Origin of the sequence: Anaerospora sp., from assembly GCF_032013335.1 — a bacterium.
Taxonomy (GTDB): Bacteria; Bacillota; Negativicutes; order Sporomusales; family DSM-15969; genus Anaerospora.
The window spans coordinates 1-57,671 of the sequence record NZ_DALZUO010000002.1; the positions used below are offsets into that span (position 1 = coordinate 1).

Sequence of the window (57,671 nt, forward strand, 5' to 3'; positions counted from 1 at the left end):
TAGCATCAGTTCCGGCTATTGTCCCGGCTGCGGTGGAAGGAAGCAAGCTCATTTTACAGCACAGGTTTGATGGTCGGGAATTGGAGTTAAACCATGCCAAAGAGACGCTCAAATATATTGTCAGCCTATGGGGAGGGCCGGTTGAGTTATTGACAAATATAGATAATAAAGAGATTGCCTTATGCTAAAGAGGTTCATTAGAACCGCTTTAGCGTGTAGCCAAACGTACAGGATATTGCCATGTCGTTTTACTCCTCGCAATGACAGTAAAGTCAGGTGTCATCGCGAGCGTAGCGTGGCGATCTCCTTCGTTGGATTACTTTTGTACACAGCTTCGAGCGGCTTATAAGAGCCGCTCAGGCCGTTGATAAAGCCCCATCTGCGTTGTACCCGCAAGGGGTAAGCCGAAGTTCTAAGGCACTAAAGTGCCAAGGACTTCGCATTCAGGCCTGCGGGAGCTCGTTTGTCGTACCCGCGCTGTACTGTCTTCGCTCGCTTCCTCGGAATTCCCCGCGCCCACAGCTCTTTGTTGCACAAAAGCAAACACTTGAGATGGAGATCGTGCATCTGAGACTTTCTGAACGGCCTGGGAACGAGGTTTCTCGACAAACTGAGCGGCTCATTTGAGCCGCTTTTTGTTTTGCGTGAAAATTTGTTGATTTTCCGCACATCCTATGAGATAATAGTAGTGCCACGAGAAATTGGATTAATGGATTAAGCCAATGTGAGGTAAAGTGTAATGATTCTTCATCGAATGGGTATTCCGATTTATTTGCAAGTGAAAACGCATATCCTGGACAGAATAAAAGCAGGCGATCTTTTAGCGGGAGCTAAAATTCCTACGGAAAGAGAATTGGCTGCTGAACTTGGTATCAGCCGCAATACAGTAAGTGCTGCCTATAAGGAGCTTTTGCTTGAAGGCGTGCTTGAAGCCAGACAGGGGAGGGGGACATTTGTTAAAGCTGTGACATCCTCAGAGGATGAAGAGGACTTTGCTGGCTCAAAGCGTGACCGCTTGGCAAAAATAATCGATGATGCTATGGCAAAAGCAAGTGAACTGGGGTTCACAGTGGACCAATTTGCGGCTATTACCCACATTCGGGCTCAAATTAAGACGATGGCTGTGCGCACCCTCCGGGTAGCGATTGTAGATTGTACAGCTGAATTTGTTCACCGTTTTGCCGGTCAGATTAGTCAGCATATGGCTGTCCATTGTGAAGAAGTGCTGCTGGCTGATGTCGAACAGGGGCGAGTGCCGGTCGAACTTTTGCAGGCCTGTGACCTTGTAGTGACAACAATGGAGCATCATGCTGCATTGCTCAGACTGCATGCCGTAGACAATAAGCTAATGGCGCTTGCTGCTATACCCCGCCTTGAGGCCGTTATTCAACTGGCCCGTATCTCTCATACCCAGGCGGTTGGTGTAATTGCGAAAAGCAACGATTATTTTCGGGCAATCAAACGCTTGCTATCCCGTATTAATGTCGGTGCCTTACAGCTTGAGCCAATTTCATCGCTGGAAAAAGAAGTACTGCAGCGGTTTATTGACAGCCACGCCGTGCTGGTAGTCTCCGAAGAATTAGAGGCGACTGTGCGGCAATTGGCGGGAGATAACCAGGAAATCATCGTTTTCTCTTATGAAATTGATCAGGGATCAATCAACCAGCTTATGGCCCGTCTTGTTATCCAAGCTCAATAATTTAGTACGATGTTTAAATTTTAATAAAGCACTAAAGGAGTAATTACCGAATGCAAAACAAAGTGAAAGTAATCCTTGGCGTCATTGGTGCCGATTGCCATGCAGTCGGCAATCGAATACTGGAACATGCAATTTCAACTGCCGGTTTTGAAGTAGTGAATCTTGGCGTTTTGGTCAAGCAGGAAGAGTTTGTTAATGCTGCTATTGAAACTGATGCGAAGGCTATTTTAGTTGCGTCTTTATATGGTCACGGCGAGATAGATTGCCGCGGTCTGCGCGATCGCTGCCACGAGGCAGGGATTGGCGATATTTTGCTGTATGTAGGCGGTAATCTGGTTGTAGGTAAAACTGACTTTACAGCGGTAAAAGACAAATTTATTGCTATGGGCTACGAAAGAGTGTATGCTCCTGGCACGCTGCCGGAAGAAGTAATCGAAGATCTTATGAAAGACATGAAAGAGCGGGGATACTGCGCGTGAAACCCGTCTTGCTTATCGATTTTGGCAGTACTTACACCAAGATAACTGCAGTTGATGTCGTAAGCGAAACCGTATTAGGCACTGCCAGAGGAATAACCACTGTAACTACTGATATTACTGAAGGATTAAATGAAGCCCTGGAAAAGCTGTTTCAAAAGACAGGAAGGCTGGAGTTTGACCGTGTTTTAGGTTGCTCCAGTGCTGCCGGCGGCTTGAAAATGGTAGCTGTCGGCCTGGTGCCCGAATTGACAGCAGAAGCGGCGAAACGGGCAGCGTTAGGCGCGGGAGCGAAGGTGCTAGGTGTCTTTTGTCATGAATTGAGTGAATATGAAGTAGCAGACATTGCTGCACTGAAGCCGGATATTATTCTGCTTGCAGGCGGAACTGACGGCGGCAATAAGCAGGTTATTCTTCATAATGCAACAATGCTCACTCAGCTTGGGCTGGATGTCCCTGTTGTCGTAGCAGGCAACAAGTCGGTGACACCCTCGGTTGTGCGCATTTTAAGTGAAACTATGTCAGAAGTGGTTCATGCCGAAAACGTCATGCCCCGTCTGAATGAATTAAATATCGAATCAGCCCGCCAGATGATCAGGGGCATTTTCTTAAAGAAGATTGTCGAAGCAAAAGGCTTGCATAAAGCCAACAAGCTGGTAGACCGTATGGTTATGCCAACACCTGCAGCTGTATTAAAAGCAGCTGAATTAGTGAGCCGGGGCAGCGAAGGGGAACCGGGATTAGGCGATATTGTTGTCGTCGATATCGGCGGTGCCACAACGGATATTTACTCCATTGCCAAAGGCGATCCTACTCAGAGCAGCGTCACGCTGCACGGCTTGCCTGAACCTGAAGCCAAGCGTACGGTTGAAGGTGATCTGGGGATGCGCTATAGTGCGGCTCCGCTGGTAAGGGCAGCAAGGGCTGCTGTTATTGCCCGCTGGGCAGGAGTCGAAGAGTCGGTTGTCATTGATTATGCGGAAAAAGTAGAAGCAAATATTGAATATCTGCCGCAGTCGCCTCAGGAAGAACAGGTGGAGGTTGCCATGGCGCGGGCTTGTACCGCATTAGGCATTGACCGTCATACTGGTTACCTGGAAACGTATTTTACCCCTTTTGGTACTGCATACAGCCAGATTGGCAAAGACCTGACAGAAGTGAAAACGGTGATAGGCACTGGCGGCGTTATTATTAACAATCGCTATCCGGAGAGCATTTTGCAGGGCGTGGTTTTTGATGAGGCGAAGCCGGAAGTTTTAAAGCCCCGCAATCCTGAGTATCGTATTGATGAATCCTATATCATGGCTTCAATGGGCTTGCTAGGGGAAGAATATCCCGATGTGGCCGTGCGCATGATGAAAAAGTATATTGTCGGAGGGAATAAAGAGTGGAACTGAAAAATAAAAAGTGGACAATGGATAAGTTTTTTGGAATGCGTGAAGACGTACTCACTCACTGGGCAACAGGTAAAGAAGTAAACCTGGAGGAAGCCTTTCAATATCATCAGACCATTCCTGCAAAAAAGCATTTTGCCAAGCGCCTCGTAAAGGCGAAACAAAAAGGGGAGACTCTTACGCAGCCCCGTGCCGGTGTAGCGCTGATTGATGAACATATCAATCTCTTGAATTTCCTGAGAACAGAAGGCGAGGCCGATTTACTGCCTTCTACCATTGACAGCTATACCCGCCAGAATCAGTACAAAGAAGCCCAAAACGGCATTGATGAAAGTCTGAAAGCAGGCCGTTCACTGTTAAATGGTTTTCCGGCTGTCAATCATGGTGTAGCTGGTATTCGCAAAGTAGTGGAAAGTGTTGACGGACCGCTGCAGGTTCGCCACGGCACACCCGATGCACGCCTGCTTACTGAAATTACGCTTGCCGGCGGTTTTACCGCTTATGAGGGTGGCGGTATTTCCTACAATATTCCCTATGCGAAAAGCGTATCGCTGGAAAGAACAATTTATGACTGGCAGTATTGCGACCGCCTGGTAGGCTATTATGCTGAGCAGGGTATTGAAATTAACCGCGAGCCCTTTGGCCCGCTGACTGGTACGCTTGTACCGCCAAGCATTTCTCATTCGGTAGCCATTATTGAAGGTATCTTGGCTGCTGAGCAGGGAGTTAAAAATATTACACTCGGCTATGGCCAATGCGGCAACTTGTTCCAGGATATAGCTGCAATAAAAGCACTTGAGCAATTAGCCGAAGAATATTTAGCGAAATACGGTTATGGTGATTGTGTACTGACAACTGTTTTCCATCAATGGATGGGCGGCTTCCCACAAGACGAAGCGAAAGCTTTCTCGGTTATTTCCTGGGGAGCGGCAGCGGCAGCGCTGGCTAAAGCAACGAAAGTTATTGTTAAAACTCCTCACGAAGCACTTGGCATTCCTACAAAAGAGGCTAATGCACAGGGTCTCAGAGCAACTAAGCAGTTAATTAATATGCTTAGCGATCAGGCGTTCCCGATTACCAAAGAAATTGATGCGGAAATTGCGATTATTAAAGCCGAAACCCGCTGCATTCTTGATAAAGTATATGAAATGGGAGATAGTGATTTCGCAGTAGGTGCAGTTCGGGCTTTTGCTGCCGGGATTATTGACGTTCCTTTTGCACCAAGCAAATTCAACTTAAATAAAATTCTGCCTGCCCGTGATAATAATGGCGCAGTTCGTTTGTTTGAAGTAGGCAACCTGCCCTTTACGCAAGACATTATTGATTTCCACCGGGCAAAGATTGATGAACGGGCTAAGTTCGAAGGTCGCAATGCCAGCTTCCAAATGGTTATAGATGATATATATGCCATATCACACGGCCGCCTGGTTGGCCGTCCACGTTAAGGAGGAGAAGTTATGAAAATTATTGATGTAGTAGCATCACGTGGTCTTACTGGTTTTTACTTTGATGATCAGCGGGCGATTAAAGCCAATGCCGGACATGATGGGTTCACCTATGTGGGCCAACCGGTTACACCGGGCTTCACTGCTATCCGTCAAGCCGGTGAGTCGGTATCGGTTATGCTGGTGTTGGAAGACGGTCAGGTAGCCTATGGTGACTGCGCTGCCGTGCAATACAGCGGTGCAGGTGGGCGTGACCCCGTTTTTCTTGCCGACGATTTTATTCCGGTTGTTGAAAAGCTGATTAAACCACAGCTGGTTAACCGTGAATTGAATTCCTTCAAAGTGCTTGCTGAAGAAGTGGATAACCTGATTAATCCCGGTACGGGTAAACAAATTCATACCGCTTTGCGCTATGGTGTTACGCAGGCTATTTTGGACGCAGTGGCTAAAGCCAAGAAACAACTGATGTGCGAAGTTATTGCTGAAGAATACAATACGCAGGTAAGTGATCGCGAAATACCGGTCTTTGCACAGTCCGGTGATGACCGTTACTTAAACCCTGATAAAATGATTATAAAAAAAGCGCAAGTACTGCCTCACGCTTTGATTAATAATGTAAAAGAAAAACTGGGCGGCAAAGGTGAACTGCTGTTAGAATATGTGGAGTGGCTGCGCAACCGTATTCTGGCAATCCGCTCCAGCGAAGAATATCAGCCGACCTTGCACATTGATGTGTATGGTACTTTCGGACTTGCTTTCAATAATGAAATCGAACCGATGATTGCTTATTTCCGCCAACTGGAAAAAGCAGCAGCACCTCTGAAACTGAGGATTGAAGGACCGGTTGATGTTGAAGACCGGGATAAGCAGATTGAAGTGCTGAAAGAAATCACGGCTCGCCTCCATCAGGAAAATATCAATGTTGAAATTGTTGCCGATGAATGGTGCAATACACTGGCAGACATTAAACTGTTTGCTGACGAATGTGCCGGTGATATGCTGCAAATTAAAACTCCTGACCTTGGCGGTATTAACAACACCATCGAAGCAGTGTTATACTGTAAAGAAAAAGGTATCGGTGCTTACCAGGGCGGTACTTGCAATGAGACCGACCGTTCCGCACAAGTATGCGTTCATATCGCAATGGCTACTCAGCCTGTGCAAATGCTGGCCAAGCCAGGCATGGGCGTTGACGAAGGCCTGATGATAGTATACAACGAAATGAACCGTATTTTGGCCTTGCGGAAGGCGCGCCGGTAGAAACGGAGGAACTATGAAATCACCCGGACTTAGCGATCAATTAATGTATTCCAGCTATTTTGCTCCCCGGGGTCGTAACCGTATGTATATCCTGGGTCAGCAGCTTAGCGGACGTTATTTGTCTCCTCTTGACAGGCTTATCGGTATTATTGGTGAGTCAGGCGCAGGCAAATCTTCGCTGGTGCGGGGGATGTTTCCCGGCTTGGAATTGACTAATGATGACGACGGCGTTAATATCCGGCCGCTGCCACTTTTGAAGAATATCGATAAGGGCTTTTTCTCCAGTCATACTTATCATGTGGATATTCGCTTTGAGCTGGCTTTTACGCAGATTCACGTGCTGGCCGAAGCAGTGCAGAAAGCATTGGCTCAGGAGAAACGGGTTATCGTAGAACACTTTGACCTGCTTTATCCCATTCTGGGGCGCAATGCTGATGTTCTGTTAGGTGTTGGTGGTGAGGTCATTGTTGTGCGGCCAACGGTGTTCGGTCCTTTTCCTAAAGAGCTGATCGAAGTCGTTACAAAAACACTTCGTTACCGGAAGATGGCGCACACGGCAGAAGACTTAACGGCCCGGATTTTGGTCAATGATTATCAGGCTTTTCTGCCCTTTAGCCATCGTGATGTGCATCATGGCTTTGTTCTGGAATATCCGATTGAATTAGATGCGGATCTTCGGGACGTAGAAAGAAAAGTAAGAGCCATGATTGATGATGGTGTTGATATTTGCTATGCTGATGAAACGCATATTCGCATTGGCAAAGATATGTGGTCCTGCTCAGGGCCGCGGACTCATGTTAAAAATACGGAAGACATTGAGAATTTCCGGCTTCTCTATGAATATAAATATGATCCTAAGACAAAGTCTTTCCTGATTATCGGCCTTGTTGGTACGCTGAAAGATGACTTAGATGGTTTTGCCGGATTGACATTAATGGCTTCTGGTCATTGCTAATCGTGCTGCCCCCTTTCGGGGCAGCCTTCTCTATATCTTAAGCGAGGTGTGAACTATGGTACAACTATTACGGCCTGCTCAGGCAGGTACATTGGAATCCAATGATATTATGATAACGGTAGCGCCTGGGGAAGCAGGAGGCGGTGTCGTGATTGAACTGGACAGTCTGGTTATGGCCCAGTATGGTGCTGTTATTCGTCAAACGCTTGCCGACACGGTGGCAGTGCAGGGCATTGCTGATGTTTACATAAAAGCAGTTGACAGAGGCGCGCTGGACTGCACGATACGGGCAAGGATGCTGGCAGCACTCGCCCGTGCCGGTGTTATTAGTGAGGGGGTTATCGTATGACGGATTTACGCAGAACTATGCTGTTTTTACCTGGCAATAATCCGGGTATGCTGCAAAATGGCGGTATTTTTGGTGCCGACTCACTGATTCTTGATCTGGAAGACGCAGTTGCTCCTGCCGAAAAAGATACGGCCCGTCTCTTGGTTGCTCATTCGCTGCGCGAAGTTGACTACAGCGGCTGTGAAACGGTAGTGCGTATTAATACTCTCGACACCTTCGGCAAACAGGATATTCGCGCTATCGTGCCTTGCCGTCCGGCAGCCTTATTAATACCCAAAGTTCAGACCGCCGATGATATTCGTGCGGTTGCTGCTGAGATTGCTGCTGCTGAACAGCCTGGTCAATCGCCGGTGGGGATTATTGCCCTTATTGAGACCCCTCGCGGCCTGGCTGAGGCGTACTCTATTGCTACGGCCAGTGAACGTATGCTTGCATTGGCTTTTGGTGCTGAAGACTATACGGCTGCGCTTGGTGCGCAGCGCACAAAAGAGGGCAGCGAGATATTAAATGCCCGGGCAGCGCTTGTTAATGCAGCTGCTGCAGCTGGTATCCAGTCAATAGATACACCTTTTACGGATGTGAATGATGAGGAAGGCCTTATCAAGGATACGGCTTTTGCCAAACAGCTTGGCTTTAAAGGCAAATTGACGATTAATCCCCGGCAAATAGATAGTATTCATCTTGTATTTAATCCTAGCAGCAAGGAAATAGACTGGGCTGAGCGGGTCATGCAGGCAATCAGGCAAGCGGAAGCTGAAGGCTCAGGGGTAGCTTCGCTTGATGGCAAGATGGTAGATGCACCGATTGTCAACCGTGCAGAACGGACGCTGTTTTTAGCTGATTTGCTTGGGCTCAGGAAGGAGGCAAAGGCATGAGAAACATGTTGCAACGCGAAATTCCAGAAAAAATTGCGGGTTATGGTGAGGTCAGGCCTTTTGCTGGTGCCTTTGCCACTGCGCCGGATATGTGCCGCCAGGCACCACCGGTGAAACGCATTATGCCTGGAGAAAGCAAGCTGCTTTCCTCAATCGAAGATGTATTCAGGAAAGTGCCTATCACTGACGGGATGACCTTGTCGTTTCACCATCATTTCCGTAATGGTGACGGAGTGGTTAATCAAGTACTGGCTGTTGCGGCTAAGCTGGGAATAAAAAATCTAAAAGTGGCGCTAAGCTCCATTTTTCCGGTACATAAGCCGTTGATCGACCATATTCAAAATGGTGTGGTTGTTGCTTTAGATACGAACTATATGTCAGGACCGGTAGCGGAAGCTGTATCGGCAGGAATACTCAAGCAGCCTGTTGTGCTGAGGACTCATGGCGGGCGGGCTAGAGCAATTGAATGCGGTCAGCTTAAAATTGATGTAGCCTTTATTGCCGCTCCTGCTGCCGACGAATATGGTAATGTTAATGGTGTACAGGGACCGGCCGCCTGCGGATCGCTTGGCTATGCCCTGCCTGATGCCGAATATGCTGATTGTGTAGTTGCTGTTACTGATTTTCTGGTGGAATATCCGTTGTCGCCTGTATCCATTCCTCAGACACGGGTCGATTATGTCGTTACCGTTGACCAGGTGGGAGATCCCAAGGGGATTGTATCGGGTACAACCCGCATTACCAAAGACCCTGTAGGTCTTAAGATTGCTGCTACGGCAGCACGGGTTATTCAGGCCGCCGGGATGATTAAGGATGGCTTTTCTTTTCAGACAGGCGCAGGCGGAGCCTCTCTGGCAGCAGCGCATTTCGTCAGAAAAATGATGGAAGAGGCCAAGGTAACAGGCAGCTTTGCGCTAGGTGGCATTACAGGCTATATGGTGGAAATGCTGGAGCAAGGTTTGTTTAAAAAGCTAATTGATGTACAAGGCTTTGATTTGGATGCGATTCGCTCGATTGCTGCCAATCCTAATCACCTGGAAGTAAGTGCTGGTTTCTACGCGAGTCCCTATAATAAGGGCTGCGCTGTTAACCAATTGGATGTGGTTATTCTCGGTGCGACTGAAATTGATACCGATTTTAATGTGAATGTTGTTACAGCTTCAGACGGCGTTATCATGGGTGGCTCTGGTGGTCACAGCGATGCTGCCGCCGGCGCAAAAATAACAATTGTTGTGGCAAACCTGCTCAGGGGCCGATTGCCGATTATTATGGACAAGGTATTGACGGCAACGACGCCTGGAGAGACAATAGACGTATTGGTCACCGAGCGGGGCGTTGCCGTTAACCCCCGCCGTCCGGAGTTGAAAGAGCAGCTGCTTGCTGCCGGTCTGCCGGTAAAAGATATCAATGAATTAAAATTGTTAGCAGAAAAAATTGCCGGTGTCCCGGCACAAGTTATTACAGGAGAGAAGATTGTAGCTGTTGTCGAATATCGCGATGGCACGGTCATTGATGTTGTTCGTCAGACAAGGAGGTAATTATGGAATGGGGCAATATTGAGAAGCGGATAGTCAATTTGAAAAATGCAGTGGAAGTGGCAGCCGTCCGTTCTTTCCTGGAGCGTTTTGAACTATCCTTTGATGAAACGGTGGACTATACTCTCGCCTTTTACCGGGAAGAGGGTTTAGTTGCTACCGGATCGCTGCAAGGGGAAGTGCTGCGTAATATTGCCATTGATGAAACGCTGCAGGGAGCGGGCCTGACGTCTCAGGTGGTAAGCTCTCTGATGAGCGAGGCTGCCCGGCGGGGGCAGTATCACTATTTCCTCTATACAAAACCGGATAAGGCGCATTTATTCAATGCACTGGGTTTTCAACTAGTGGCTCAGGCTGATTCATATGCCGCACTCCTCGAAACCGGGCTGGGTTCTATTGCCTCCTATTGCCGGAGTCTTGTAACCTGTACGGCTCATTTACCGCAGGGGCCTCGGGCGGCTTTGGTTGTAAACTGCAACCCCTTTACACTGGGGCACCAGGCTGTAATTGCGAAAGCAGCAAGGGAGAATGCGGCAGTTATTGTTCTGGTAGTAAGTGAGGACAAATCCTTATTCCCCTTTGAAGTGCGCCTGAAGCTGATTAAAGAAGGACTAGCCGATTATTCCAATGTTGCTGTTGTTCCTGGAGGTAAATACATTGTCTCAGCAGCTACTTTTCCGGGCTATTTTACAAAGGGGCAGCAGACAGTTGCGGCTCAAACCCGCCTGGATGCCACCATCTTTGCCACTCGCATTGCTCCTGAATTGGGTATTACAGTTCGGTATGTAGGTGATGAGCCGTATTGTCCTGTTACTAACGCCTATAATCAGGCGCTGCAGGACATATTGCCTGCTCATGGTATAGGCGTGAAGGTGATGCCGAGACTAGCTGTGGAAGGCGAGGCAATCAGTGCATCCCGTGTCAGGGAACTTATTCGCCAAGAGCAATGGGAGGCCGTTCGCCTGCTGGTGCCTGACAGTACCTACCGGTATTTAACTTCGCCTGAAGCAGTTGCAGTACTGGCTGCTATACGCCAAAGTAATTCCAGACACTAAAAAACAAGCGGCACTAAGAAAATAGAGGGTTATTTTCTTAGTGCCTTATTGCTTGCAAATATAATAACTGTGAAAAATTTGGGAAATAAGCCAAATTTACGCATTAGCTGCTTGACATAATATAAAACATCTGTTATCATAATAAATGTCGTCAAGGGCAGTCAGAGCAAGTAACTCTGGCAGCGAACTTGAAAAAAGATGAAAAAATGTGTTGACATTATTGCATCCGACATGATATAATAATTCTTGTGTTAACGGGGCGTAGCGCAGTTTGGTAGCGCACCTGGCTTGGGACCAGGGGGTCGCAGGTTCGAATCCTGCCGCTCCGACCATTTCAATTTCATAATCAAAACGTGCGGGTGTAGCTCAATGGTAGAGTCCTAGCCTTCCAAGCTAGCTGCGTGGGTTCGATTCCCATCACCCGCTCCATTTTTTTGTTTGCATGTCCTGGTAGCTCAGCTGGATAGAGCAACGGCCTTCTAAGCCGTGGGTCAGGGGTTCGAATCCCTTCCAGGACGCCAGAATTTTTTGTTGTAGGACATGTTAGCAGAAAAGTTGTAGATGATAGGTATACAACATAATACTTACTAAAATGATAAGCCAGTTTCCCGAATCGGGGAAACTGGCTTTTTTGTGTCTTTAGACCGATTGTTTACTGTGTAGAAAGAGATCTAAGGCATGCCCAACCGCCATCGCAATACAACCATATCCTAAACCCGATAAGATGGGGAATTGTTTGTAGGGCCAAATAATTCCGAAGAGCATCCCGATGCTTAAACCGATGAAAAGGCCTGTCAATCTGGGGAGGTGATGTGTAGGTCGCGTTCCTTGAAGCTGTAATTCTTGGTTTTGTGCAGCAGCGCAGTTAAAAGCATGCCACATACTGAAAGAATAAATGCCGGGATAAAACATAAGCCAATGCAAATTCATGTGGGTTAGCTCTGAATGAGGGTGCACATTAAATTCAAGGATTATCTGATAGTTGAGGTTAGAAAAGAAATTTAGAGATAATTCCAGGAGCAAAATCAAAAGTCCAATCCAATGATCGCGATTATAGAGCTGTCCCAAACCTGGGAGCATCGCAGACCACAGTAGGGCCGCCCATGGGCTTCGATAAGTTTGTGGCTTACGCATACTATCACCAATAGTAGTGTACCCAGTCTGAATTTTTCTAATAAAATTCTTAAAAAAGACTTTTACAATAGAATAAAAGAAAAAACATAAAAGGGATTTTCTTCCAAACAAAGAATTAATAAGGAAAAATATGGAAGGTGACTGTAATGAAAGTTACAAAAGTTGCGCCAGTTTTTCGTATACCCAATGTGAATTCGCAAGAACAATACCGTGATGATGCATTTCTTGCGAAAAAAAGGCCGGATCGATCCTTTGCGATTATATTGGAGAAGGCACTGCAAGAGCGAGTCAAAATCAGGCAATAGTATAAAGAAGCAGCGAAGAGAGCTGAAGGACCGCAGGATATAATGCGATTCTTCAGCTCTCTTTAATTATAACAACTAAAGCATTTTTTAAATAAAGTATATAAATAATGACATTATTAGTTAAGATATTAAATAAATGTTTAAAATTCAAATAAAAAACTAAATGTTGGTGTGTAAAATAAGCTTTATGAAACAGTTATCGTAAAAGGAGGTTGCTTTTTAAATGAGGTACATAAAAAAGATATCATTGATCGGGGGATTTTGGTTATTTGCATTAACGGCAATAACAAGTGCCGCTCCACTGACCATTGAACAGGCTGTTGATATGGCCCTGACAAATCATCTGGATATTAAAATTGCTGCCAATGAGGAAAAAGAGGCTCGGTATTCGCTGCAAAGTGTGAAAGGCAGCAAAGGAGTATCTCTTGCCGCTTCCAATAATACTTATTTAAAAAAGCCTGGCAGCTCAGCGGATGCCAGTACCAGCAGCATGACCCTATCCCTGCCTTTATATAGCGGTGGTAAGTATGAAGGAAACATCAAGATTGCCCAAACCGATCTGACAAAAGCTGGGGTGAATTCAGTAAAAACAAAGCTGGATGTTAAAAGTAATACAATTGCGGATTACTTAAATGTCATAAAGACACATCAGGCACAGGCCGTTGCTCAGGAAACAGTGGATAACTATCAGCTGCATGTAAACAATGTGAAAGAGCAATATAGCGTAGATAATGTAGCAAAGTCAGATGTTCTTCGTTCAGAGGTTGAATTAGCTGATGCACAGCAAAAGCTGATGCAGGCGCAAAACGCCTACGCAGTGGCAGTGAATACGCTGAAAAAGCAACTGCGCTGGAAAGAGGCCGGTGAGCTTGAACTTGTAGAGGAATTTCAATATGTGCCATTTGCAATGAGTATGGAGGACAGTGTGGTCTATGCGAAAGCTCACAGCCCTGAGCTGGAAAAATACCGCCTTGCTATTCAATCGGCAGAGCAGAGTGTTGTTGTTGCCAAAGCCGACAGCAAACCTGCAGTTTCTTTGACCTCGGGAATCGACTGGAGTGATGCTTCCATTGGTGAAAATAGCGAGGATACATATGTGGGCTTAACAACCTCGTGGAATCTCTTTGACAGTCAGGTAACAAAATCCAAAGTAAAGAAAGCGAAAAGTGCGGTGGATAATACGCGGCTGGATTTAGAAGCGCAGGAAGATGCGGTAGAGCTAACAGCAAAAGAATATTATCTCAACATGAAAGAGGCCGAAAAGCGGCGGGATACTACGCAGCTGGCTATCAGCAAAGCAAAAGAAGACTATTCGATAGCAGCCGCTAAATATCGTGTAGGCGAAGGTGTGATTCTTGATATTATTGATGCGCAGCTTGCTCTGACGACAGCGCAAAACAATGATATTGAAGCGCAATATGCTTATGCTGATTATAAAGCCAAGCTGGAAAATGTGATGGGGATGAATTAGCTGGGAGGAAGTTTTATGCTGAAACAGATGAAGGCTACGAAATGGATGATCACTTTAGTCCTTTTAGCAGGATTAGCCGGCGGCGGATATGCGTATTACGCGAAAACCGCACAGATTGCGGCTGGAACGAGCCAGGAAACAGCAATTGCGTCGAAAGGTAACATTGCTTCCAATGTATCGGCTACCGGAACAGTCAAGCCGATAGAAGCAGTTGATATTTCATCAAAGGTTGCCGGATTAATTAAAGAATTGAAAGTAAAAGAAAATGACACGGTTAAAGTTGGACAGGTCTTAGCGATTTTAGAAGATACAACACTGGAGACAACGCTGTTAAAAGCAAAGTACCAGGTGGAAAATACCGGTGCAAAATACAAGCGGCTCCAATACCTGCATTCTATTGGCGCAAAATCCGGTGCTGATCTCGAAGATGCCTTGCTTAACTATCAGACAGCCTTGGCAAGCTATGATGCGGCTAAGTCCAGCCTGAATGAAACGGTACTGGTTTCGCCGATTGACGGAGTTGTGATGGGCGAACCGGCTTCAGTCGGCACGCTTGTAACAGCAGGTGTAAATGACCCTACGGTCGTTATGATGATTGGCAATTTGTCCGGAAAAATGATCAAGGTAAAGGTTGATGAGACAGACATTGGCAAAATCAAGGTAGGACAAGAGGCTGCCTTTACGGTAGATGCTTATCAAAATCAGACCTTTTCAGGCCGGGTAAGTAAAATTGGTCAAATATCCACGGCAACAACAACAACGAATACATCGTCTTCTACATCTTCTTCGTTATCTTCGTCCTCTACCAGCAGTGTAATCTATTACTATGTAACGCTGGAAGCCACTGATCCGGACAATCTGTTAAAACCGGAAATGACTGCCCGCGTAACGATTAAAATTGATGAGAAAAAAGATGCGCTGCTAATACCGCTGGCCGCCTTAAAAACTACAATTAGCGGTCAGTCCGTAACCGTTTTGCGGGACAATGGCAAAAGTGAAAGTGTACCGGTAGCAGTTGGCATAACAAGCGGCGATAAGGTTGAAATCACCGAAGGACTGAATGCAGGAGATAAACTCATTATTTCTTATACAAAAACCGAAAGTAAGAGCTCAACAAAACAAAACAACAGTCCACCTCCGCCGATGTAGCAAGCAAAGGAGTTGAAAAACAGTGGGAATTGTCTTGAAAAACGTATCGAAGCGCTATCAAATGGGAGAAGAAATGGTGGCTGCACTCGTAGATATCTCACTGGAGATAAAAGAGAGTGAGTTTGCCGCCATTATGGGCCCTTCGGGCTCAGGAAAATCGACGTTGATGAATATTTTAGGCTGCCTAGATCGACCGAGCAGCGGATCGTATGTATTGGATGGTTATGAAGTAGCTACTATGAATGATGATGAATTGGCCAAGACCCGCAATCAGCGAATTGGATTTGTATTTCAAAATTTTAATTTGCTATCCAGAGTTTCGGCCTGGGAAAACGTAGCCTTACCCTTGATTTATGCCCGCATATCGGAAAAGGAACGCCTGGAGCGTGCCGCTAAGCTATTGGATATGGTGGGGTTGGCAACGCGAAAAAAACACATGCCTAATGAATTATCCGGAGGGCAGCGTCAAAGAGTGGCTATTGCCAGGGCGCTTGTCAACAATCCCAGCATTATTATGGCTGATGAACCGACAGGCAATCTGGACAGCCGTTCCAGTGTGGATATTATGAATATCTTCAGCTCTTTGCATGAACAGGGCAGGACTGTCATTCTGGTTACCCATGAACCGGATATTGCTGAATATGCCAAGCGGGTCATAATGGTGCGGGACGGATTGATAGTAAGCGATCAGACAAAGGAGTCAGGCCATGTTTAAAGAAAGCATTACCATTGCCTTACGTGCTTTGCTCAGCAATAAGCTCCGTTCCATCTTGACCATGCTGGGAATTATTATTGGGGTCGGTGCCGTCATCGCGATGGTTTCGGTCGGTCTGGGCGTCCGGGAAAAAGTCCAGAATTCGATTGCCAGCCTGGGAAGCAATATGCTGATCGTCACACCGGGAGCCGCTTCCTCCCAGGGGGTGCGATCCGCTTCAGGCAGCAGCATAACACTGGTTACTGCTGATGCCGACTATATCCGCAAAATGGCAACCGGCATTGACTATGTAGCACCATCTGTCAGCAAACAGTATCAGTTGATTGCAGGTAATCAGAACTGGACGACTACCGTGCAGGGGATTACGCCCGAATATATGGCCATTCGCAGCTTAACTGTCGGGAGCGGCAGTTTTGTCACCGAACGGGATAGTACTGCCCGCAACCGGGTCGCTGTGCTAGGGGCTACTGTTGCCCAGAACCTCTTCGGGAGCGTCAACCCTGTGGGGCAAAGCGTCCGGATCAACAACACACCCTATCAGGTAGTTGGTGTGCTTGACAGCAAAGGACAGTCGTCTATGGGACAGGATCAGGATGATATTGTGATGATCCCGCTGACGACAGCGCAGGAACGATTAATTGGCATCAATTATGTTCATTCCATCAATATACAAGTGACGAAAATGGAAACAATGGATCAGGTACAGGAAAAGGTCACGACCCTATTGCGACAGCAGCATAAGATCACCGGCACCAAGGAAGATGACTTTACCGTACGCAATCTGACCAGTATTATGGAAATGGCAACGGAGACAACGGGCACGATCACGATGCTGTTAGGCAGTATTGCTGCCATATCGCTGCTGGTCGGCGGTATCGGCATTATGAACATTATGATGGTGTCGGTAACGGAGAGAACCCGGGAAATTGGCATCAGAAAGTCACTGGGAGCTACCTATCGTGATGTGATGCTGCAGTTTTTGCTGGAGTCAATCGTTATTGGCCTGATCGGCGGTATTGGCGGAATCTTACTGGGGATTACTTCTGCCTATGCCATATCGGTGATTGGCAGCTTGAACACAGTCATATCCGTACTCTCCATTGTTGTTTCCTTTGGTTTTTCGATTGCTATTGGTTTGTTTTTTGGTATTTATCCTGCAAGGAAAGCGGCCTTGTTAGATCCGATAGAAGCCTTGCGGTACGAATAGGAATAACTAAATTCAAAAGTATTTGATCAGATAGATGCAGTGATGACAAAACATCGCTGCATCTTATTTTTGCACCCAAAGAACATATGTTCGATAAAAAGAGACAATTTAAAACGGCTTTTATGCCGTAGTTGTCAGTTGTTGTTAGTTTTCGTTACATATGCAGCTGCGACTTCATAAAAGGCATCCGCTTTTTCCTCTATAGGATGGCGGTATTGATCGATTCCCAGCCAATAACCCATCAGCGGAGCATCTTCTAAAATATGCTTTACTTCGTGGAAAAAAACGCTGCGCAGGGCACAAGGGGACAGTGCTTGGTTAGCTACAATGTAATATCTGCCTTTGCGGCTGTGCCAAACAAAAGCATGGATCGCACCATCCATTAGCAGCACTTTGGTGCGAATATTATAGGCTGTTAGTACTTCATCAAGATTGCAGTCCGGTTCAAAGAGGCAATAGAGCATGTTGTAATTGTGCATAGTTATACCAGCTTTCTGGTTTTATTCTAATAACTTGCAGTTTTAAGAGATGAAGAATCAACGCTCGTCTGATTCTTCATCTTCAATCATTTTAATAATAGTCATCATTTGACGAATAGCTTTCGGGGATGCGCTTTTGACTTGCTTTAGAAATAATTGCAGGTCAGGGCGTTTTTTTGTTTCCAGCCAAAAAGCAAGCAAATCAGGATCTTCGCCAAGGGCGTCGTCAATCTTGCTCATGGTTTCAATTGCAGCTTCAGCAGTGGTATCGGTACGGCCGAGAAGATAGTCGGTCGTCACTTCAAAAAAATCTGCAAGGCTTTGCAGCGTTACAAGATCCGGTTCACGCGTACCTTGCTCATAATTATTAAGCCTGCCTCTTGTTAAACCTGTTAAATCGGCCAACTGTTGTTGTGTTAGTCCTCTTGCACTACGTAATTCGGCAAGCCGTAATGCATATTGCGGTTTGATCATACAGCACACCACCCTTGTCTCTATTATAAGAAACAAAACGTTTCTAAGCAATAGTAGAAACAAAATGTTTCAAAAAGGCTTGACTGATACAAAATGTGTCGTTAAAATAAGTTTGGATACGAAATGTATCAAATGAGTAAAAGCTGTAACAAACGACAAAATAATGCTCTATTTAAAAAGAGTTAAATTTATTTAGAAAATATTGTAAATTTTAGTTGTAAAAGTGTACGGATAAGAGATAAGGGGGGATATTTTGCATCTTTAACATTGAAAGAAAAACGCAGTGCCTTAGGAACTATTGCAATTTTAATTTTTAATTATATTGGAGGAAGAGGCTATGTGTGATGAAAGGCATTTAAAAATAATCAAAATTAAAGATCTGCAGGTTAAAAATGGTGAACAATACACAATAAAACAAATAACCAACATTGTTAAGCATTATGCAGAATTATACAGCGTTGTTCAGTTATCAGCCATCAATCATGAAAAAATTCGCGTTTCCTCTTCAAATAATAATAGAGAAGAACTTCTTTGTGCTTTAGTAGATATTGATCAAAGCTTGTCTATTTTACCGCCGGTGCAGCAGAAAATTATCAATATGTTAAAAGCAGGCTATGAATATCCGCACATATGCTTAGAACTGCAGCTTAGCAGCGCCAGTTTAAAATATAACATACACCGGGCATTTATCTATATAACGGATTACCTAAATTCTAAACAAGTACCGCAAGTAGCAAAAGTGAGGAGGTAGCATATGAAATTCTATACATTAATTGAGATTGAAGACGCTTACCGTTGCCAATGTCCGGATTTAACGGAAGAAGAAATAAAAGATAAGGCCAAAAAAATACACTCTCAGCTAAATACACTGGATGTCAGCTGGCGGAGAAGTAATAAGCGCTACTATAAAATGCAGGATTCGCAAAGTATTGTTTTGTAAAACAGTTGTTTACAACTAAAGCATGGACAAACTGTACGGATAGAAAATAGGAGAAGAAGTCTGCAAGCCGGAGAGGTAGAGGACTATTTCCTCAGTCGCAGGTAACTGTGACTTGAGGCTGTCGACAAAAGTAAGCCAACAAAGGAGATCGCCACGCTATGCTCGCGATGACACCTGACTTTACTGTCATTGCGAGGAGTAAAACGACGCGGCAATCTCCTTCCGGCACGTTTGTCTATAGGCTGCAGTCACAGGTAACTGTGGCTTTTTTCTTTGGCTAGAAGTAAAACTAAGTTATTAAAAATAGGAGGCAATAAAATGGGTGATACACCGAGACTTAACTTTCCCTACATAGTAAGTAGTCATATCCTGGATGCATTGGTTCAGCCGGTAATTGAGGGTGCGCTCGCAAATAATCCACCAGCAAATCCTGCGCCTGGAGTATTGTATGTAGTTGGCCGAGCTCCCAATGGTGCTTGGACAGGAAAAGCGGAATGTTTGGCACAATACATCAATGATGTCTGGACTTTCTATGTACCGTTCGAAGGATTAACGGCCTGGAATAAAGCAAGCAAATCACGCTGGTATTATAGCGGAACCGAATGGAGTGAGTTAAGCGATGACCAGCATAGCAAACGAACCGATAATCCCCATAAAGTAACAGCAGAGCAAGTTGGCGCTGAAACACCGTCCGGCGCACAGGCAAAGGCTAATGCAGTTCAGACGAATTTGACTGCTCATGTCAATAATGGCACGCATAAGTGGTCTGCAATAACCGATAAGCCCAGTAAGCTTCAGGATTATGGAATAGTGGATGCTTATACTAAAGCAGAAGCAGACTCCTATCGGGAGGAAGCGAAAACACAAATTGGTGCAGAGCAAAGCGAGTTAAGCGTAGAAATTAAAGGCCGTACTTTGGTAAATTTGCTTGGTAAGGATGGCAATTTTGAAGTAGATAGCAATGGTGATGGAGTGGCAGATGGATGGGTATTAGGTAATGTAGGGCATTGGTCAACTGTAGCACTAGATTCTACTGAAGTGTACACCGGAACCAAAAGTCAAAAGCTAGTCGGTTCTGGTGGTGGTTCATTTACTTCGATTATCAAAAACTGCGCTATATCTGCCAATAAATACTACGTCTTATTGGCTAATGTTAAGAGTCCTACTGCTACTGCCTTTTATACGAGATTTGGGTCGGATTCTGGTGGACTTACCTTTACTACCCATACAATATCTTCATCTTGGTCTACAATAGTTCGCAAATTAAATCCGACTATTGATGCTACTATGGTCCAATTTTATACTTCGCAAGCTACACCAAACACTAACACTTTTTATTTAGACGGTGCAAGGATGTACGAAGTAACGCTAGAAGAATATAATGCATTAGCGACTATGACTGATGCTCAAATAGCCGCTAAATATCCTTATGTAGATTCAGTACAGTTTAAGAAAGATGTTCTTGTAACACAAATAGGGAAAAATCTATTTGATCCTACTAATGTTATACAAGGATACTATTTAAATACTGGAAATGTGGCATCAGTAGATGCTACATACTGGTACAGCCCATCTTATATAGCAGTAAAGCCTTCTACCTCTTATTCACAAACTGCTGTAGGTTATAGTGTTCGTTTCTACGATAATAACTACAATTTCATATCTGCACTTCAAGGTGTTTCGACATTTACTACTCCCGCTAATTGTACGTATGTTAGAGTAACTGGTCCGGTAACAAGCCTCGCAACGTATCAACTCGAACTAGGCTCTACTGCTACAGCTTTTGAGCCACAAGTAAAATCTTACGCTCATACGCCAATGCAAATAGCGCAGGATGAAAGCGTATGGTTAACTCCTAATACTTCTGTGTATAAAGAGGTGTGGAAGAAAAATGTTGTTATGGAAGGAAGTCTGACCTATGGATTTAGCCTAGACTTCACAGGATTTAAGGCAGTTAGGCTTCCGACATTTAGTGGAACGCTTAACACCGGAGATTTTAACTTCTATATTGTAAAATCGGACGGAAGTATTCTCCGAAACATAAATACGGACTCTTCGTCAGGATTTACTTCCGCTGATCAAGCTTTTCAGTACTCAGTAGATGCTGGTTTTAGATTTACTATTCTTGATACTGATTCTGGTTGGACAGATGCTATGACTCCGACTAACTCTGAGATTCAAGCCTATTTCTATGGCTGGAAAATGTGTGCTTCGGATGGCTCTACCTATGTATCAGGCACGAAATATTGGAAGAAGATCACCGATGGAACCGGAGTAACTTCTACTCTGCCAACAGCAAGTTATTCTGGTTATACACCGTACGTTTTGCACTACAAACTCACTACTCCTGTATATCACATAAACTACTATAATAATGATTCAACAAAACCAGTAATGAGCGCAGGAAGTGTAGTAAATATTCCGCAGGGAGTAACACAAGTTGAGCAATTAAGTGGGGTACAGTTCAGAGAAAAAGCAAATCCAGGATTAAGTGGCACTAAATATTTTATAAACAACACTAATGTAGCAGGTAGTTTGTTGAGTCGCAGATTGAAAAATAAAATTGCTGTGCATATGAACGGGTATATATTTGGCAATTATGAAACCACGGCAGGAGGAAACTCCTATGGGAATTACTATTTAGCGATTCTTAATACTGTTTATGATTCTAGTGCAACATATATTGTAACTTATGAACAACTCGATAAATATTTATCTACTGTTGACACTTTGGCTGTTGATAATCCTGTTACTACTCGCCAACGTAATTTCTCTTTAGATTCTACAGAGCAAAAAATCGCGTATTTTAAGATTAACAATGTAGATCTTGTGGGAGCTACGGGGGTAAAAAATCCGTCTAAATTAGCTGATTACGGAATACTTGATGCTTACACAAAAGATGTAGTAGACAGTAAAATATCGAAGGACTACATACCGACAAACGGCATAAGAGTGATAAGAGATTTAGCGCAGTATACCAGCGCAGCTACCGTTACCGGAACCATAAAAATAACCCTCCCTCTTATGAGCGTAGCGACCTTTTTTGATATGGAGATAGATGGGTTCAACTGGCATACAGGGGCTACAGGATTAGTTCCTAGCTGGTCGCTAAAAGTGCGAGGACAGGTTTCTGCATCTGGTACTGCTATCGGAAGTTCGGAAGTGGAAATATCCCCTAAAGCTCCTTTTTCTTCTGTGAGATGCGGAATAGATGGCTCAAATCTTTGTATCTTGCTAGGTACTACTGCGACAGTGTGGACGTATCCTGCTATAAACATACAAAGGCTGCTCTTTTCAGGGGGAGGATTTGCTGTATCACCGAGTAATCTTACTATCTCCTTGATAACGAGTGAAACAGGATTTACGTTAATGTCTACTCCCGTAATAAAAACGCTTGCTACACTAGAAAGCCCTACATTTAGTGGAGCACTTATCCTTACAAACTCAGTTACTAGCGCGAGTAACTTAATTGAATCAAAAAATGATACAGGAAAACTAATAGATCTCCGGGCCACTGGGAGCACAGTTACAGCTTATCACTCTATAAAGCCTAATACTGCATCTATATATTCAAACACCGAGCTTGGGATTGAGACTGATGGGGCCAATCCAATGACCTTCTGGACTAATGGTTATGAACGTATGCGGATAGATGCCTCTGGTAATGTAAGTATAGGTGGCACTGGTTTTGGGCATAAATTGACAGCAAAAGGTGCCTTAGCAAAAACCACTGTCGGCAACGACCAACTATTTGGCCTGTATTCTAGTGATGTTTCAAATCCTTTTGGGCTTGCTTTCGGGATACTTGGGGAAGCTGTATTAAATAATAGAAGCGTGTATATTCAAACACAAGACCAGGGCGTAGCTAATAACGGAAGACTCTTACTGCAACCGTATGGAGGCGTTATTGGGGTAGGAACAACTAGCCCAGTAGGAGACGCTAAACTTACAATAAGGGAAGATAGTAATCAAGTGTTTGCGTTAGCCATGCAAAACAGAAACAATACTATAGCTTGGAGACAGTATATAGATGTGTCTGCTGTTGATGATGGATCTTTTGGTATTTTAAATTCAGCTACGGGATCAAATGCGTTTTGTATAAATCCAGCAAATAAAGTTGGAATAAACGTACCAGACCCTAAAGCTACTCTTCATAGTACAGGAAGTACAATATTAGGAGTTGATAGGTCTGTTCTTAACTATAGCAATATAGGTAATGGTCAAATGCAAGTATCTTTATCTGAATCTGACAATGTACTTTGGCTTGATGCAAAACGTTCAGATGGAACTATAAAACAGATAGGATTAACACTAGGTGACTCTAAAATAATCGGTACAGGAACCTCTTTATGGATTTCTAGTGAACAAACCCCAGTAGCAAATACTCCTACTACTATAATACATGGGTTAACTCTTGACCCATTGAAATGCAAATGTGACGTGCTTTTAAAGTGTGTGGTCGCTCAGGGAGGTTATTCGGTGGGAGATTATGCAATTAGTCCATTTGTTAGCCCGGCAGGAAACGTGGAGTATCCTCTTACACCTGCGCTCAGTTCAACAACCATCCAAGTTAATTCAAGTGCTAACTTATACGCACTAAATAAAACCAATGGCTCTACCTTTGTATGTACTTTAGCTAACTGGAGATATGTACTTAGAATTTGGTATTAAAAATTAGGGGAAGATTCATCTTGTGGAGATGAATCTCGATGAAGCTACTCTATTCTACATTTAAAGAAACAAGAGTATATTATTGAAGCGGAGGACTATTATAATGACAAAAGAGGAAATTAAAGTACAAATGTGTGACATTATGCTTACGATGGAACATTTGCAGAGGCAATTTGAACAATGTCAACAATATAAGCAGCAGTTACTGCAACGGCTTCAAGAACTTGAAAAAGCTGTTATAGTTAAAGAAGTAGCAGCTACAGAAGAGTAAGATGCTAATTTAAAATCATTATGTATTTAATTTCATAGATATTTTAGTTCAACTAAAGGCCACAGGAAACTGTGGTCTTTTTCTTTTTATCAAAAAAGATTAGAATTACTCACTTTCATACAGATAAAACCATTAGAAGTTGTACGGATAAAAAATAGGAGGAGATATTATGAAATGAGTTCGGTTAAACAAGAGAACGCTTTCGATAAGATAAGTCTAAATGTACAAGATAAGACTTTCGAAAATGAGCAGGAAGCTAGATTGCTGGAATGTTGATTTTACCCACATGGATCGGCTTTGTATAAAATATTTTTCTCCATAACAATAGGAAAGGAGGAGTTATGATGAGTCAATTGCAGGATATTATGCGAACCATCTATTTGCAACTGGAGACCTTAAAGGTAGATTATCCTAACCTATCAGTGGTATATGGATTCCCGGAAACAGCACCTGCTGGAACGTTGATTGCTTTGGAGCACGATAAAACCAAAGTAGATGAGCAATATGAACTGTCAGGTTACCGCAGGCGTCCCAGAGTCTTTTTTGCCGATATCTATACAACCACGCAGGAAGATCGCAATAATCTCTGTGAAGCAGTGAAAGATCTATTTGAAAACAAAAATTTACCGGTACTAAATGCTGCACAGCAGGATACCGGTATCACTATGGTCGGCGACGGCGTTCGCGTCGAAGTCGACTTAACACAGCGCTTTAAAGCCAGAGCTAAAATTTATCTATATACATTAATTGATTAAAAGGAGAGATTACCATGCCAACACCTACTTTTATTTCCGCTTTGAAATCAGATAGATGCATCCATTATATCAATAATACCTTGATCAACCGAGCCCAGTCTATTGACGTCAGTGCCAACGTTCCCAATGAAGTAATTGACGAATTAGGCAATTCCAGTCACTCTGGTGTCTCCAGTGCACCAGCCGAAGTATCGCTAAATATTTCAGTTTTCGATACCGGCATTGATCTTAGCCGCAGTATTACCGGCAAGACAGCGGCCACTAATTTTGCACTTGGCGATTTTGCTAATGCCCAGGTTGATTACGTTGGGCTGGTTCGTGATAATACGGGAAATTTCTTCCGCTCGGTCTATGTCAGAAGTGCCTGCGTGAATAGCATCAACTATGGCTATGATACGGCAGGAAATGCAGTTGAAGCATATGGATTGACAGGTGACAATCTTACCGTGTTTGACGGCTATGTTCTTACCAAAACGTATACCATCACAGCCGCTGATGTTACCAATGGATACTTTGCCCTGCCAGTAACCGGTGCCGAAGCACCTGTCCAAACCAAGAACAACAGTTATTTCAGCGGTGCCTATTTGCTGCGGGTAACGAAAAATGCCGGGGGCGTTAGCACAAATCTGATGGAGGGCAACGATTATACCTATACACCTGCTACTAAGCGGATTGCAGCCAGTGGTCTGGCAGCAGGCCAGGTGTGGACAGTTGTTTTTTACTCGGCGCAAATCGGCACTCCGATTAACCCGGTATTCAATGCGGCTTTACCAGCAGCAGTCCGGGGCGAGTTTACCCCGGTCAGCATTGGTCTTAGCTCAAAAACTTTAATTCCCCGCTTGCAGTCCGCAAAAATTGGTATTAGTCTGGCACAAAAGCGAGTACCCCAATTAGGCAGCAGACAGGTACTATTTGCGCCAGGTGGTGCTCCCTCGGTGGCAGGCAGCTTTAGTGTGCTGATGAATGACTTGGCTTTGCGGAAACTGCTGACCTATGGAAGCAGCGACAGCACGGAAACCCAATTTGGCATTGAGCAGATGCCTGCTTATGGGGCCCAAAATAATCTAGGCCTGGAGGCTGTGATCAAGTCACCAGTCGATAATTCTATTCTCAAACGAATTACAATCCCTGATATTGTTGTTGCATCAGGAGGAATGCCGACCACTGTCAATGGCACACTTGCTGAAACCTTTACCTGGACAGGAAGAACCGGCACCATGACGATCGCTAACAACTAATGGGCAAAAGGGGGGATAATCCCCCCTTATTAAAATTAAGAGGAGCATGAAGATGAATACGGAAGAATTAATATCCCGCACCAATGCCAAACTGCAGCATTTGCTAGAAACTTCACTGGATTTTGCCATGCTGATTACGGAGGGTGACGAACAAAAATTCGAAACCTACCGGAAAGTAATGTTGAATAAGTACAATGCATTAAAAAAGGCTAATATTGCCGATTTTGCTGCTTGGGAGGACAAGTAATGAATACAGGGGTATTTTATCAGCGCGAGAAAAAAGTAGACTTAATGGTAAATGATATCACGCAAACTTATAGACTCATTGCTTTATCTGCAAAGGAGCATGAGGCAGCAATGGCGGATGCCCGGCGAACGCATAAAAATGCGATTCATTTACTTGCAGAGGCCGCTGAAACAGTGAAAGCCCTATATCTATTACAAGATATAGAACTTATCGTAAATGAAATAATTGAAATGGAGCAGGATGCTATTTTAGCGAAAGCTGCATTGACTCTAGTAGATGATGATGTACACTATCATGAGAAATTAGAGAAAAAATCAACACTTCTGAAGGATACGCGCAGAAAAGATCTTGCAGCTTTTAATAAAGAGCAATTGGTCGAAAAGTTAGTCAGTATGGATATTGCACGGCAAATACATACTGCCTGGACGCTGTCGGTATTGGAGGCTTTACTTGCGAAAGCCTTGCATAGTGAAGCTAGACAGCGTTTGTTTAATTCGGTTGAAGAAATGAAAACTACTCTTTCAGTAGAAGTCTTAGAGAAGTTTTATGAGGCTCAACTGGAATTTATAACGGATATGGGGAATGCTCAGGTTTTTCTCAAACCCCATATTTCCGTAAGCTAGATCATTATGCAAAGAGATATGGGGTTACGATAACAACAGCAATGAATGAAGATGACTTTTTACTGGAAGCCGCTGGATGGGCTGGGTATTATGAGAATGCGAATGAAATTATCCGGCAAATTGCAGCTGCGAATGTGGCAGAAGCTCCTTCGCGTGAAATTATGAATAATCCGCAGGAATTTCATGACTGGGTTGAGCAATGTAAGCAAATCCATGCAGCACGGAATCGGTAGAGTTTTTTTAAGTTAGAACTACTCTTAATAAAGCAGCCTAGTTAAATATTAGTAGTATATAAATAGCTAAGGCTTTAAGCGTGAGGGGCTATCGTATGAATTTGAATGCCGTAAGAATTATAAGGGATGGGATGTATCGGTAACTTTTCTGGTAATTACGATGTTTGCTATTAGCGCCTTTATTTTTCACATTCAGGAAAGAGTATTTGCCTATGTACATGCTCAACCGGGTTCAGGTGGTTACTTTGGGATAGTATTTCTGGGCTGGGCAATTTGAAGCACCACTGTAACAGCAATATCATTGGAGCATTAGTCTCAATGAAAAACTATTGGAAAGCGATAGTAATTTCTACTGTTAGCGTATGGATCATTTGGTCAATCAATATGACATTAAATAATTTTAGAACTTGGACTAATGAACGCTTTTTTGAAAGTCTTTGGACTTACTCTGTACTATATGTTCCGTTTTCAATATTAATAGCTTGGTCTATATATTATGTAAGAAAGAATATTTTTAGTGAAGGTGGTAACTATTAATAAGTCTCAGTATAATATTACTCTTTACATTGCTGAAGCAGGGACTCCTCTAACTAACGAAAAAGATATTGAGTATTCTACAACGGATGATAAGGGAAATGAAATTTATTATACTCAAGCAGCTGTTTCTGCCTTTGGACATATATGGTTTTCTTTAGATGGTGGCCCTGAAGGTAAGATTTATTATGGATTTGGGCCAGCAGTACATGGAAACTTTAGTGGAGAAGGCCATGTTTTCAAGAATGATGATAAGGCATATGCATTTATCAAATACCAGGAGTCATATCCTTTAACCAAAAGACAATACGATAATATCTTGGGGTTTGCCCAAAACGCTGATAACAATAAAAGTTTTGGGGAGTACAATGGACTTACTAATGCCTGTGTGGATTTTTGCTTTGAAGCACTAAGAGTAGGGGAAGTCTTCACTGATGAAACTTTACCTGTGCCTCGCGATGGTAGTCTTTTGCCCAGTATGAATATACCTAATTTAAAAGCTATAAAATCTGTATATATGAAAGGGTGGAATGCAGGACAAGAAAGATATTTGAATAATGTGCAACAACTTAATACTATTGAAAAAAAGATTGTTGCATCTAGGCAAGAAGCCAGTAATGAAAAATCTATTAAAGATAGTAATGCCAAAAGTCACTTCCATGTTATTCAACCAGGTGATACTTTAGGGGCTATTGCTGTGAGCAACGACGTCAGTGTTACGGCAATCCTTGCCAATAATCCCCAAATTAACAATGTCGATTATATACAGCCTGATGAAATTCTGTATATTCCGGATAAGTCCGTTCAAGTGATGCCATCGGATTATAGTGGCTTAGATGGACTTAGTTTATTTGAAAATAATGCCTACTTGGAGAAGCTAAGCAATCCTTTTAAAGATCAGATTGACCCTAAGCAAAATATTGTATTAAAAATTGATAACTGGTTCTATGATACGGCACAAGTTATCAATGAACAAGAGATTCAAGTCGTCGATTAATTAATCCAGGAGGGAGTTTTAATGGCACAAAATAATATGCAGGTAGCGGAATTAAGTGAGCTGGTCGAAAGCATTGTGAATCAGGTTTTGAATCGTTCTTTTGGTGAAAGGCTGGTTACCTGGGCGAGTACAAACCCACGTTCAACGATGTATCTATCTAGGGAGACTGGTGATCGTAATTATGGAAGTGGTGGGCAAAATATCAGTGCGGCATATAGTATTGGCAAATTTACTGAAAGTATAGCTCTTAATAATGCACATCGAGCAACTCAAAAAGCTATAGATTCTGCAAAAAAAGCAGGATTAGATACGAAAGGGATCCAGCAGGTGTCTCCTGATAAAAATCTCATGAGAATCGGATCGCAAATTATGGGGATTGCCGGAATTGCCAGTGCCTATCAGACTGGAGATGCTTTAAGCGGAGCAGTTGCTGGCTTTCAGGCCTTTGGACCATGGGGCGCAGTGGCCGGGTTGCTGGCGGGGCTATTCTCGAAAAAGATTGATCGCTGGCAGAGGCCTAAGTTTAAGGACGCAGAAGCAGCTGTGGATAAATTGTTTACCATGGATCGGGGAGAGCGTGATCAATTTTACTTGCCTGATTCTTTTTATTTCCGGGCAGGAAACAACGCCACTCGCAATATAGTCGTGCAAGTGGGTAATGATCAGTTTGATAATCATATTAGAGAATCGTTGACTAATAGTTATGCATCACAACTTCAAAGAGGTTTGGTTTTTTAAATATCAGAGACGTATGCTGCGGCATGCGTTGTTTTTATTTGAAAGCCAATTTCTGGAAAGGAGTAAATGCTCATGAGAGAGTTAGAGTCTAATTATGATAATCAGCTTATAACATCGCAGACTAATAATATACTGTTAAAAGTTGATAACTCATGGAATTTTATAAATAAACCAGCAGAATCATATAGTTGGAATGTCCAAACCAATTATAATGCTGAAGTCATTATTGGTGGGACAGAAGCTGTATCTGCGGAAGTTTTGGAAGATAACGATAATTTTGCTAACAATACAGATAGGAGTAGCCCTCAATTTTTACCCTCCCCGTCAGTTACCTTTAACTCCAACTTTTCTAATCAAAAGATATCTTTACAAGATACATTTGGTCAATTAGAGCAAAACCAAGTAGCAATAACACAGTCGTCAAATGGAGAAAATTCAGCGAGCTATTCATATAATGAGGGGGAAATTAATGATAATATATCTTACAAAGTAGGAGAAATAAAAGCTAATGGAGTAGGCAAAGTTGAAAATAATAAGATAGGTGTAAATGTTGGTATAGAAGGAGCCTTAGGACACGCTAGTGGAACTACAGGAAGGATAGGAAGTAAAGATTTTAATGTTTCCGGAAATATTGATTCTAAAGTTGGGGCTTTTGAATTAGGGGCTTCTGCTAATTTCAATGGAGCCAAAGGAGCTTCAATTGGGGGAATTGCAGAGGCTTATGCAATAAAAGGTGAGTACGGTTTGGAATTTCAAGTCTTCGGAACAAAATTTAACGTTAAATATACTGCTATAGGAGGAGGAGTTGGCGGTGCATATAATATAGTAGTAACACCGACAAAAGTACGCTTGAAGGGAGAAGTAGCTGCGCTTCTTGGAGGAGGAATATCCATTGAAGCAGAGGCAAACCCCCAATAATGATAGTGATGAATGACTATTTCTCGGGGGAGGTAGAAAAACTTTATGAATTTTAAGTTTAACGAGTGGCTTTTTCGAATAGTACTTGTTGGTTTTACACTAATGATTATTTTGCAATTCATTTTTTATCACAATTGGCCAGCACTAATCAAGGGAATAATTGCAATAGTAGGATTTGTTTTAATAAAGCGTATTGTAACTCAGTTTTTTCTCTAGACTCTTTACAGTAATTGCTTTTGGAACGGCTAAAATAATCATGTGTAGCAATAATCAGTTTGATGAACATATCCGCGAATCACTCACAAATAGTTACGCATCACAATTACAGCGAGGCTTAGTTTTCTAGCAAATAGAAAACTAAGCCTTTTATCATTAAAAACGAGGTGAAGGATCATGATGAAATGGAAAATCAGGGAAGTTGGGCAGCAAACCTATTGGATAATGGATGTAAATCCCTCGCAGTATAGCCGCAGCAGGGAAGTGGATGTGGTATACGAACCATTGCTTGACGGCAGCCAATGCCGCATTGTTTCCCCCAACATTTATAAAAAAGAGACATTCCCGCTTGTCTGGGCCAATGTAAATCAGGCACAATTGGAGGTTCTGATGGGATATATGAACAAAAAAGTGGAAATCGTCGATCATTTGCTGGCCACGTCTACCGCTTATGTCGATGGCATAGAAAAACAATATCTCCTTACAGGAACAAGCGAGCAGCGTTATGCCGTCAATATCAAGCTGCGGGAGGGTTAAACATGGCAGTATTAACTCCAGCTGGCAATCAGGCGTTAAAGCAGAAAAATTTCGTATCCCATACAAGAATTTATATTAATGATGTACTGCATATAGATACTTCTGTAAATGTTATTGATACTCCGGTTATTGGCTATCAAATCAATCGCAGCCGCAAGCTGGGAGCAGCGAAGCTTACCTTGAACGTTGCTAATCCCGGTGGTGTTTACTCGTTTAAGCGGCAGGAAAACCCGATCCTGGGTCATGGCAATACGATAAGACTGCAAGAAGGCATTGTCGTTGGCGAGAATATCGAATGGTTTACCCGCTTTACCGGCATCATTATCTCACAGGTTGCCTCTAATAACGGTGGCAAGATGTCGCTGAAGGTATATGCGATGGATCATATGAAGCGGCTGCTGGATTATCTTCCTGACGATATTACATATTCGCCGGATATGATTGCGGTCAAGGGAGAGGTGTTGACAGAGGTTGAAGGCGGCAATCTCATGCATTTTCAAGGGGGTATCGAGAATTTGCCGTGGGTGGATATTCCTTACCCGATCTTTTATAAAGACGGCATCAAGATCAAAGAAAACTATGAAATTGACCTAATTAACGGCGAAGTCTATTTTGGTGAGAAAATGACCGGACGCCGCAAGTTTGATGCTGTGAAGGTATCTAGTACCATTTATACCATTTCTTCATCTGTTAACCCTGGGTATGAAGTGCGCAGATCGTTTACGCTACTGGCTGGCGGTGTACCAGGTCAAGCATTTACTGATCAGGCTTTGCCTCGCGGGGTAACTGTGAGCTATAGCGGCAAACAGGTTGTATTCTCGCAGGACCCATTTAAAGATTTGGGAGTAGAGTATGTAGACCGAAAAATCCACGTTACTACAGAAGGCCCTAGCCAAGTAACTGCCGATTACTGGTATTATGATGATGCTACCAATCAGGGCGAGCAGGTCATTCGTGATTTAGCGATAAAAGCTGGTTTTAAGGAAGAACAGATTATACTGGATCCGACGAATCTTTCCTTAAAACCAATCCGGTTTACAAACTTGACCATTAAAAACGGGTTTGAGGCTTTGCAGAAGATCAAGCAGCAATTAAGTCCTAATTATATCATTACTTGTGATACGGCAGGCAACCTTAGAGGCTATCATGCATCGCAGCAGGTCGTTGCCGATTATGACTTGGAATTAATTAAAAAAATTGATGCTCCTATATCAGAGGAGAGTCTCTATTCTGTGGTTGTAGCACACGGACTGGATCTAAACCCGAATGACCTGGGCAAGACGGCTGTGGCTACCAATTTGCTGCCGCCTACTTCGGTTATTGAAGTGGGAGGATCACCGGAATTGGTGCTCAATAAAAGTGCAGATGATCAAATGAGCTGGCACTGGGTACAAATGAACAATGATGTACCACCAGACTTTCCTACTGACTTACTTAAAATTACCTTAGCAGAAGCAAAGAAAATTGAAGAAATCAATATTCTTTGCGGTGATTATAAAGGCGGCACCATTCAGCAAAGCATTAGTGTGCAGGTGAGTGAAGACGGTGACAATTGGTTTTACATTGACCGGTCCTCCCGCGGTGTATCTGGATCTTCCAGCCAATGGTCAACCGTTAATGGGGGAGAATTGGAAAAACGTAAAATTAAACATATTAAATTAATCGCAGAAGCATCTTCCGACTGGGTAGAAACTCATACCTATTCAAAACGATCTGGCTTTTTGGGACTTAAAACTTCCGTCAAGAGCGATAACTATTACCATTGGTATTTCGCAGTAAAAGAAGTCCAGATCTGGGAAGAAAATACTATCCCTGTTACCAGTTCCGTCGGCAACTGTATTGGCATTGGAAATGGCGTGAACACAATATTTACTATTCCAAACATTCCACTTGAAGAAGGCTCTGTAAGTCTTTATATAGACGGACAGTTAAAAGCAGCGCAGTTTTATACTGTGGATTATACAAGCGGACAAGTAATCTTTATTACGCCTCCGGTAGGGATCATCACTGCTAACTATACGGCCGAGACAAAAAAGCAGCCTCGCTATCAGTCGAATCAAAGTGACCGTTACTTAAATAATGTTACATTAATCAGTCCTGTAAATAGGGAGGTTTTTAGCGGTGGTGATATTAGTATAGATTCGGCAGCCTACAAGCTTCTCAAAAAAATAGGCCTTAAGAAAACTGCTTTAAAGATTGATAATTATTTAAACTCGGTTACTGATGTGAAAAAACGGGGTGAAGAAATCCTGCAGGAAATATCAAGGCTGGAAGAAACTCTTGATATTGATGTCATTTACCGACCTGATGTGGATATCTGCCAAACCATCGGGGTCTTTGATGCAGCGCTGGGCTTGACCGAAATGTACTTCATTGAGGAAATAACGGAAAGTAAACAGGGATACAGGCCAACGCTTAATATTAAGGTTAGCAATTATTCGCTATAAGAGAGCAAAAGGTCGCTGAAAGGCGGCCTTTTCTTTATGGCCTAACAAAGTCCATCCTTTTCAAGTTATAGATCATTATAAAGAGGTGAAAGAGAATGCCATTTGGCAAAGAACTATCACATCTGATAGAAGAGCAAATCCAAAGAGCATCTGAAACTGCAGCTACAGGATCCGAGGCAGGTGGAAATGCGAAGCGCTCAGGGACCGATGAAAGCCGGATTGCGCAAATTGAAGCGAATTTGCAGCGCTTGTCTGAAGCATTTACGGAGTATCTGAGTAACCAAAAGAAAAGCAAACGCAATTTAGTTGAATACGGCCTTAATGTAATAGCTCTTCAGGGAATGCGCTTAGCGGTGACTTCCGGGAGAGCTGTTTTTATTGATCGTGATGATCCCTTGGATTTAGCGTATACCTATTTGCAGCTGGTTAACGCAGGAGCAGAACGGCAAATCCGGTATGTCTATGTTAATAGTTCGGGAGTGGTTCTGGAAAGTGCTACCGATCCTACCAACATTGGCGTGGGCTACATTCCCTTGGCGATGATTGATATTTGGTCGGGCGTTTCGGAAATAACCCAGGATAAGATTCAGGACATTAGGCCGAAGGCCAGTGCGGAAGAAGCACAAAATACTGCTAGCAGTCAACTGCTAACAGGCAATGTCAGTCTCTATAGCCCTGACACCGGAAACGATAGCTTTATTGTGTCTCAAACTGATCCTGCAGGGTTGAAGGTCAATATTTCATCCGGACGGGCCCTAGTCGCTGGTGAAATCCTCAATGCCGAAGGCGGTACCTTGGATTTAGTGGATCATCGCAAGGTAGTAAAGGAGTACTTAGGAATCAGTGATGGGATGAAAACGAAATACGATCTCTACCACAAAGCTGTAGCAGATTGGACTATTTATGTTGATGAGCAAGAGACAACTGCTACTGTTGATGCAAATGCAGGTTCAGTTGTTTTCAGTACGATACCACCTGCAGGAGCTGTGATCCGTGCTTCCTATACCTTTTCCGGCAACTATATGTTGGTGTTCTTGGTGGAAAAAGCAGAGACAAATGACGGCTGCTCCTTTGGTGTTACCAACTGGACCTTGGGCAGCAACCGCAGCAGTCTGCAGCCGCCGGTGCTGACGGAAAATCAGCATGCTATTGCCAAAGTCGATCTATCCAGCTCGATTACAACCATTACAGATGGCCTAATTGACAATAGCTATGAGATAAGAAATATTACTCAAGAAGATTTGCAACGCGGTGGACAGTTAAGTGGCAGCAGCTTGGCTCCGGGCTCCGTTACAGGCGAGCATATAACAGTTGAAGCTATTACTGGACAAAATATTGCTATCGAAGCGATCAGTGGACTCCATATCTCGCCGGAGACAATTGAGGGGCAGCATATTGCCGTTGAAGCAATAACCGGAGTGAATATTGCGCCTGAATCGATTACCGGTGAAAAAATTGTTGCTTATTCAATTACCAGTAATACAATAGCTGCTAATGCCATTACTAGTGATAAGATTGCCGCAAATACGGTGACAGCCGGACATATTGTCACTAATGCCGTGACAAGTGACAAAATAGCAGCTAACAGTATTACGAGCGGTAAAATCGCCGCTAACACCATTACTGCAGGGCATGTTGTGGCAGGACAGATCACTGGAGATAAACTGGCAGTCAATAGTGTGACGAGTGATAAGGTAGCAGCTAATACTATAACCGGTGCCCATATCATTGCCGGGCAGATTACTGGTGACAAGATTGCGGTAAATGCGATCACCAGTGATAAAATAGCGGCGAACACTATCACAGGTAGTCATATTATCGCCAGTGAAATCACTGGCGATAAGTTGGCGGTCAACAGTATTACCAGTGACAAAGTAGCCGCTAATACTATCAATGCGGGGCATCTAATAGCTGGGCAGGTTACAGGTGACAAAATTGCCGCCGGTACCATCACAGGTGACAAGCTAGTAGGTGGCACGATTACCGGTGATAAAATCATTGCTGGTGGAATTGAAACGGCCAATATTAAAGCAGGCGCAGTTAATGCAGATAAAATTGCGGCAGGTACAATTAACACTGCCCATATAGCGGCAGATGCTGTAACTACTGATAAGATTGCAGCAGGTGCAATAACTGTTGATAAGATCGCTGCCAAGGCAATAACTGCAGAAAAGTTAGCTGCTAATGCAGTTACCGCAGAGTCATTAGGTGTAACTGAATTGAGTGCAATCACCGCAAAAATAGGTACACTGCGGACTGCCACTACAGGAGCCAGAACAGAAATCAAAGATAACCTCATTGAAGTTTACGATACAAATAATGTATTGCGTGTAAGAATGGGAGTTTGGAACGATGCGTGAGGAACATGGACTACAAGTATTTAATTCGAGTGGAGATTTAATACTAGATGTTACTGACCGATTTACCAGAGTGTTAGGTGAGTTCGATACTGGATATGTTAATGGATCGATTGAAGATATAAATCTCTTAGAAGGAATACCTTGGTGCTATTGCTATATCCCTAGTCAAACCGGAATAAACCAAAGAAGGCCCATATCTATAACATTTAGCGGAAGTACTCTTACATGGAATTTTGATGATGCAAGAAAGAGCCAAACAAATACCGTGAGTTTTAAAGTAATTTATGGGGTGATGTAGTGTCAGGCATTCGTATTTTTAACAACAGCGGAATAGCACAGATTGATGCTAGGTTTAAGAATATACAGTTTATAGATAAGACGCAAATTACTTTAACAACAGAGTATCTTGTAGGCTATTTTGCAGCCTGGGGAAATACACTATGGAACGTAAGAGCGACTAAAAACCTGGAATTTGATCCCCTCAAGAATTGTCTGCTTGCACTTAGATGTGAGAATGGAAAATTTATTTCTTGGAAATCTTTCTTTAAGGTACTACAGTATCCTCCATGGATTTATGGAAATCAAGTATTGAATATAGTTGGCGAAATGGGAGCTGTTGTTACTATTTATCGATTTTCTTATGAATCGATTCCACCAGGTAAAGTGTTTGAAGTAAGAAATACGGACGAAGAGTTAGTGTTTTCGGATAACACTAAGTTTATGAAAGTAATAGATAGTAAATGGGGAGATCGCATTGCGAATTTTTCACCAGCATATATGGGAACTGTATTCGAAACAACTAATCACTCTCCATCCATAAAGACTGCAATAGCGGGAACAGAATTGTGCTGGAATAACGATTTAGACAACAGTAGTAAACTTGGAGATAGCTCAGCACAATCTTTCCGCTTTAACAGTGCAAGTACTGAATCGTTGTACCCTTATTATGTCATTCACGAAGATCCCCATAATTTCTATTACAAATACCGTTCTTTCAGTTTGCATTATAACTATTTAGTGCTAGATGTGACTGATCTGTAAATTAAACTTCATAGGAGAAGATACTATTGATCGCATTGAAAAAATGTTTGAGAAATTTTATTTTATACCCCTCAGCATCGGCCATAAATGTACGGATAAAAAATAGGGGCATCAGTGTATTATCTAATTTGTTTTACGATTAGTATAATAGTAAGTATTGATTAAGAATAAATACTTTAGAAGATTAAAGGCGGTGAGAGCAAATGCCATTTGGCAAGGAACTGTCGCATCTGATCGAAGAGCAAATCCAAAGAGCCGCCGCGACTACAGCAACAAGTGCTGATGCAGGCGGGAATGCAAAACGATCAGGGACCGATGAAGGCCGGATTGCGCAAATTGAAGCGAATTTGCAGCGATTGGCTGAAACATTTACGGCGTATCTGAGTAATCAAAAGAAAAGCAAACGCAACTTAGTTGAATATGGTCTTACTGTGATAGCTCTTCAGGGAATGCGCCTAGCGGTGACATCCGGGAGAGCTGTTTTTATTGACCGTGATGAACCGCTGGATTTACCTTACACTTTCCTGCAGCTAAGCAGCTCTGGTTCAGAGCGCCAAATCCGGTATGTATATCTTGATAGTACGGGAGTAGTTCTCGAAAGTACTACTGATCCAACCAATATTGGTGTGGGCTACATTCCTCTGGCGATGGTTGACGTCTGGTCTGGCGCTACTGAAGTGACGCAGGACAAGATTAAGGATATCCGGCCACGGGCTGGAGCGGAGGAAAGTGACAGTACTGCAACCAGCCAGGTAATAACAGGAAATGTTAGTCTCTACAGTCCGGATACTGGAAATGACAGCTTTTTTGTATCCCAAACCAATCCTGCGGGATTAAAGGTCAATGTTTCAGCTGGTAGGGCTTTGGTGGCTGGTGAAATCCTTAATGCCGAAGGCGGTGTGTTGGATCTAGCCAATCATCGCAAGGTAGTGAAGGAATTTCTCGGGATTAGTGATGGAATAAAAAAACAATATGAGTTATATCACCAAGCTGTGACCAATGTAAGCATTTATGTTGATGATGTAGTTACAACTGCTACTATCGATGCAGCCACAGGCGCAATTACTTTTAGCACAGCACCACCTGCTGGAGCTGTGCTCCGTGCTTCGTATACTTTTTCCGGCAACTATATGCTGGTCTTTTTGGTTGAGAAAGCACAAACCAATGACGGCTGCTCTTATGGCGCAATCAACTGGACTCTAGGCAGCAATCGCAATAGTCTGCAGCCGCCAGTACTGACGGAGAATCAGCATGCTATTGCCAAAGTCGACCTGTCCAGCTCGATTACCGCCATCACAGACGGGTTGATTGACAACAGCTACGAGATAAAAAATCTCACGCAGGAGGATTTGCAGCGGGGTGGACAATTAAGCGGCAGCAGCTTAGCTCCCGGTTCGATTACGGGCGAGCATATAACGGTTGAAGCCATCACGGGACAAAACATTGCCATTGAAGCGATCAGCGGCCTCCATATCTCGCCGGAGGCTATCGAAGGACAGCATATAGCGGTTGAAGCAATAACGGGAGTCAATATTGCACCGGAATCGATTACCGGGGAAAAAATAGTTGCACGTTCGATTACGAGCAATACAATAGCGGCTAACGCCATTACCAGTGATAAGATTGCTGCTAATACCGTAACCGCAGGACACATTGTCGCTAATGCGGTTACCGGCGATAAAATAGCGGCCAACAGTATTACCAGCGGCAAAATAGCGGCTAATAGCATTACTGCAGGGCATGTTATTGCCGGACAGATCAGCGGCGACAAACTGGCAGTTAATAGTGTGACGAGTGACAAGGTAGCCGCCAATACCATTACCGGTGCACATATTATTGCCGCGCAAATTACTGGTGACAAGATTGCAGTGAATGCTGTTACAAGCGATAAAATAGCAGCGAACTCTATTACAGGCAGCCATATTATCGCCAGTCAAATAACCGGAGATAAGCTAGCAGTCAACAGTGTTACCAGTGACAAAGTAGCCGCCAATACTATTAATGCGGGGCATTTAATTGCTGGTCAGGTTACAGGCGACAAAATCGCCGCCGGGACTATAACAGGTGACAAGCTGGTAGGCGGCACGATTACCGGCGATAAAATCATTGCCGGTGGGATTGATACAGCCAATATTAAGACAGGTGCGATTAAGGCCGATCAAATTGCGGCAGGAACGATTAACTCCTCGCATATAGCAGCTAATTCCATTACTACCGATATGCTCCGTGGCGGTACTATTACTGCTGATAAGTTTGAAGATACAACCTGGGGCGATATGTCCCAGGCAATGCGTTTTGTCAAAAGCATTATCGGTGGTGAACAGACCTGGAAAAAGGTGCTTAGCAAAACAGATTTAACAATTGGCGTAAAATCAAATGTCACTGTTGCAGTGGATGATTTTCCTGCTATCAGTTTGGATACGCAGCGCCATTGGGATGATGGCCTTGCCTGGGATGCCGGTGGGCAAAAATGGGATATTCCGGTAATCGCCTCCGGATATTGGGAAAGTGCTAGCATCGATTATGGAGTGATCAGCAACCTGCAGGCTGAATTCTGGGCGCAGCCGTTGCTAACTGATCCGGCAGTGACAATTACCGTGAAGGGACGCTATTCGACGGATAATTTGTCTTGGACAGATTACGAAACGCTTAGTCGCAGTTCAACAGTGAATTATCTATTCTGGGTAGGGTCGTTGAAATCATTTCGATACTTTAAAATACGAGTAGAATTTACCACTGCTGATACCGGCAAATATGCAATATTAGGCTATCCCGAAGTACGAGCAGCCAATTGCCAGATAGGAACGGAAGATATTGCTGACAGAGCAATTTCTTCAGCTAAAATGGCAGCGGGAGCTTTGGCGAATTCAGTTGCCATTCTTACCGGGACAATGCTGACTGGAGCCACGCTCCCCTTACCGGCAGGATACACTAAAGAACAGTGCAAGTGGATTGTTCAGCATGACCGTTGTATTCTCAGCACTACTACCAGTACAACTGGCGTACCTGCAGAAATAACGGTAAATCCCACGACCTTGATGGTAAATTCCTATTGGCGTGATCAAGGAGGAGCTTCGGCTACCTTAGTTGGTTGTCAGGCTACTGCAACAATAGCCTATTTGGTTATTGGAATGAAGTAAGGAGGATATATGTGGACGATTTTTAATTCCCAGCAAAAAGCGATATCTAATTGCGATTATGAACCTAATCAGGAAGAGCTTACTCTGCGGGACGAGAAAGCCGTATATCATGAGGAGCTGATTCCTTTACAAGAAGCATTTTTAAATCAAGGAAATGTTAAGCGCAAGCCTTCATTAAGGCTTACAGCAGAGAAAAACGATTTTTGTGCGACAATAACCATCACCTGTGAAGATCAGAGTATTTCTGAAGTCCCTCTATCAATAGCTGGCACAGCCGTAACTAAACCACTCGGTTCATTTCAGTTGTTTGGCGAGCCTAGCGCTACTGTAAAAATTGACTTTGATACGGAGTTGTTTTGTGGAGAGCCTTTGGAGGTGAATTTCGATGCCTAAGGTTAAGTTAAATCCGGATGGCTCAATTACTGTAGTAAAAGACCAGGCAGAAATTGTAGCGTATTATGATAAGCTTATCAGCCGGAGAACAGAAGCACTTGTAAAATTAATGGCTTTAGGCGGCGATATTGAGCCGGTAAAAAAACGGATTACCCAGTTGAGCAGTGAAAAGAAACAAAAGCTAATGGAGGCACAGAGTCATGCTGAAAATTGATAGCGAGTTATGTATTCATTGTGGCTTATGCAGCTTATTGTGTCCTGTGGCCGCCATTAATGAAGGAAATATTGTTGAGTCAGCTTGTATCCAGTGTAAGGAATGTGTGACAAACTGTCCGGAAAGTGCGATACATATTAATTAAAATTTTGGAGGGGATTTAATATGGCATTTGATCAAAATAAACCAGCAAATAACGGAACATTGGCAAGCGTAGATATGAGAAATAATTTTATCCACATTAAAAATGCTGTCGGCAAGGAACATGTCTGGGATGATGCAACACCAGGGAATACAACTCACCGATTGGATCAAATTAAGGCAACAGTTACTGGCTCTACTCAGAAAGATCCGACTAATGGTTATGATTATTCTACTTCAGGTGGTACCGCAGGCGTGGACTTAGTCACACATACAGTTAGTGGTATTCCCGCAAATACTTATACTCTTCAATCTTTATTACAGGAGTTAGTTAGTCGTTCCCATCAACATGTAATTGAAGCACGTTTAGGAAGTAACTGCTCAAACTGCTCAAACTGTTGTAATTGTAATTGTGGGAACAGTAGTTGCTTTGTGGCTGGGACAAAGATACTAATGGAAAATGGGGCACTAAAGAATATTGAGGAGATCGTGATAGGCGAAAAAGTAAAAGGGCTTACGGGAATAAACACTGTACTAGCCTTAGCAAGGCCGTTATTGAATGAAAGAGATTTGTTAACTTTCCCTGATTACGATTTGTTATTTTCTTCTGAACATTGCTTTTGGGTAAACACAGAAGGGGGAGAACGATGGGGAACTAATGATTTCAACATGTATTTACGAGAAGTAAAAACACATACTCTTTTTATTGATGGAAAACAACATGATTACGGCTTTGAAGAGAATCCATATGTTATTACCGGAGAAATAGCCTATGCACATATTACAGGCTGGAAAAAGCAAAACGTAATCAATCTCAGAAAAGAGCATGATCCTAATATTCAATTATATCAACTAATTACAGATAATGATCATTCTATGATAGCAAATGGATATGTAGTTGCGGCGGAAGCTTGCCGATACGATAACTTTAGTTATAGCAACGTAAAATGGAACAAAAAAGGATAGGTGCAATGATAGGGAGATGCGTACTATTACTAACCGATAAATGCAATGCTTCTTGTAAGTATTGTCTGCAAGGTAGCCATGAATATAATCGAATAGCTAATAGAGCTGACTACGATATTGATAAAGTAGTCAGCTCTATTCCTAAAAATACCGAAATTGAGATTCAGTTTTTTGGGGGAGAGCCACTCTTGGAATTCCATACCATGATTGAGGTGGCTTATAAAATAAAAAGTATGAATCCTAAAGCATTTTTTAGGACTATTACTAATGGAATCTTATTAACTAAGGATAAAGTTAATAAGCTTAATGAATTAGACTTTGGCGTACTAATCTCTCATGATGGAAAGCATCATAAAAGCCTTAGAGGATATGATGATATATTAACTACAAATCCAGAACTATTTGTTGGACTAAAAAACAGATCTTTTGCTACAACCGCAACATCAGTTAATTATGATTTTTATGAAATATGGGATTACTTTTCTAATGAAGCTATTAGATTGGGTTTTAAGCCGTCAGAGTTTCCTTGCAAAATTAATATTATTGAAGATTGTGGAAGTACAGATAAATCATTAATGATCTATAATCATTCTGGATTTGAAGCTATGCTTGAACAAGTATTTTGCAACATGACTAAAGAAATAAAGAGCGGCAATTTTTCTTGTGATGAATTTATTCAAAATGCATCGTTGATTGAAACGTTATATGGAAGAATTAGTGGCAAGCAAAAAATAAGTCCAATGTGTGGCTATGATTTTACCACGCTAACTCTAGATTTAGCTGGTAATCTATATCATTGTCCAAATGTGTTTTCTAAGACTGGCAGCATTAATACTAGAGGATTTAAAGCAGGAAAATTCAATCCTTATATTCATACACTTGCTTGCCAAAACTGTGAAGCATTACTTTTGTGTGGCGGAGGATGTACTGCAAGTCCCAGTAGCAGTAAGCATTATGATTGCTATATTAAAAAACTTCAGTACAAATTGCTAATGAAGTTTTTAAATGACTGTAGTGGAGGAATATCATGCAAAATTTAATAAATGGAAGCATTATCTTAACAGAAAGATGCAATCTTGATTGTCCTTTCTGCTATGAAAAGTCAAGATTTCAAAGTGACATGGATAAAGACACTGTTGTAAAAGTTATCGATTTTATGAACTCTCATTATACACATTTTGAGGGATGCAAAAGGAATATTATGTGGTTTGGGGGCGAGCCCTTTTTAAACTTTGAAACATTAGTGCACGGATATGACTATGCAACAGAAACTGGATACAAGGGAACTCATGGTATTATGACCAACGCTACTATTTGCTCAGATAAAATACTCCAAGAAATATCAATAAGACCTAACTTACAAGTACAGTTATCTTGGCAAGGATTAGATGAACTACAAGAGCGTTTTAGAGGAAAAACTAAACTTGTTGAAGAGAATGTTAAGCGATTTCTGCAACTCCCTAATAATATTCATATACAAATTCAAGTATTGCCGCAAAGTGTTGATTTGCTCATACATGCTGTTACTAAAATATATAAAACAATGGGAAATAAAACTGGAGCTATTGAGGTACGTCCTGTACCGGAAGTTGAAGGATGGGACTCTAAGACGCTATTGACGCTTAATCAATCAATGTCATTGCTAGCTAAGCGGTATGGAAGTAGGCTAAAACGAGTTTGGCTTTGTGCAAATGGACATTTTAGTGATGAATTATACTGTAGTCCTGGGAAAGGATTTGCCGCTTTTTCTCCTTCAGGTGATATTTACCCCTGCCACCGTTTTTATTTTTTAAAGGATAATAGATTTAAGCTGGGAGATGTTAAATCGGGACTCGTTAACACTGGAATTTCAATGGATTTAGACAGAATGCATCGCTATTGCTATAAAGGATGCGAAACCTGTATTGCAGAGAAAACATGTTTCGTTTGTCCTGCTTTTAATTATGAAAATACTGGAAGCTTGACTAAAACAATACAGCAAAACTGTGATGTGAATAAAGCATATGCTAGTGCCTTGACGCCTTATATTAATCAGAAACCCCAACCACAGGATTTGGATATTAGGGACTATGACGGTGAAGCAATTTTACAAATAGCAAAAATAGTTAATAATTGTTTTGATTCGATTAGTTCTATTTCTAATGACTTAAAAAAGATAAAAGACCAAGAGTATTTCGATAAAATAGACTGGAGAAATAGGAGGTTTTAATTTATGAAAATGTTAATAAGAAGAACAACGGATAACTCATTTGAAGGAGTATTTTCTAAACTGAATTTTAAAGATAATAATTTAACTATTACGATCATTAAGCGTTCAAAGCATTTGGATAATAGGTCTTCTGCTCAAGGATCTGAGTTGTCAGAAAGCTATAATAATGAAATTTTGGCTGATAAAACCTTTGATTTAGCAAAATTGTTTAAGCCAAGAACATTTTTTTATTGTTATATGTCGGGGGACATCCCAAGAATAACTGACTTCTTTGATACGCAATACTCTAATAAATCTAGGGAAGAGTTATACCGTTCTATTATCTTTGAATTAATGGGTGTACCTCCTTATGTTGGAGTGTATTTTCATAACTCAATTGATGAAATGTTCCTTATTGCTAATCAACCAATTGATGAAGAAGTTCTTGACAATAAGTACGCAGAGCTGATAAAGGATAATATCACATTGTTTGATTATTTGTGTACTAATGTAGATGGCTTTATTAGTGTAAATGAGGAGCAAAACGCTAAAAAGAAAGTTCTAATGGAACTAAACCCTAATACTAGTCTCGCGGCGCTAGAAGCACAGGTTGATTTACTCACTGAGCTTGTTTTCAGCATGCTCAAAAATCAACCCAATTTAATTAGAACTGTCCAGAATGATATACCGTACTTATCGTCCTTTGAGCAAGTCTTTACTGATACAAGTCTTTTAGCTATAAAGGATGCAAAGAAATGTTTAAATGAAATTAAAGAAACTAAAGCAAAAATTCGTCAGGTTCAGATGGATTATTACAATGAAAAGAGTAGAGTATTAAATGATGCTTAGCATTCGTGGGGGATTAAAAAGTCAAATCTTACAATCAACTTGCCAAATTGCATTTTAAAATCAATCCCCCTTGGATTCGAACTTTTATCCTCTAAACTGTACGGATAAATAATAGAGGAATAAATCTGAGACGGTATCAGTTTCTTCTAACTCATGATTAAATGGAGGTGAAAAGTATGTATTGTCCACTGCTTTGTATCAATCCCGATAGCACAGTGGCTTCTTTTGGGCAGTGTAAAGAAGAAGCCTGTGCCTGGTGGATTATTACTAATGAGATTGGTAAATGCGCGATCTGTCAAATGGGGGAGAAGGCAGCAAATCCTTAAGAAGAATTATACTAGTACAGAAAGGAGAAGCTTATGGTTTCAACATTAAAACTAAGTGATGTCATAAATAAATGGCGAGATGCTTTAAAAGCAAGTACAAGCATACGGGATTTTTGTATGATGCGATACAATAAATCTCCTAAAATCTTTATTGGTACTGACCCCAAACAATCAGCGGATACGGAGTATCCGCTGATTATTCTTTATCCTGGTGCAAAAGAAGAAGGGCTGGAACTCCAGGAATATACTTATAAACTAACTGTCAAATGGGCAGTCCTGCAATCGCAAACAGTTAAAACAGGTGATGTGACTGAGTATGCGGGAGTCGCAGAATGTGATGAACTTGGACAACTGATCTATATGGAACTGGCCGGACTAAATACGGATAATCCGGTTAGTCATGTTCGGTACAACTTAGATCCGGTCGCTTGCTATCCGTGCTTTCCCGGTTGGATGGATATTACCTTGAAGATTACGCCGGTTAACGGCTACAGCATTCAATATTAGGAGGAATAACATGTCAAGAGCAAAAGGATACAATTCTCAATTAGCGATGGCCTATGAACAGGCTTACGGTCAAACACCCGGTACGCCTGCAGGCTATAATATGCCCTTTAATCAAGCCAAAATTGGTATTACCCAAAACCTGATCGAGTCTGCCACTATTCGCGGACGCCGAGATAAACAGCAGCCGGTGATCGGTAATGTGGACGTTTCCGGCAGTTTAGTGGTGCCGCTTGATCAAGTCGGAACAGGCTATTGGCTGCGATCTATGTTTGGCAATCCTGTAACTACTGGTGCCAGTGCTCCCTACACACATGTCTTTAAAGTAACTGACAGTCAGCCATCTTTGGTATTGGAGCAGCAATATCCGGATATTCCAGCTTATGAAAAATATAATGGCTGCAAGATTAATAAATTCTCCTTCACCTATGGCGGTGATGCTGAGCTGGTTGCCAATATTGACATAATTGGTGCCAGACGGACGATAGGTTCAGCGCCCTTTGCCGCTAATCTGACAGAGGTTCCGCTTGTACGCTTTAATAATTTTCAAGGCGTGGTCGAAGAAGGCGGAGCACAACTGGCAACCGTAACCGAAGCAACACTGAATGTTGATTTCGGTCTGGACAACAATACCTATACCATTGGTGGCGGTGGATACCGTACGGATTTACCAGAAGGTGTGCTGCAGGTTTCCGGTACAATTAAAGCCTTTTTTTCTGATACGGTGCTGCTCAATAAGGCAATCAACAATACGAAAACATCCCTGAAATTTAAATTTGTCAACGGTAACCACAATCTACAGTTTTATATGGAAGAGGTCGTGTTTGAGCAGACTTCACCTGGTATTGAAAGTGATAAAGGAATTACTATCAACTTACCGTTCAAAGCGTTTTACGCTAACGGTGGCAGCGGCAGTATCATTGTAGCAACACTGGTTAACAACCAGATGTCTTATTCAGCAATTTAGAACAGTGGGATGTGATGTTTTATGGCAAGTGCTAACAATTCTGAAAATGAGGTAAGTAATGATGATTTAGCAAATCAGTCTTCTAAATTTGAACAGCCAAATCTTTATGAAAAATTGTTATATCAGACATTGCCAAACTCAGTAGCTGGTAGAGATCCTTTGGAATTGTTTTCCCATAATAGTATAATTAAAACATTTTATAATACATGGGAAAATAGTTTTCATGAAATTTTAGATCCTACCAATCCCCTGTTTGTTGATGCGGAATTAAGTGATGAAGATAAAGATTATCATTTGGAATATAATGAAAATGGAGTTCTTTGGAGAGTTAACGCAACTAATATGCCTCATCCAGATGATTTAGTTAAGTGTTTCGAACAGCGGCAAAAAATTCGGAATAGTTTAAGTGATGCAATAAACAAATATGGAAAAACAGAAAATGAAGTTAGTGGGAATCCTCAACTTGCGTTTTATGATACAGTTTCTGATAGAGCCTTTCGTTACAATGGAGTTGATACAAGAGAACTAATGATGTCACTTGGTTTACCTCCAGGAACGAAGTTAAAATCTGTCTCTTATGAGGACTCAGACTATGGAGAGCTTTATTCATACAGTGATAACTTCAGTATGATAAGAATTGCATTTTTTGGACATGACAATCCTGAATTAGCTAATTATCAATTAAAAAGAGCGCTGGATGATACGATGTATAAAGATGTATATCCAATAATGCTAAAGACGTTTGGAAAAGCAGGGGTTTATTTTATCGCTGCTCGATCTGGTCCATTGGCCTATTATGTGATACCAGTCGGTGATTTTCTGCTTGATATGATAAGATTTAAATCAGAAAACTATGATGATTATAAATACACTTGGGGGAATGCTGCTATAGATGCAGGGCAGGCGGCTGGGATTGACTTGGCAGTTGGTATGGGGGCAGAACAAATAAGTAGGGCTATTGCTGCCAAATATAAACTCTCTGAGCCACTCCAATTTGTCCTGAAAAAAACTTTAGAGACAATTTTAGATAAGGGCGTTGAGCAGATTATGGAACATAATCCATATCGAGGCAGTCAAAATCAAGAGATGTCGTCTCTTAGATATGTGTAAAGAAACGGAGGTAGATTTAATTGCTACAATTTCCAAACATTCAACAACCGGTATACCCTCTTACAACTAAAATCAAAGATCCTTCCTTGCAGTCCGAAATGGAGAATGGCATGGTCATTTCTCGGGCAAGATTTACGCGGGTACCGCAGACTTTTGTTCTCAAATGGACAGCGTTACCTGCAGAAGATTACGCAATGTTGCGTGACTTTTACCGGACAAAAGTACTGGGCGGCAGTCTGGCTTTTGACTGGCAATATCCTACCGTTGCAAATGACCCGTATTCAGGCAAGCTATTTTCCGTACGCTTTACAGGTGGGGATATTAGCTTTGAATTATCGTCACCTGGACGCTATGCAGGCACGCTGACCATTCAGGAGGTGTAAGAATGCTGAATTTATCAGTTGCCGGCATGCTGGAAAAAAGTCAGCTTTCCAGTGATGGTGTGTGGCTGCTGCTGGTGGAAGTGGCGATTCCCGATGCAGAAGAACCATTGCGTCTGGTACGTAATAATGAAGATATTCACTGGAATGGTCATACATGGAGTGCTTTCAATTTTAAGCTAGGCGAAATCACCGAGGATAATAAAGGCAAACCTCAATCGGTGCCGCTGCAGATATCCAATATTACACAAACCGTGCAGGCCTATGTAGAAGAGTACAACGGCCTCACAGGAGAATTGGTTATTTTACGTGTCGTTCATTCGCAGCATCTGGATAATGCTTTGCCTGAAATGGAGGAAGTTTTCAATATCCAGTCAACAACGTGTGACAGCAAATGGGTAACGTTTTACTTAGGCTGTGATCTGTCTATCCAGGTGCGGTTTCCCTTCCGGCGTGTTTTAAAGAACTTCTGTGCCTGGCGCGATCACTATAAAGGAATCGAATGCGGCTATGGCGGATCAATGCCAGAGTGCGATGGAACGCTGCAGTCTTGTCGTATACGAGGCAATTCGGCACGATATGGTGGTGAGCCAAGTATTCCCGAAGGAGGGCTGTATGCTTAAACAGCACACATTTACCGATTTGATTGGCGTGCCCTTCGTAGACGGAGGACGGGATCCGGCAGTCGGTCTGGATTGCTGGGGTCTGTCCACTGAAATATTCCGGCGCTGGGACATTACAGTGCCTGACTATCGAATATCGTGTGAAGCAGCCAGCTTAATTGATCGTGAAGTCAAAGAGCAACTACAATTTTGGCGCAGGTGCGAGGGAGAAATTCCAGTACCTGCGCTTGTTGTTATCCGGTTCGCCGCATATTGTGATCATACAGGGGTATACATCGGGCAGGGCCGGTTTATACACACTCGCAAGGGAATCGGTGTTAATATTGACCGGATTGACAGCCCTGCCTGGGCAAAGCGGATTGAGGGATTTTATGTACCAGAGGTGATGAAATGATCACAATTACCATAATTAAAAACCCATTCAACTACAATGACAAAGAGATGCATACCTGCCCCTATATTCCAGGTAAAACAGCGCATGAATACATCCAGCCTTATATTATGGGGCTGGATGATTTTGTTATCAGCATTAACGGTGGTGTGGTGGAAGAGGGGCAACAACAGCTGATAAATGCTGATGACTGGCTGGCTGTATGCCCTGTTGTCGGAAAAAGCGGTAGGGATTGGTTCCGAACGATTGGTATGTTGGCTATAGGATATTTTACAGGTCAACTTGCGAGTACTTGGGGAGGGGCTGCAGGTCAAGCGGGAGCTTGGGGATCTAAATTTTGGGCTCATATGGCAGCCGGTGCTGTAGGGCTGATTGGTGGAAGTTTAATCAATCACTGGTTTCCACCTGCCAAACCGGACCGGATTGAAGCAAAGTCAAGTTACAATTGGGGTAATGCCCAATCCCAGTCTGGTCAGGGAAATGCCTTGGCAGTAACTTACGGAACGAGGAGAACAGCTGGGCAAATCCTGGCGCAGCATGTATCAGTCGGACAAAATACTGATACAGATAAAGACAACGATGAAGAACAGTATTTAAATATTCTGCTGTGCGGCGGGGAAGGCCCGATTGACGATATCAGCGATGTCCGGATCAACGACAATCCCTTTTCTTACTATAAGAATGTAACAGTTGAACCAAGACTGGGACTTAATGATCAGCAAGTAATTCCTAATTTTAATGATGTCTATGATGATCAAGCTTTAGCCTATGAGTTTGACTATAAAACTAATCAGGAAAGTGTATGGGCTACCCAGCAGACCGAAGGAAATGCAGTAGAAGGGCTGGAGATTACACTGCATTTTCCAGGTGGTTTATATTACATCAATGATGAAGGTAAGCAGAGAACTGCATCAGTTACGGTAGAAGTGCAGTATAAAAGAGTGATTGATACCGTATGGAGCCTGTTTACTACTGCTGAAATTGCGGAGGCGAAAAATACGGCTTTTTCCCGTACCTATCGTGTTGATCATCTTCCGGCTTCGCAATATGAGGTGCGAGCACGCTGCACCTACAAGAGCGGCACCAGTACCCGCCACTCTACCAAGGTATACTGGACGCAGCTTTCAAGTATTATGTATGACGATTTTGCCCGTCCTGGCAAAGTGCTCGTTGGCATCAAGGCCCTGGCAACCAGTCAGTTAAGCGGAGGGATGCCAAGCATAACCTGGGTGCAAACCCGGAGCAAGGTTTGGGTATATAATCCCGGTACCGGTAAATACGAGCAAAAATCGGCTGCAAATCCGGCCTGGGCAGCGTATGATATGATCCATCGCTGCAGGAAAATCAAAAATATCCATACAGGCCAGGATGAGTATGTTGTCCAGGGCGCTCCGGCTTCACGGGCAGTATACCAGGATTTTGCCAGATGGGCAGCATTTTGTGAGGAACGGGAACTGACCTTTAACTATATCTTTGATGCAGCCAGTGACCTATGGACAGCGCTGCAAAAGCCAGAAAGTGTTGGCCGGGGCAAGGTAATCCTACGGGGAACCAAGTTCGGCTGTGTTTGTGATGCTCCCGGAGAGCCGGTGCAGTTGTTTACAGTCGGCAATATGCTGACGGATAAGTTCAAAGAGACCTTTGTCAGTCAGAAAGACCGGGCCAATGTAATTGAAGTTTCCTTTGCCAATAAAGATAAAGCGTATGAAAGAGATGTTATCACGGCGTATGCCGATGACTATGACCGGGCAGCGGAGCCGAATATCACCCAGATCACGCTGGACGGGGCTACTACTGCAGCGCAGGCCTACCGGGAAGCCAAATACCGGCTGCGGCTTAATCAGCATTTGGTGCGGACGGTAGAGCACAGTGCTGATATTGATGCCATTGCTTGTCAGATTAACGATATTGTTCTCCTGGCGCATGATGTACCCCAATGGGGGTTCTCCGGTCGGATTCTGGCAGCAACGCCTACGACCTTGCAGCTTGATCGTGAGGTCACGCTGAAACCGGGAATTTTCTACACAGTAGCTGTTCAAATTACTAACCCGGCGGCAGTTACAGCGCAGGAGGTACAGAGTATTGTAACCGTCGATGTGCAAGGGGTTCTGCAGGAAACGACGACTAATATCCTCACTCTTAACCAGCCTTTGACTCATGTGCCATTGAAATGGGATTTGTACAGCTTTGGTGAAACAAACAAGGTTGTGAAACCATTCCGGGTGCTAAATATTAATCGGGACCAGGACCTCAGGCGCAAGCTTACCTGTATTGAATATATTGAGGATGTTTATGAGGAAGCCACAGATATACCGGAAATCAATTACAGCGAGCTGGCAGCAAAGACGGAAGTCAACAGTGTGAGTGCTTTAGAAGAAACATACCGGCAAAAAGATGGGACGATGCTTTCCAATTTGCATGTCTCCTGGACAATTCCCCGCAATGCTCCCTTCCGGAACTATAAAGTCTCGTACAGCAGTGACAATGGACAAACGTGGACTGAATGGGGTACTACAACATCCTTGCGTACAACGATCAGCGGGGTTAAAACAGGCAATACCTATGTAATCAAGGCGCGTACCGTCAATGATATTGGTGTGATATCCACCGGAGTCGTATCTTCGGGTGTTTATATCGTCGGCAAGGATATCCCACCGTCAGATGTTGCCCAGTTATCAGCTTCTTTTGATGCTGCTGACTTGACAAAAGTGATTATAACCTGGCCGGGCGTGGCAGATGTAGACTTGGCTGGCTACCGGATACGGGAAGGATCAAGGATTATTGAAAATTTGGCTCAAATTACGACCTATACCTATCAAGCTGCTGAAAGCCGCTTCCATACTTTTGCGGTTACGGCTGTCGATAACTCAGGCAATGAGTCGCAAGTGCCAGCAACTGTTACGATGAAAGTAACGGTTGAGCCTGAATCTGTGCAAGCTTTTGCAATCAGTCAACGCTCTGCTGATCGCAGCTATATCGACATGTCCTGGAAGGCCAATACCGATACCGGTCTTTCTCACTATGAAATTAGGATGGGGGCCACGGAGGACTGGGCTTCGGCGGCAGTTATTGCCAGCCAGTTGAAAGCGACTAGCTTCAGCCACAAGCTGAACACAGAAGGCTATGTGTTCTTCATGATTAAAGCAGTCAATTCCAGTGGCTACTACAGTGTACTAGCCAGTGATGCAGCATTGCAGGTTGGTTTAAAACCTGATGCGGTTACCGGTCTTACTGCTGTACAAAATCCTAAAGATAAAAGCATCATTCTTGTATCCTGGAATAAAGTAAGCGGCGGTGATATTGCGGGCTATAAGCTCACGGTTGGTGACAGTACGTATATTACCAAAGAGCTTAGCTATCAGTATGAGGTGCATGAAAATACCACCTATACCGTTAGCGTACAAGTGCTAACTACGGCAGGGTATGCATCTAAGGCAGCAACTTGCAGTATCGCCGTAACAGTCGGTGCGATGGACGTAAGCGGTTTTGCTGTTAAACAGTCCACTACCAACCGGACGAGGGCAGTATTGACGTGGGATGCTTCTGCCGAGCTGGACATTGCCTACTATATCATCAAGCTTGGTCCGGATTGGGAAACGGCAGCAGTGTTGGGGAGCCGGGTAACCGGAACATCCTTTGAGACGACAGTTTTAGCAGAAGCAGTACAAACCTTTTTAATCAAGGCCGTCACATCTGCCGGGAATGAAAGTCAGTTTCCGGCAAAGGTGAGCGGTATTTTTGACCTGAATCCTGCCCCGGTTACAAACCTTAAAGTGACGCAGTCCGCTGCAGATAAATCGCTGGTGCACATTACGTGGGCGGGTATTTTGGAAAGTGATCTCGCTCACTACGAAGTGCGGGTAGGGCCTTCATGGGAAACTGCTACCTTAATTACAACGACAAAAGAGACGAATTGTACCTATACGCTGACGGCAAGCGGTGCGGTTACTTTTCTTGTAAAAGCAATGAATGTTGCCCAGTTCTATTCTACAGAGGCAACGTCAGAAGTGTACTGCACAGTGGAACCGCAAATGGTTAACAACCTTCGTGTCTATCAGAACGGGGAATATGTCGAGCTGTTCTGGGACAAGGCTCTGGAAGCCGATGTAGTCGGGTATGAGATCAGGGAAGGCGCCAGCTTTGATACAGGTTCTCTAGTGGTAACCGGACTGACGACAACGGGCTATCAATACCTGGTTGATACCGAGAGAACATACCGGTATCATGTCAAAGCAATAAATAAGAGTGGCACTTACAGCGTAGTAGCTGCCAGTGATGGTGTGGTTGTAGCAGACTTGCCTGCAAAAAATATTATTCAATCTTTTGATGAACTGGCATTGCGGTCGGGGCAGCATTCCAATACCGCATTTGGGGCATCGCAATATAAGTTCAGTAACTTTGGCGGCAAATTCAGTGATTACCCGACAACCCGTTTCAGTGAAATTGGCGGGGAAACAGTACTGCGCTTGGCAGTGAATGGATCAGGCTACTGCGCTTCAGGTACTTATACCTGCAAGCAAATCGATATTGGTCAGGTTATTACCGCCAATATTACTGCCTACTTTGTAACCACCGTTTTACGGACTGCCGGTACTTCGGCTGCGCTGCAGTATCGGACAAGTTTAAATGGTACGCTCTTTACGGATTGGCAGGATTTCGCACCAGGCCAGTCCACCTTCCGGTACCTGGAGTTTCGAGTCACCTTAGCTGCAACTGATCCTGCGAAAACGCCGGAGGTTAATCATTTGACGATTTCCTTGGATGTGCCGGACACGGAGCTTACCATGTCGGTGGTAGTTGCACCGGGCGGATCAACAGTGGCATATGGGCGTACGTTTTATACGACACCAGTTGTTACACCCACGGCAGTTGGTGAAAACCTTCATTCTCAGCTGATTGCGAAAACAACCTCCAGCGTAACACTGAAGGTAAAAAATGCGTCTAATGCTGACGTGGGCGGAACAGTAGATTTACGAATTAAGGGCTATTAATACAGGAGAGAGGTGTTTTACATGGCATTTGATAAAGCAAAGCCTATGGATGATGAATATATAGCTGCCGGTCCGGCAGCGATCAGGGAGAACTTGCGGGCACTAAAAGAGGATCAAATTGTCGATGCCGGGACAGTAAACGGCCTGGCGGTGGGCAATGCCAGTGGCAATATCCCGAAAGCAAATGGTACGTTATGTACCAATTTGAACGCTCAATATCTCGGGGGGAATCTGGCAGGATATTTCTCCCCTGCCACTCATACCCACAGTGCCGCGACTACATCGAGTAATGGTTTGATGGCAAATACAGATAAAGCTAAGCTTGACGGTATCGCAGCAGGGGCGCAGGTCAATCAGAATGCGTTTGCCGGTATACTGGTAAGCGGTACGACAATTCAAGCCGATGCACCAGCCGATACACTGGAGTTAGTGGCTGGAAGCAACATTGCGCTGACGCCTGATGCAACCAATGACCGGATAACTATTGCTGTTACCGGCACGGTACCTGCGGCTGCAATAGCGGCAGCCTGCACTGGTAATGCGGCGACTGCCACTACTCTCCAGACAGCGCGCACAATCGGTATTAGCGGTGATGCAACTGGAACAGCTACCAGCTTCAACGGCAGCACTAACATTACGATACCGGTAACGCTGGCAACTAGCGGGGTAACTGCTGGAACTTATACGGCTGTGACTGTAGATGCAAAAGGAAGAGTTACTGGCGGGACAAATCCTACTACGATTAGTGCAAATACAACGGGAAATGCAGCTACTGCTACTACAGCAACAACGGCAACAACTGCAGTTACCGCTGCGAGCTGTACTGGAAACGCTGCAACAGCTACTAAACTAGCAACCGCAAGAACAATAGCTTTGACCGGGGCAATATCAGGTAGTGGCTCGTTTGATGGAGCGTCAAATTTAAGTATTACAACAATCCCCGGAGCTCTTACTCCTGGGATTGGTGGTGTACAAACATTTACTGCTTCTGGTACTTTTATAGTACCTACGAGTGTTACAAAAGTCTATGTTACTGTGGTTGGTGGAGGTGGTAGTTTACCAAGTTCTAAAGATTATTATGCTTCTGGAGCCGGAGATGTTGTTTATAAACAATTAGTTGCTGGATTGAATCCAGGAGAAAGTGTAACTGTTACTGTAGGCGGTATAGGAGGGGCTAGTTCTTTTGGAGCATATGTAAGTGCTTCGGCTGGTTCAACTGGAATTGCTAGTAATAGTACAGCCTCTGTAGGTAAAGGGAGTGGCGGACTTGTAGGCGCTATGTATTTTTCTTCTAATGAAATAGTATATAGCACAGCAGGGGGAGCTAATATGTTCGGTATTGGAGCATCAATAAGTTTTTTGGGTGCTAGCACGGCAGTTGGTTATGGAGCAGGGGGAATAAGATACCTTAATACGGTAAAGCTTGGTACTTCAGGATTAGTGATTGTTGAGTGGTAAAGGAGGATTTAGCAATGTACAAATACGCACAAATCTTACACGATAAAGTTCATTGGATTATGGAAGACGAAATGACGTTGGAAGAGCTATATAAACATAAATTCTGCAAAGATCATATTCATTTTATTGATATCACCGATATAGCACCTGCCCCGGAAGTCGGCTGGAGCTTTGATGGAGCAAATTTTACTGCTCCCATTGAACTAGTACCGACTGAAGAGGAGCTTTTGGCAGTTATTCGTTCCAAACGCAATGCCTTACTAGCTGCGTGTGATTGGACGCAAGCAACCGACTCGCCGCTATCGGCAGATGCTAAAACTGCTTATGCCCAATACCGGCAAGCGTTACGGGATATGCCTGCAACCTGTGATTCTGCAAATCCTGAATGGCCAGTAAAACCACAATTGTAATTCTGAGCAAAGAGCCAATAAGGCTCTATTTTTATTTACAGCATAAAGCTTGAGCCAGCGTCCTAAGTTACGCTGGCTCAAGCTCATTCTTTTCTAATGGAGGGATATTTTTGGGAGAAATAGCAGAAAGCGTATTCAAAGCAGCCAAAGGCGCTGCACATTCACTTGTCGATGTGGCATTGGCAAAAATATCTGTGGCAGGTTTGTTGGCCGTTATATTCAGCAGTCACGGTACTGCGCTGATGGCTTTTGTGGTACTGATCCTGATTGATTTAGCTACAAAGTGGCTGGCTCTATCTTACCGCTACTTGCTGGATCAGGGAGTATGCGAGGCACAGGCTGGGCTCTGGCAATGTACCCGGAGTATGGGGAATGCCTTTAATCATAAATACATCACGTCGGAGATGATGAAAACGAAGTTTGCCGGGAAAATCATTTTGTATATGATTTTAGTTGCCGCCGTCGTCCATGTGGACGTAATGGTAGGCGGTGAGGGGATTTTTCTGAAGGCAGCCTGGTATTACCTCGCTGCCACCGAGGCAGTCAGTATTATCGAAAATCTTCGCGACTCCGGGGTACAGAGCCTGGAGCCGCTGCTTGTCCTCATCCGGTCCAAGCTGGGAGGGTTGAAATAATGACACCAGAAGAATTTATCAGCTGGCTGGCACCGGCGGCGCAGGCAATCTGCAGCCGCTACCGGCTGTATGCCAGTGTTTGCATTGCCCAGGCGGCAATCGAAAGCGGCTGGGGCCGCTATACGATCGGTGAGTATAATATCTTTGGCAGGAAAGCGGTTGACGGTGACTTGTTTACCGAGGTAGTCACGGAAGAATATTACGGTGATGAACTGGTCACGATTGTCGATAAGTTTAAACTATATAACTCGCTGGAGGAAGCCATTGAGGACTGGTGTATCTTGCTGACGGAAGAGCCGGTGTATGTCAATAATGTAGACTATTCCTCACGGGAGGCTTTTGTCCAAACGATGGCGCCCATCTATGCGACTAATCCTCGGTATGCAAGAGATATCGGCATAACAATTGCTGCCAATGAATTAGAGCAGTATGATGATTAACTGGCGAGTGCTTAGCGGATTTATACTGGGCTGCGTAGCAGGGGCGAGCTTGATATATTGTTTTTTTCCTCGTATTGAGACCAAAGTAACCTATGAACAGCTGCCGCCGCTTGAGGTGAAGAGTGAAACGAAAAATCAAGCGGAATATTCCCTGGTAGAGCAGGAGCAGCCCGGTGAAGTAACCCGGATAGTCAACCGGGATAACAAGGTATATGTTGTTGTCAATAGCCAGGAATATGAGCTGAAAGGCCAAGGCGCATCGCAAGTCACGCTGGGAGAAAACGGTACTGTTCAGGTAACTCAGGAAGTACAGGCAAAAGTGGACCTTACGGAGCTGTTTAACCAGCGACTCAATGCAGAGCTGGAGAAAGAGCGTATGAAATGGGCTGTCGAGAAGGAGAAGCTTGATAAGCCAAATGAACTGGAGCTGGGCTGGTCCAATCATGGCACTGAAGTGCGGCTCAAGCAAAATTTCACCAATACACTTACAGGTTATATTGGTGGAACGACGAATGGCGAACATTACGGAGCTGGTTTCGGCATTCGTTTTAAATAAAAGCAGGGGTATGGGCGAACTTAATTCGCTCATACCCCGCTTTTTGCTTTTTCACAACAGCCTTAGTACCTTATCAGCCCTAATCCAGTGAATCCTGACGGTCTATTTTCCGCAACCCTTCGTTGTCGTCGGTCAGCATACATCCGGTATGCCTCCCTTCTCCGCCTTGGTTTGCAAAAAATAGCCTCGCCATTATCCTACTGTTTTAAAACTGACAAGGTACTAGAATAAATACCATCTTTTTAT

At 43.4% G+C, this 57,671-nt stretch carries 56 protein-coding genes, 3 tRNA genes and 1 pseudogene; 57 read left to right on the forward strand and 3 right to left on the reverse strand.

The window, feature by feature from the left end; translation table 11 throughout:
* The 14 genes and pseudogenes from RTR76_RS01980 to RTR76_RS02045 all read left to right on the forward strand — a co-directional run.
* Positions 1 to 188: pseudogene (locus tag RTR76_RS01980) on the forward strand (stage V sporulation protein S); the annotation flags it as partial.
* 551 nt (positions 189 to 739) lie between these two features.
* Positions 740 to 1,699: a winged helix-turn-helix domain-containing protein gene (locus tag RTR76_RS01985; protein WP_312516185.1), complete on the forward strand. Its 960-nt coding sequence runs from the start codon at positions 740 to 742 to the stop codon at positions 1,697 to 1,699.
* Positions 1,700 to 1,749: 50 nt separating this feature from the next.
* Complete coding sequence (glmS, locus tag RTR76_RS01990) at positions 1,750 to 2,178, forward strand: methylaspartate mutase subunit S (RefSeq protein ID WP_312516187.1); 429 nt, start codon at positions 1,750 to 1,752, stop codon at positions 2,176 to 2,178.
* Complete coding sequence (glmL, locus tag RTR76_RS01995) at positions 2,175 to 3,572, forward strand: methylaspartate mutase accessory protein GlmL (RefSeq protein ID WP_312516189.1); 1,398 nt, start codon at positions 2,175 to 2,177, stop codon at positions 3,570 to 3,572. The genes glmS and glmL overlap by 4 nt, the downstream gene beginning before the upstream one ends.
* Positions 3,563 to 5,014, forward strand: coding sequence for a methylaspartate mutase subunit E (locus tag RTR76_RS02000; protein ID WP_312516191.1), 1,452 nt, complete (start codon positions 3,563 to 3,565; stop codon positions 5,012 to 5,014). The genes glmL and RTR76_RS02000 overlap by 10 nt, the downstream gene beginning before the upstream one ends.
* A 12-nt stretch (positions 5,015 to 5,026) precedes the next feature.
* Positions 5,027 to 6,274 carry a methylaspartate ammonia-lyase gene (locus RTR76_RS02005; RefSeq protein WP_312516193.1) on the forward strand — a complete coding sequence of 416 codons (1,248 nt, stop codon included), beginning with the start codon at positions 5,027 to 5,029 and terminating at the stop codon, positions 6,272 to 6,274.
* 13 nt (positions 6,275 to 6,287) lie between these two features.
* A complete protein-coding gene (locus RTR76_RS02010) occupies positions 6,288 to 7,229 on the forward strand; it encodes an alanine-tRNA synthetase second additional domain-containing protein (RefSeq protein ID WP_312516195.1) in 942 nt (313 codons plus the stop codon).
* Between the two features lie 55 nt (positions 7,230 to 7,284).
* Positions 7,285 to 7,578 (forward strand): citrate lyase acyl carrier protein, encoded by a 294-nt coding sequence (gene citD, locus RTR76_RS02015; RefSeq protein ID WP_312516197.1) that lies wholly within the window; start codon positions 7,285 to 7,287, stop codon positions 7,576 to 7,578.
* Positions 7,575 to 8,453, forward strand: coding sequence for an aldolase/citrate lyase family protein (locus RTR76_RS02020; RefSeq protein ID WP_312516199.1), 879 nt, complete (start codon positions 7,575 to 7,577; stop codon positions 8,451 to 8,453). Before citD ends, RTR76_RS02020 begins: the two co-directional genes overlap by 4 nt.
* The gene (gene citF, locus RTR76_RS02025; protein WP_312516201.1) at positions 8,450 to 9,991 is read left to right on the forward strand and encodes a citrate lyase subunit alpha; all 1,542 of its coding nucleotides are present in this window, start codon (positions 8,450 to 8,452) and stop codon (positions 9,989 to 9,991) included. Before RTR76_RS02020 ends, citF begins: the two co-directional genes overlap by 4 nt.
* A gap of 2 nt (positions 9,992 to 9,993) precedes the next feature.
* Positions 9,994 to 11,043, forward strand: a complete 1,050-nt coding sequence (gene citC, locus RTR76_RS02030) for a [citrate (pro-3S)-lyase] ligase (RefSeq protein WP_312516203.1) — start codon at positions 9,994 to 9,996, stop codon at positions 11,041 to 11,043.
* Positions 11,044 to 11,298: 255 nt separating this feature from the next.
* Positions 11,299 to 11,375, forward strand: a tRNA-Pro gene (locus RTR76_RS02035).
* A 23-nt stretch (positions 11,376 to 11,398) separates the two neighbouring features.
* Positions 11,399 to 11,472: transfer RNA gene (locus RTR76_RS02040), tRNA-Gly, on the forward strand.
* Positions 11,473 to 11,487: 15 nt separating this feature from the next.
* Positions 11,488 to 11,564: transfer RNA gene (locus tag RTR76_RS02045), tRNA-Arg, on the forward strand.
* 118 nt (positions 11,565 to 11,682) lie between these two features.
* Here RTR76_RS02045 and RTR76_RS02050 read toward each other — a convergent pair.
* The gene (locus RTR76_RS02050; protein ID WP_312516205.1) at positions 11,683 to 12,177 is read right to left on the reverse strand and encodes a DUF5683 domain-containing protein; all 495 of its coding nucleotides are present in this window, start codon (positions 12,175 to 12,177) and stop codon (positions 11,683 to 11,685) included.
* 146 nt (positions 12,178 to 12,323) lie between these two features.
* Here RTR76_RS02050 and RTR76_RS02055 point away from each other — a divergent pair, with 146 nt between their 5' ends.
* The 5 genes from RTR76_RS02055 (at position 12,324) to RTR76_RS02075 (ending at position 17,024) form a co-directional block, all read left to right on the forward strand.
* Positions 12,324 to 12,482, forward strand: coding sequence for a hypothetical protein (locus tag RTR76_RS02055; protein WP_312516207.1), 159 nt, complete (start codon positions 12,324 to 12,326; stop codon positions 12,480 to 12,482).
* Positions 12,483 to 12,705: 223 nt separating this feature from the next.
* Positions 12,706 to 13,953: a TolC family protein gene (locus RTR76_RS02060; protein WP_312516209.1), complete on the forward strand. Its 1,248-nt coding sequence runs from the start codon at positions 12,706 to 12,708 to the stop codon at positions 13,951 to 13,953.
* A gap of 15 nt (positions 13,954 to 13,968) precedes the next feature.
* Positions 13,969 to 15,102 (forward strand): efflux RND transporter periplasmic adaptor subunit, encoded by a 1,134-nt coding sequence (locus RTR76_RS02065; RefSeq protein WP_312516211.1) that lies wholly within the window; start codon positions 13,969 to 13,971, stop codon positions 15,100 to 15,102.
* Between the two features lie 22 nt (positions 15,103 to 15,124).
* The gene (locus RTR76_RS02070; RefSeq protein WP_312516213.1) at positions 15,125 to 15,817 is read left to right on the forward strand and encodes an ABC transporter ATP-binding protein; all 693 of its coding nucleotides are present in this window, start codon (positions 15,125 to 15,127) and stop codon (positions 15,815 to 15,817) included.
* Positions 15,810 to 17,024: an ABC transporter permease gene (locus RTR76_RS02075; protein ID WP_312516215.1), complete on the forward strand. Its 1,215-nt coding sequence runs from the start codon at positions 15,810 to 15,812 to the stop codon at positions 17,022 to 17,024. Before RTR76_RS02070 ends, RTR76_RS02075 begins: the two co-directional genes overlap by 8 nt.
* Positions 17,025 to 17,158: 134 nt before the next feature.
* Here the strand turns inward: RTR76_RS02075 and RTR76_RS02080 are convergent, their stop codons facing one another.
* Positions 17,159 to 17,503, reverse strand: coding sequence for a hypothetical protein (locus tag RTR76_RS02080; protein WP_312516217.1), 345 nt, complete (start codon positions 17,501 to 17,503; stop codon positions 17,159 to 17,161).
* Between the two features lie 57 nt (positions 17,504 to 17,560).
* On the reverse strand, positions 17,561 to 17,977 hold the full coding sequence (locus RTR76_RS02085) for a helix-turn-helix transcriptional regulator (protein ID WP_312516219.1): 417 nt from the start codon (positions 17,975 to 17,977) through the stop codon (positions 17,561 to 17,563).
* Positions 17,978 to 18,314: 337 nt separating this feature from the next.
* On the opposite strand from RTR76_RS02085, the gene RTR76_RS02090 reads away from it, so the two are divergent.
* From RTR76_RS02090 to RTR76_RS02275, 38 genes are all read left to right on the forward strand, one after another.
* Positions 18,315 to 18,728 carry a hypothetical protein gene (locus tag RTR76_RS02090; protein ID WP_312516221.1) on the forward strand — a complete coding sequence of 138 codons (414 nt, stop codon included), beginning with the start codon at positions 18,315 to 18,317 and terminating at the stop codon, positions 18,726 to 18,728.
* Positions 18,729 to 18,731: 3 nt separating this feature from the next.
* Positions 18,732 to 18,917, forward strand: a complete 186-nt coding sequence (locus RTR76_RS02095) for a hypothetical protein (protein WP_312516223.1) — start codon at positions 18,732 to 18,734, stop codon at positions 18,915 to 18,917.
* Between the two features lie 318 nt (positions 18,918 to 19,235).
* Complete coding sequence (locus RTR76_RS02100; protein WP_312516225.1) at positions 19,236 to 23,588, forward strand: DUF2793 domain-containing protein; 4,353 nt, start codon at positions 19,236 to 19,238, stop codon at positions 23,586 to 23,588.
* Between the two features lie 103 nt (positions 23,589 to 23,691).
* On the forward strand, positions 23,692 to 23,859 hold the full coding sequence (locus tag RTR76_RS02105) for a hypothetical protein (RefSeq protein ID WP_312516227.1): 168 nt from the start codon (positions 23,692 to 23,694) through the stop codon (positions 23,857 to 23,859).
* A 341-nt stretch (positions 23,860 to 24,200) separates the two neighbouring features.
* Entirely contained in the window at positions 24,201 to 24,614 is a 414-nt protein-coding gene (locus tag RTR76_RS02110; protein ID WP_312516229.1) for a hypothetical protein, read from the forward strand.
* A gap of 14 nt (positions 24,615 to 24,628) precedes the next feature.
* Positions 24,629 to 25,852 (forward strand): hypothetical protein, encoded by a 1,224-nt coding sequence (locus RTR76_RS02115; protein ID WP_312516231.1) that lies wholly within the window; start codon positions 24,629 to 24,631, stop codon positions 25,850 to 25,852.
* A gap of 52 nt (positions 25,853 to 25,904) precedes the next feature.
* Positions 25,905 to 26,099 carry a hypothetical protein gene (locus RTR76_RS02120; protein WP_312516233.1) on the forward strand — a complete coding sequence of 65 codons (195 nt, stop codon included), beginning with the start codon at positions 25,905 to 25,907 and terminating at the stop codon, positions 26,097 to 26,099.
* Entirely contained in the window at positions 26,099 to 26,722 is a 624-nt protein-coding gene (locus RTR76_RS02125; RefSeq protein WP_312516235.1) for a hypothetical protein, read from the forward strand. Before RTR76_RS02120 ends, RTR76_RS02125 begins: the two co-directional genes overlap by 1 nt.
* Before the next feature lie 41 nt (positions 26,723 to 26,763).
* Positions 26,764 to 26,955: a hypothetical protein gene (locus RTR76_RS02130; RefSeq protein ID WP_312516237.1), complete on the forward strand. Its 192-nt coding sequence runs from the start codon at positions 26,764 to 26,766 to the stop codon at positions 26,953 to 26,955.
* A 517-nt stretch (positions 26,956 to 27,472) separates the two neighbouring features.
* The gene (locus RTR76_RS02135; protein WP_312516240.1) at positions 27,473 to 28,486 is read left to right on the forward strand and encodes a LysM domain-containing protein; all 1,014 of its coding nucleotides are present in this window, start codon (positions 27,473 to 27,475) and stop codon (positions 28,484 to 28,486) included.
* 21 nt (positions 28,487 to 28,507) lie between these two features.
* Positions 28,508 to 29,224, forward strand: a complete 717-nt coding sequence (locus RTR76_RS02140) for a hypothetical protein (protein ID WP_312516242.1) — start codon at positions 28,508 to 28,510, stop codon at positions 29,222 to 29,224.
* A 72-nt stretch (positions 29,225 to 29,296) separates the two neighbouring features.
* Positions 29,297 to 30,142, forward strand: a complete 846-nt coding sequence (locus RTR76_RS02145; protein WP_312516244.1) for a hypothetical protein — start codon at positions 29,297 to 29,299, stop codon at positions 30,140 to 30,142.
* Positions 30,143 to 30,535: 393 nt separating this feature from the next.
* Complete coding sequence (locus RTR76_RS02150; RefSeq protein WP_312516246.1) at positions 30,536 to 30,895, forward strand: hypothetical protein; 360 nt, start codon at positions 30,536 to 30,538, stop codon at positions 30,893 to 30,895.
* A gap of 2 nt (positions 30,896 to 30,897) precedes the next feature.
* Positions 30,898 to 33,342, forward strand: a complete 2,445-nt coding sequence (locus RTR76_RS02155) for a hypothetical protein (RefSeq protein ID WP_312516248.1) — start codon at positions 30,898 to 30,900, stop codon at positions 33,340 to 33,342.
* 95 nt (positions 33,343 to 33,437) lie between these two features.
* Positions 33,438 to 35,702, forward strand: coding sequence for a hypothetical protein (locus RTR76_RS02160; RefSeq protein ID WP_312516250.1), 2,265 nt, complete (start codon positions 33,438 to 33,440; stop codon positions 35,700 to 35,702).
* Positions 35,695 to 36,000: a hypothetical protein gene (locus RTR76_RS02165; protein ID WP_312516252.1), complete on the forward strand. Its 306-nt coding sequence runs from the start codon at positions 35,695 to 35,697 to the stop codon at positions 35,998 to 36,000. Before RTR76_RS02160 ends, RTR76_RS02165 begins: the two co-directional genes overlap by 8 nt.
* Entirely contained in the window at positions 36,000 to 36,743 is a 744-nt protein-coding gene (locus RTR76_RS02170; protein ID WP_312516253.1) for a hypothetical protein, read from the forward strand. The genes RTR76_RS02165 and RTR76_RS02170 overlap by 1 nt, the downstream gene beginning before the upstream one ends.
* A 203-nt stretch (positions 36,744 to 36,946) precedes the next feature.
* Positions 36,947 to 39,883, forward strand: a complete 2,937-nt coding sequence (locus tag RTR76_RS02175) for a hypothetical protein (RefSeq protein WP_312516254.1) — start codon at positions 36,947 to 36,949, stop codon at positions 39,881 to 39,883.
* Positions 39,884 to 39,892: 9 nt separating this feature from the next.
* Positions 39,893 to 40,276 (forward strand): hypothetical protein, encoded by a 384-nt coding sequence (locus RTR76_RS02180; protein ID WP_312516256.1) that lies wholly within the window; start codon positions 39,893 to 39,895, stop codon positions 40,274 to 40,276.
* Positions 40,269 to 40,490 carry a hypothetical protein gene (locus tag RTR76_RS02185; protein WP_312516258.1) on the forward strand — a complete coding sequence of 74 codons (222 nt, stop codon included), beginning with the start codon at positions 40,269 to 40,271 and terminating at the stop codon, positions 40,488 to 40,490. Before RTR76_RS02180 ends, RTR76_RS02185 begins: the two co-directional genes overlap by 8 nt.
* A complete protein-coding gene (locus tag RTR76_RS02190; RefSeq protein WP_312516260.1) occupies positions 40,477 to 40,635 on the forward strand; it encodes a 4Fe-4S binding protein in 159 nt (52 codons plus the stop codon). Before RTR76_RS02185 ends, RTR76_RS02190 begins: the two co-directional genes overlap by 14 nt.
* A gap of 20 nt (positions 40,636 to 40,655) precedes the next feature.
* The gene (locus RTR76_RS02195; RefSeq protein WP_312516262.1) at positions 40,656 to 41,597 is read left to right on the forward strand and encodes a hypothetical protein; all 942 of its coding nucleotides are present in this window, start codon (positions 40,656 to 40,658) and stop codon (positions 41,595 to 41,597) included.
* Positions 41,579 to 42,637, forward strand: a complete 1,059-nt coding sequence (locus RTR76_RS02200) for a radical SAM/SPASM domain-containing protein (protein WP_312516264.1) — start codon at positions 41,579 to 41,581, stop codon at positions 42,635 to 42,637. The genes RTR76_RS02195 and RTR76_RS02200 overlap by 19 nt, the downstream gene beginning before the upstream one ends.
* Complete coding sequence (locus RTR76_RS02205; RefSeq protein WP_312516266.1) at positions 42,625 to 43,806, forward strand: radical SAM/SPASM domain-containing protein; 1,182 nt, start codon at positions 42,625 to 42,627, stop codon at positions 43,804 to 43,806. Before RTR76_RS02200 ends, RTR76_RS02205 begins: the two co-directional genes overlap by 13 nt.
* Positions 43,807 to 43,809: 3 nt before the next feature.
* Entirely contained in the window at positions 43,810 to 44,634 is an 825-nt protein-coding gene (locus RTR76_RS02210) for a hypothetical protein (RefSeq protein WP_312516268.1), read from the forward strand.
* A 176-nt stretch (positions 44,635 to 44,810) separates the two neighbouring features.
* Complete coding sequence (locus RTR76_RS02215) at positions 44,811 to 44,960, forward strand: hypothetical protein (protein ID WP_312516269.1); 150 nt, start codon at positions 44,811 to 44,813, stop codon at positions 44,958 to 44,960.
* A 33-nt stretch (positions 44,961 to 44,993) separates the two neighbouring features.
* Positions 44,994 to 45,467: a hypothetical protein gene (locus RTR76_RS02220; RefSeq protein WP_312516271.1), complete on the forward strand. Its 474-nt coding sequence runs from the start codon at positions 44,994 to 44,996 to the stop codon at positions 45,465 to 45,467.
* Positions 45,468 to 45,477: 10 nt separating this feature from the next.
* Entirely contained in the window at positions 45,478 to 46,431 is a 954-nt protein-coding gene (locus tag RTR76_RS02225) for a phage tail tube protein (RefSeq protein ID WP_312516273.1), read from the forward strand.
* A gap of 21 nt (positions 46,432 to 46,452) precedes the next feature.
* On the forward strand, positions 46,453 to 47,541 hold the full coding sequence (locus RTR76_RS02230) for a hypothetical protein (protein ID WP_312516275.1): 1,089 nt from the start codon (positions 46,453 to 46,455) through the stop codon (positions 47,539 to 47,541).
* Between the two features lie 20 nt (positions 47,542 to 47,561).
* A complete protein-coding gene (locus RTR76_RS02235) occupies positions 47,562 to 47,924 on the forward strand; it encodes a hypothetical protein (protein ID WP_312516277.1) in 363 nt (120 codons plus the stop codon).
* A 2-nt stretch (positions 47,925 to 47,926) separates the two neighbouring features.
* Positions 47,927 to 48,544, forward strand: coding sequence for a hypothetical protein (locus tag RTR76_RS02240; RefSeq protein ID WP_312516279.1), 618 nt, complete (start codon positions 47,927 to 47,929; stop codon positions 48,542 to 48,544).
* The gene (locus RTR76_RS02245) at positions 48,537 to 48,938 is read left to right on the forward strand and encodes an NlpC/P60 family protein (RefSeq protein ID WP_312516281.1); all 402 of its coding nucleotides are present in this window, start codon (positions 48,537 to 48,539) and stop codon (positions 48,936 to 48,938) included. The genes RTR76_RS02240 and RTR76_RS02245 overlap by 8 nt, the downstream gene beginning before the upstream one ends.
* Positions 48,935 to 53,926 carry a host specificity factor TipJ family phage tail protein gene (locus tag RTR76_RS02250; RefSeq protein WP_312516283.1) on the forward strand — a complete coding sequence of 1,664 codons (4,992 nt, stop codon included), beginning with the start codon at positions 48,935 to 48,937 and terminating at the stop codon, positions 53,924 to 53,926. Before RTR76_RS02245 ends, RTR76_RS02250 begins: the two co-directional genes overlap by 4 nt.
* A 21-nt stretch (positions 53,927 to 53,947) precedes the next feature.
* A complete protein-coding gene (locus tag RTR76_RS02255; protein ID WP_312516285.1) occupies positions 53,948 to 55,384 on the forward strand; it encodes a hypothetical protein in 1,437 nt (478 codons plus the stop codon).
* A 14-nt stretch (positions 55,385 to 55,398) separates the two neighbouring features.
* Entirely contained in the window at positions 55,399 to 55,794 is a 396-nt protein-coding gene (locus RTR76_RS02260; protein WP_312516287.1) for a tail fiber assembly protein, read from the forward strand.
* A gap of 110 nt (positions 55,795 to 55,904) precedes the next feature.
* Entirely contained in the window at positions 55,905 to 56,429 is a 525-nt protein-coding gene (locus RTR76_RS02265; RefSeq protein WP_312516289.1) for a phage holin family protein, read from the forward strand.
* Positions 56,429 to 56,869: a glucosaminidase domain-containing protein gene (locus RTR76_RS02270; protein ID WP_312516292.1), complete on the forward strand. Its 441-nt coding sequence runs from the start codon at positions 56,429 to 56,431 to the stop codon at positions 56,867 to 56,869. Before RTR76_RS02265 ends, RTR76_RS02270 begins: the two co-directional genes overlap by 1 nt.
* Positions 56,870 to 56,918: 49 nt before the next feature.
* Positions 56,919 to 57,425 (forward strand): hypothetical protein, encoded by a 507-nt coding sequence (locus RTR76_RS02275; protein ID WP_312516294.1) that lies wholly within the window; start codon positions 56,919 to 56,921, stop codon positions 57,423 to 57,425.
* The last annotated feature ends 246 nt before the right edge of the window (positions 57,426 to 57,671 follow it).

What these genes read in the sequence shown, in the direction of transcription:
- RTR76_RS01985 (WP_312516185.1), top strand. Translation starts at nt 740, where the DNA reads ATGATTCTTCATCGAATGGGTATTCCGATTTATTTGCAAGTGAAAACG.
- glmS (WP_312516187.1), top strand. Translation starts at nt 1,750, where the DNA reads ATGCAAAACAAAGTGAAAGTAATCCTTGGCGTCATTGGTGCCGATTGC.
- RTR76_RS02005 (WP_312516193.1), top strand. Translation starts at nt 5,027, where the DNA reads ATGAAAATTATTGATGTAGTAGCATCACGTGGTCTTACTGGTTTTTAC.
- RTR76_RS02010 (WP_312516195.1), top strand. Translation starts at nt 6,288, where the DNA reads ATGAAATCACCCGGACTTAGCGATCAATTAATGTATTCCAGCTATTTT.
- citD (WP_312516197.1), top strand. Translation starts at nt 7,285, where the DNA reads ATGGTACAACTATTACGGCCTGCTCAGGCAGGTACATTGGAATCCAAT.
- RTR76_RS02020 (WP_312516199.1), top strand. Translation starts at nt 7,575, where the DNA reads ATGACGGATTTACGCAGAACTATGCTGTTTTTACCTGGCAATAATCCG.
- citF (WP_312516201.1), top strand. Translation starts at nt 8,450, where the DNA reads ATGAGAAACATGTTGCAACGCGAAATTCCAGAAAAAATTGCGGGTTAT.
- citC (WP_312516203.1), top strand. Translation starts at nt 9,994, where the DNA reads ATGGAATGGGGCAATATTGAGAAGCGGATAGTCAATTTGAAAAATGCA.
- RTR76_RS02050 (WP_312516205.1), bottom strand. Translation starts at nt 12,177, where the DNA reads ATGCGTAAGCCACAAACTTATCGAAGCCCATGGGCGGCCCTACTGTGG.
- RTR76_RS02055 (WP_312516207.1), top strand. Translation starts at nt 12,324, where the DNA reads ATGAAAGTTACAAAAGTTGCGCCAGTTTTTCGTATACCCAATGTGAAT.
- RTR76_RS02060 (WP_312516209.1), top strand. Translation starts at nt 12,706, where the DNA reads ATGAGGTACATAAAAAAGATATCATTGATCGGGGGATTTTGGTTATTT.
- RTR76_RS02065 (WP_312516211.1), top strand. Translation starts at nt 13,969, where the DNA reads ATGCTGAAACAGATGAAGGCTACGAAATGGATGATCACTTTAGTCCTT.
- RTR76_RS02075 (WP_312516215.1), top strand. Translation starts at nt 15,810, where the DNA reads ATGTTTAAAGAAAGCATTACCATTGCCTTACGTGCTTTGCTCAGCAAT.
- RTR76_RS02080 (WP_312516217.1), bottom strand. Translation starts at nt 17,503, where the DNA reads ATGCACAATTACAACATGCTCTATTGCCTCTTTGAACCGGACTGCAAT.
- RTR76_RS02085 (WP_312516219.1), bottom strand. Translation starts at nt 17,977, where the DNA reads ATGATCAAACCGCAATATGCATTACGGCTTGCCGAATTACGTAGTGCA.
- RTR76_RS02090 (WP_312516221.1), top strand. Translation starts at nt 18,315, where the DNA reads ATGTGTGATGAAAGGCATTTAAAAATAATCAAAATTAAAGATCTGCAG.
- RTR76_RS02095 (WP_312516223.1), top strand. Translation starts at nt 18,732, where the DNA reads ATGAAATTCTATACATTAATTGAGATTGAAGACGCTTACCGTTGCCAA.
- RTR76_RS02100 (WP_312516225.1), top strand. Translation starts at nt 19,236, where the DNA reads ATGGGTGATACACCGAGACTTAACTTTCCCTACATAGTAAGTAGTCAT.
- RTR76_RS02105 (WP_312516227.1), top strand. Translation starts at nt 23,692, where the DNA reads ATGACAAAAGAGGAAATTAAAGTACAAATGTGTGACATTATGCTTACG.
- RTR76_RS02110 (WP_312516229.1), top strand. Translation starts at nt 24,201, where the DNA reads ATGATGAGTCAATTGCAGGATATTATGCGAACCATCTATTTGCAACTG.
- RTR76_RS02115 (WP_312516231.1), top strand. Translation starts at nt 24,629, where the DNA reads ATGCCAACACCTACTTTTATTTCCGCTTTGAAATCAGATAGATGCATC.
- RTR76_RS02120 (WP_312516233.1), top strand. Translation starts at nt 25,905, where the DNA reads ATGAATACGGAAGAATTAATATCCCGCACCAATGCCAAACTGCAGCAT.
- RTR76_RS02125 (WP_312516235.1), top strand. Translation starts at nt 26,099, where the DNA reads ATGAATACAGGGGTATTTTATCAGCGCGAGAAAAAAGTAGACTTAATG.
- RTR76_RS02130 (WP_312516237.1), top strand. Translation starts at nt 26,764, where the DNA reads ATGAATGAAGATGACTTTTTACTGGAAGCCGCTGGATGGGCTGGGTAT.
- RTR76_RS02140 (WP_312516242.1), top strand. Translation starts at nt 28,508, where the DNA reads ATGGCACAAAATAATATGCAGGTAGCGGAATTAAGTGAGCTGGTCGAA.
- RTR76_RS02145 (WP_312516244.1), top strand. Translation starts at nt 29,297, where the DNA reads ATGAGAGAGTTAGAGTCTAATTATGATAATCAGCTTATAACATCGCAG.
- RTR76_RS02150 (WP_312516246.1), top strand. Translation starts at nt 30,536, where the DNA reads ATGATGAAATGGAAAATCAGGGAAGTTGGGCAGCAAACCTATTGGATA.
- RTR76_RS02155 (WP_312516248.1), top strand. Translation starts at nt 30,898, where the DNA reads ATGGCAGTATTAACTCCAGCTGGCAATCAGGCGTTAAAGCAGAAAAAT.
- RTR76_RS02160 (WP_312516250.1), top strand. Translation starts at nt 33,438, where the DNA reads ATGCCATTTGGCAAAGAACTATCACATCTGATAGAAGAGCAAATCCAA.
- RTR76_RS02165 (WP_312516252.1), top strand. Translation starts at nt 35,695, where the DNA reads ATGCGTGAGGAACATGGACTACAAGTATTTAATTCGAGTGGAGATTTA.
- RTR76_RS02175 (WP_312516254.1), top strand. Translation starts at nt 36,947, where the DNA reads ATGCCATTTGGCAAGGAACTGTCGCATCTGATCGAAGAGCAAATCCAA.
- RTR76_RS02180 (WP_312516256.1), top strand. Translation starts at nt 39,893, where the DNA reads ATGTGGACGATTTTTAATTCCCAGCAAAAAGCGATATCTAATTGCGAT.
- RTR76_RS02185 (WP_312516258.1), top strand. Translation starts at nt 40,269, where the DNA reads ATGCCTAAGGTTAAGTTAAATCCGGATGGCTCAATTACTGTAGTAAAA.
- RTR76_RS02190 (WP_312516260.1), top strand. Translation starts at nt 40,477, where the DNA reads ATGCTGAAAATTGATAGCGAGTTATGTATTCATTGTGGCTTATGCAGC.
- RTR76_RS02195 (WP_312516262.1), top strand. Translation starts at nt 40,656, where the DNA reads ATGGCATTTGATCAAAATAAACCAGCAAATAACGGAACATTGGCAAGC.
- RTR76_RS02200 (WP_312516264.1), top strand. Translation starts at nt 41,579, where the DNA reads ATGGAACAAAAAAGGATAGGTGCAATGATAGGGAGATGCGTACTATTA.
- RTR76_RS02205 (WP_312516266.1), top strand. Translation starts at nt 42,625, where the DNA reads ATGCAAAATTTAATAAATGGAAGCATTATCTTAACAGAAAGATGCAAT.
- RTR76_RS02210 (WP_312516268.1), top strand. Translation starts at nt 43,810, where the DNA reads ATGAAAATGTTAATAAGAAGAACAACGGATAACTCATTTGAAGGAGTA.
- RTR76_RS02215 (WP_312516269.1), top strand. Translation starts at nt 44,811, where the DNA reads ATGTATTGTCCACTGCTTTGTATCAATCCCGATAGCACAGTGGCTTCT.
- RTR76_RS02220 (WP_312516271.1), top strand. Translation starts at nt 44,994, where the DNA reads ATGGTTTCAACATTAAAACTAAGTGATGTCATAAATAAATGGCGAGAT.
- RTR76_RS02225 (WP_312516273.1), top strand. Translation starts at nt 45,478, where the DNA reads ATGTCAAGAGCAAAAGGATACAATTCTCAATTAGCGATGGCCTATGAA.
- RTR76_RS02230 (WP_312516275.1), top strand. Translation starts at nt 46,453, where the DNA reads ATGGCAAGTGCTAACAATTCTGAAAATGAGGTAAGTAATGATGATTTA.
- RTR76_RS02240 (WP_312516279.1), top strand. Translation starts at nt 47,927, where the DNA reads ATGCTGAATTTATCAGTTGCCGGCATGCTGGAAAAAAGTCAGCTTTCC.
- RTR76_RS02245 (WP_312516281.1), top strand. Translation starts at nt 48,537, where the DNA reads ATGCTTAAACAGCACACATTTACCGATTTGATTGGCGTGCCCTTCGTA.
- RTR76_RS02250 (WP_312516283.1), top strand. Translation starts at nt 48,935, where the DNA reads ATGATCACAATTACCATAATTAAAAACCCATTCAACTACAATGACAAA.
- RTR76_RS02255 (WP_312516285.1), top strand. Translation starts at nt 53,948, where the DNA reads ATGGCATTTGATAAAGCAAAGCCTATGGATGATGAATATATAGCTGCC.
- RTR76_RS02260 (WP_312516287.1), top strand. Translation starts at nt 55,399, where the DNA reads ATGTACAAATACGCACAAATCTTACACGATAAAGTTCATTGGATTATG.
- RTR76_RS02270 (WP_312516292.1), top strand. Translation starts at nt 56,429, where the DNA reads ATGACACCAGAAGAATTTATCAGCTGGCTGGCACCGGCGGCGCAGGCA.